This is a genomic window from Streptomyces sp. NPDC048383 (assembly GCF_040651775.1).
Taxonomy (GTDB): Bacteria; Actinomycetota; Actinomycetes; order Streptomycetales; family Streptomycetaceae; genus Streptomyces.
Window position 1 is genome coordinate 1 of the sequence record NZ_JBEZKS010000057.1, and the last position, 57671, is coordinate 57671.

General features: G+C 71.3%; 43 protein-coding genes (1 of these 43 running past the window's edge). 23 read left to right on the forward strand and 20 right to left on the reverse strand.

Going from position 1 to position 57671, the window contains the following annotated elements:
* The first annotated feature begins 253 nt into the window (after positions 1-253).
* The 6 genes from AB0D46_RS30565 to AB0D46_RS30590 all read left to right on the forward strand — a co-directional run bounded on the left by AB0D46_RS30565 (position 254) and on the right by AB0D46_RS30590 (position 6416).
* Positions 254-478: a hypothetical protein gene (locus tag AB0D46_RS30565; RefSeq protein WP_362882267.1), complete on the forward strand. Its 225-nt coding sequence runs from the start codon at positions 254-256 to the stop codon at positions 476-478.
* A 141-nt stretch (positions 479-619) separates the two neighbouring features.
* On the forward strand, positions 620-2365 hold the full coding sequence (locus AB0D46_RS30570; protein WP_362882269.1) for an ABC transporter substrate-binding protein: 1746 nt from the start codon (positions 620-622) through the stop codon (positions 2363-2365).
* Positions 2366-2387: 22 nt separating this feature from the next.
* Complete coding sequence (locus tag AB0D46_RS30575) at positions 2388-3416, forward strand: ABC transporter permease (RefSeq protein ID WP_362882270.1); 1029 nt, start codon at positions 2388-2390, stop codon at positions 3414-3416.
* Complete coding sequence (locus AB0D46_RS30580) at positions 3413-4399, forward strand: ABC transporter permease (RefSeq protein WP_362882272.1); 987 nt, start codon at positions 3413-3415, stop codon at positions 4397-4399. Before AB0D46_RS30575 ends, AB0D46_RS30580 begins: the two co-directional genes overlap by 4 nt.
* Positions 4399-5415 (forward strand): ABC transporter ATP-binding protein, encoded by a 1017-nt coding sequence (locus AB0D46_RS30585; protein WP_362882274.1) that lies wholly within the window; start codon positions 4399-4401, stop codon positions 5413-5415. The genes AB0D46_RS30580 and AB0D46_RS30585 overlap by 1 nt, the downstream gene beginning before the upstream one ends.
* Positions 5412-6416 (forward strand): oligopeptide/dipeptide ABC transporter ATP-binding protein, encoded by a 1005-nt coding sequence (locus tag AB0D46_RS30590; protein WP_362882276.1) that lies wholly within the window; start codon positions 5412-5414, stop codon positions 6414-6416. The genes AB0D46_RS30585 and AB0D46_RS30590 overlap by 4 nt, the downstream gene beginning before the upstream one ends.
* A gap of 91 nt (positions 6417-6507) precedes the next feature.
* On the opposite strand, the gene AB0D46_RS30595 is transcribed toward AB0D46_RS30590, so the two are convergent.
* Positions 6508-8559 carry a prolyl oligopeptidase family serine peptidase gene (locus AB0D46_RS30595; RefSeq protein ID WP_362882277.1) on the reverse strand — a complete coding sequence of 684 codons (2052 nt, stop codon included), beginning with the start codon at positions 8557-8559 and terminating at the stop codon, positions 6508-6510.
* 136 nt (positions 8560-8695) lie between these two features.
* On the opposite strand from AB0D46_RS30595, the gene AB0D46_RS30600 reads away from it, so the two are divergent.
* Positions 8696-10240, forward strand: a complete 1545-nt coding sequence (locus AB0D46_RS30600; RefSeq protein ID WP_362882334.1) for an MFS transporter — start codon at positions 8696-8698, stop codon at positions 10238-10240.
* Positions 10241-10315: 75 nt separating this feature from the next.
* Positions 10316-10855, forward strand: a complete 540-nt coding sequence (locus AB0D46_RS30605) for a hypothetical protein (RefSeq protein ID WP_362882279.1) — start codon at positions 10316-10318, stop codon at positions 10853-10855.
* Positions 10856-10910: 55 nt separating this feature from the next.
* Here the strand turns inward: AB0D46_RS30605 and AB0D46_RS30610 are convergent, their stop codons facing one another.
* The 6 genes from AB0D46_RS30610 to AB0D46_RS30635 form a co-directional block, all read right to left on the reverse strand.
* Positions 10911-12296 carry a cytochrome P450 gene (locus tag AB0D46_RS30610; protein WP_362882281.1) on the reverse strand — a complete coding sequence of 462 codons (1386 nt, stop codon included), beginning with the start codon at positions 12294-12296 and terminating at the stop codon, positions 10911-10913.
* Positions 12297-12547: 251 nt separating this feature from the next.
* Positions 12548-13186, reverse strand: coding sequence for an excalibur calcium-binding domain-containing protein (locus AB0D46_RS30615; RefSeq protein ID WP_362882283.1), 639 nt, complete (start codon positions 13184-13186; stop codon positions 12548-12550).
* A gap of 156 nt (positions 13187-13342) precedes the next feature.
* Complete coding sequence (locus AB0D46_RS30620; protein ID WP_362882284.1) at positions 13343-13834, reverse strand: NUDIX hydrolase; 492 nt, start codon at positions 13832-13834, stop codon at positions 13343-13345.
* 128 nt (positions 13835-13962) lie between these two features.
* Complete coding sequence (locus AB0D46_RS30625; RefSeq protein WP_362882286.1) at positions 13963-15003, reverse strand: excalibur calcium-binding domain-containing protein; 1041 nt, start codon at positions 15001-15003, stop codon at positions 13963-13965.
* Positions 15004-15573: 570 nt separating this feature from the next.
* Positions 15574-17103 carry a UDP-N-acetylglucosamine 1-carboxyvinyltransferase gene (locus AB0D46_RS30630; RefSeq protein WP_362882288.1) on the reverse strand — a complete coding sequence of 510 codons (1530 nt, stop codon included), beginning with the start codon at positions 17101-17103 and terminating at the stop codon, positions 15574-15576.
* 235 nt (positions 17104-17338) lie between these two features.
* Positions 17339-19339, reverse strand: a complete 2001-nt coding sequence (locus AB0D46_RS30635; protein WP_362882290.1) for an amidohydrolase — start codon at positions 19337-19339, stop codon at positions 17339-17341.
* A 234-nt stretch (positions 19340-19573) separates the two neighbouring features.
* Here AB0D46_RS30635 and AB0D46_RS30640 point away from each other — a divergent pair, with 234 nt between their 5' ends.
* The 5 genes from AB0D46_RS30640 (at position 19574) to AB0D46_RS30660 (ending at position 27157) form a co-directional block, all read left to right on the forward strand.
* Positions 19574-20575, forward strand: coding sequence for a LacI family DNA-binding transcriptional regulator (locus AB0D46_RS30640; protein ID WP_362882291.1), 1002 nt, complete (start codon positions 19574-19576; stop codon positions 20573-20575).
* 139 nt (positions 20576-20714) lie between these two features.
* Entirely contained in the window at positions 20715-23444 is a 2730-nt protein-coding gene (acnA, locus tag AB0D46_RS30645) for an aconitate hydratase AcnA (protein WP_362882293.1), read from the forward strand.
* Between the two features lie 331 nt (positions 23445-23775).
* A complete protein-coding gene (gene ngcE, locus AB0D46_RS30650) occupies positions 23776-25227 on the forward strand; it encodes an N-acetylglucosamine/diacetylchitobiose ABC transporter substrate-binding protein (protein ID WP_362882295.1) in 1452 nt (483 codons plus the stop codon).
* Positions 25228-25270: 43 nt separating this feature from the next.
* The gene (locus AB0D46_RS30655; protein ID WP_362882297.1) at positions 25271-26215 is read left to right on the forward strand and encodes a sugar ABC transporter permease; all 945 of its coding nucleotides are present in this window, start codon (positions 25271-25273) and stop codon (positions 26213-26215) included.
* 12 nt (positions 26216-26227) lie between these two features.
* On the forward strand, positions 26228-27157 hold the full coding sequence (locus AB0D46_RS30660; RefSeq protein WP_362882299.1) for a carbohydrate ABC transporter permease: 930 nt from the start codon (positions 26228-26230) through the stop codon (positions 27155-27157).
* 21 nt (positions 27158-27178) lie between these two features.
* On the opposite strand, the gene AB0D46_RS30665 is transcribed toward AB0D46_RS30660, so the two are convergent.
* Together AB0D46_RS30665 and mgtA are read right to left on the reverse strand one after the other, a co-directional pair.
* Positions 27179-27901, reverse strand: coding sequence for an MgtC/SapB family protein (locus tag AB0D46_RS30665; RefSeq protein WP_362882301.1), 723 nt, complete (start codon positions 27899-27901; stop codon positions 27179-27181).
* Between the two features lie 31 nt (positions 27902-27932).
* A complete protein-coding gene (mgtA, locus tag AB0D46_RS30670) occupies positions 27933-30653 on the reverse strand; it encodes a magnesium-translocating P-type ATPase (RefSeq protein WP_362882302.1) in 2721 nt (906 codons plus the stop codon).
* Between the two features lie 593 nt (positions 30654-31246).
* On the opposite strand from mgtA, the gene AB0D46_RS30675 reads away from it, so the two are divergent.
* The 6 genes from AB0D46_RS30675 to AB0D46_RS30700 all read left to right on the forward strand — a co-directional run bounded on the left by AB0D46_RS30675 (position 31247) and on the right by AB0D46_RS30700 (position 39784).
* Positions 31247-32461, forward strand: coding sequence for an ROK family transcriptional regulator (locus tag AB0D46_RS30675; protein WP_362882304.1), 1215 nt, complete (start codon positions 31247-31249; stop codon positions 32459-32461).
* A gap of 118 nt (positions 32462-32579) precedes the next feature.
* The gene (locus AB0D46_RS30680) at positions 32580-33689 is read left to right on the forward strand and encodes a substrate-binding domain-containing protein (protein WP_281206070.1); all 1110 of its coding nucleotides are present in this window, start codon (positions 32580-32582) and stop codon (positions 33687-33689) included.
* Positions 33690-33875: 186 nt separating this feature from the next.
* Positions 33876-34664, forward strand: a complete 789-nt coding sequence (locus tag AB0D46_RS30685) for an ATP-binding cassette domain-containing protein (protein ID WP_362882306.1) — start codon at positions 33876-33878, stop codon at positions 34662-34664.
* A gap of 86 nt (positions 34665-34750) precedes the next feature.
* A complete protein-coding gene (locus AB0D46_RS30690; RefSeq protein ID WP_362882336.1) occupies positions 34751-35971 on the forward strand; it encodes a sugar ABC transporter permease in 1221 nt (406 codons plus the stop codon).
* Between the two features lie 263 nt (positions 35972-36234).
* Entirely contained in the window at positions 36235-38151 is a 1917-nt protein-coding gene (gene dxs, locus AB0D46_RS30695) for a 1-deoxy-D-xylulose-5-phosphate synthase (RefSeq protein WP_362882308.1), read from the forward strand.
* Positions 38152-38281: 130 nt separating this feature from the next.
* Positions 38282-39784, forward strand: coding sequence for an amino acid permease (locus AB0D46_RS30700; RefSeq protein ID WP_362882310.1), 1503 nt, complete (start codon positions 38282-38284; stop codon positions 39782-39784).
* A gap of 51 nt (positions 39785-39835) precedes the next feature.
* Here the strand turns inward: AB0D46_RS30700 and AB0D46_RS30705 are convergent, their stop codons facing one another.
* Positions 39836-40978 (reverse strand): LCP family protein, encoded by a 1143-nt coding sequence (locus AB0D46_RS30705; protein ID WP_362882311.1) that lies wholly within the window; start codon positions 40976-40978, stop codon positions 39836-39838.
* Between the two features lie 172 nt (positions 40979-41150).
* On the opposite strand from AB0D46_RS30705, the gene AB0D46_RS30710 reads away from it, so the two are divergent.
* Complete coding sequence (locus AB0D46_RS30710; RefSeq protein ID WP_362882313.1) at positions 41151-42308, forward strand: hypothetical protein; 1158 nt, start codon at positions 41151-41153, stop codon at positions 42306-42308.
* On the opposite strand, the gene AB0D46_RS30715 is transcribed toward AB0D46_RS30710, so the two are convergent.
* From AB0D46_RS30715 to AB0D46_RS30730, 4 genes are all read right to left on the reverse strand, one after another.
* A complete protein-coding gene (locus tag AB0D46_RS30715) occupies positions 42282-43343 on the reverse strand; it encodes a hypothetical protein (protein WP_362882314.1) in 1062 nt (353 codons plus the stop codon). The genes AB0D46_RS30710 and AB0D46_RS30715 overlap by 27 nt on opposite strands.
* Positions 43340-44260, reverse strand: a complete 921-nt coding sequence (locus tag AB0D46_RS30720; RefSeq protein WP_362882316.1) for an N-acetylneuraminate synthase family protein — start codon at positions 44258-44260, stop codon at positions 43340-43342. Before AB0D46_RS30720 ends, AB0D46_RS30715 begins: the two co-directional genes overlap by 4 nt.
* 3 nt (positions 44261-44263) lie before the next feature.
* A complete protein-coding gene (locus tag AB0D46_RS30725) occupies positions 44264-45037 on the reverse strand; it encodes an acylneuraminate cytidylyltransferase family protein (protein ID WP_362882317.1) in 774 nt (257 codons plus the stop codon).
* Positions 45038-45203: 166 nt separating this feature from the next.
* Positions 45204-46478, reverse strand: a complete 1275-nt coding sequence (locus tag AB0D46_RS30730; RefSeq protein ID WP_362882318.1) for a DUF6716 putative glycosyltransferase — start codon at positions 46476-46478, stop codon at positions 45204-45206.
* 309 nt (positions 46479-46787) lie between these two features.
* Here AB0D46_RS30730 and AB0D46_RS30735 point away from each other — a divergent pair, with 309 nt between their 5' ends.
* Together AB0D46_RS30735 and AB0D46_RS30740 are read left to right on the forward strand one after the other, a co-directional pair.
* Positions 46788-47765, forward strand: coding sequence for a glycosyltransferase family 2 protein (locus tag AB0D46_RS30735; protein ID WP_362882320.1), 978 nt, complete (start codon positions 46788-46790; stop codon positions 47763-47765).
* Complete coding sequence (locus tag AB0D46_RS30740) at positions 47762-49501, forward strand: polysialyltransferase family glycosyltransferase (RefSeq protein WP_362882322.1); 1740 nt, start codon at positions 47762-47764, stop codon at positions 49499-49501. Before AB0D46_RS30735 ends, AB0D46_RS30740 begins: the two co-directional genes overlap by 4 nt.
* Before the next feature lie 94 nt (positions 49502-49595).
* Here the strand turns inward: AB0D46_RS30740 and AB0D46_RS30745 are convergent, their stop codons facing one another.
* From AB0D46_RS30745 to AB0D46_RS30770, 6 genes are all read right to left on the reverse strand, one after another.
* Positions 49596-51725 carry a 3-hydroxyacyl-CoA dehydrogenase NAD-binding domain-containing protein gene (locus AB0D46_RS30745; RefSeq protein WP_362882324.1) on the reverse strand — a complete coding sequence of 710 codons (2130 nt, stop codon included), beginning with the start codon at positions 51723-51725 and terminating at the stop codon, positions 49596-49598.
* On the reverse strand, positions 51722-52948 hold the full coding sequence (locus tag AB0D46_RS30750; RefSeq protein ID WP_362882326.1) for an acetyl-CoA C-acyltransferase: 1227 nt from the start codon (positions 52946-52948) through the stop codon (positions 51722-51724). Before AB0D46_RS30750 ends, AB0D46_RS30745 begins: the two co-directional genes overlap by 4 nt.
* A 137-nt stretch (positions 52949-53085) precedes the next feature.
* A complete protein-coding gene (locus AB0D46_RS30755) occupies positions 53086-53844 on the reverse strand; it encodes a ferritin-like domain-containing protein (protein WP_362882327.1) in 759 nt (252 codons plus the stop codon).
* 109 nt (positions 53845-53953) lie between these two features.
* On the reverse strand, positions 53954-55234 hold the full coding sequence (locus tag AB0D46_RS30760; RefSeq protein ID WP_362882329.1) for a ribonuclease D: 1281 nt from the start codon (positions 55232-55234) through the stop codon (positions 53954-53956).
* A gap of 89 nt (positions 55235-55323) precedes the next feature.
* A complete protein-coding gene (locus AB0D46_RS30765) occupies positions 55324-55986 on the reverse strand; it encodes a response regulator transcription factor (protein WP_007267191.1) in 663 nt (220 codons plus the stop codon).
* Positions 55987-56261: 275 nt separating this feature from the next.
* Positions 56262-56918, reverse strand: a complete 657-nt coding sequence (locus AB0D46_RS30770) for a DUF3000 domain-containing protein (RefSeq protein WP_362882330.1) — start codon at positions 56916-56918, stop codon at positions 56262-56264.
* 91 nt (positions 56919-57009) lie between these two features.
* Here AB0D46_RS30770 and hemE point away from each other — a divergent pair, with 91 nt between their 5' ends.
* Positions 57010-57671 carry the 5' portion of a uroporphyrinogen decarboxylase gene (gene hemE / locus AB0D46_RS30775; RefSeq protein WP_362882332.1) on the forward strand. 403 nt of this gene lie beyond the right edge of the window, so only the first 662 of its 1065 coding nucleotides appear in the window; its start codon is at positions 57010-57012; its stop codon lies off the right edge, out of view.

The following is a 57671-nucleotide window of genomic DNA, read 5'->3' on the forward strand; positions in this document are numbered from 1 at the left end:
CCGGCCCCGGCCCCCCCCCCGGGGGCCCCCCCCCGCCGGGGGGGGGGGGCCCCCCGGCGGGGACCTCCCCGCCGGGCCGCCACCGACGGGTCGCCGCGACCGGTTCCGCGCTTCTCCACCGGGCGGCCGGACCGGACGGCATCATGGGCCCCATGACCGCTCCCGCCGCCGCTCGACTGCTCGCCACCCACGTCCAAAACACCCTCGGCGACGGCCCGTTCGCCGCGCCCGGCGGCTGGACACACATGGGGGAGTGAAGGGCGTCGGGCCCAAGACCGTCGACTACCTCGGCAACCTGGTGGGCCGCTCCCAGGTCGCCGTGGACGTGCACCTGCGGACCTTCGCCGCGCACGCCGGAGTCCCGAACCTTCCGTACGAGCAACTGCGCACCGCCTACGAGGAGGCCGCCGCGCTCCTCGGCCACGAGCCCGCCGGCATGGAACACGCCGTCTGGCGCCGCATGTCGGGCGCCGCGTAGCCGCCGAGCCCGCAACTCCCGCCCCAGGGCGCGGATTTGGACACGGCTGGATAACAGGGCGGCAGACCCCTTGTCAGTACAATTTCACATTACTATGTTACCGGTCACATCCTAAAGCGCGGCCCTTCACTGGAGTGACCCATGACCAAGCGCACCCAACTCGCCCTCGCCACCACCGTGGTGGCCGCTCTCGCACTCGGTGCCTCGGGCTGCTCCGATCCCAAGAAGGGCGCCGGCGCCGCACCCTCCGCCGCGAACCCCGCCGCCGCCAACGACGGCAAGACCCTGGGCGGCGCCCCCGTCAAGGGCGGCACCCTGACCGTCCTGTCCAACCAGGACTTCGCCCACCTGGACCCCGCCCGCAACTGGGTCATGCCGGCCATGGACTTCGGCACCCGCCTCCTCTACCGCACGCTCGTCACCTTCAAGGCCGAGCCCGGCAAGGCGGGCAGCGAGCTGGTCCCCGACCTCGCCACCGACCTCGGCACCCCGTCCAACGGCGGCCGCACCTGGACCTTCACCCTCAAGGAAGGCGTCAAGTACGAGGACGGCTCGCCGATCAAGGCCCAGGACATCAAGTACAACGTCGAGCGCTCCTTCGCCCCCGACCTCACCGGCGGCCCCGACTACGCCGCCCAGTACCTGGCCGGCACCGAGGGCTACAAGGGCCCCCTCCAGGGCAAGCACCTCGACTCGGTGAAGACCCCGGACGACCGCACGATCGTCTTCGAACTCAAGCGCCCCGTCGCGGAGTTCTCCGCGACCGCCACGCTGCCCACCTTCGCTCCGGTCCCGCAGTCCCAGGAGAAGGGCACCCAGTACGACGCCCGCCCGTTCTCCTCCGGCCCGTACCGGATCGACACGTACGACCGGGACAAGAAGCTCGTCCTCGTCCGCAACGAGCACTGGGACCCCAGGACGGACACCGTCCGCAAGGCCTACCCCGACAGGTTCGTCGTGGTCATGGGACTCAAGGGCGGCCAGATCGACGACCGCATCATCGCGGGTGAGGGGGCCGACGCCTCCGCCGTCCAGTACTCCGACATGCGGCCCGAGAGCGCACCCAAGGTGCTGCCCAAGCCCGACGTCAAGGCGCGGCTGCTCGCCGAGTCCCAGGGGTGCACCGAGATGCTCCACCTGAACAACTCGCGCGCCCCGTTCGACGACCCGAAGGTCCGCGAGGCCCTGCAGTACGCCGTCGACAAGGAGGCCGTCGTCACCGCGGGTGGCGGCCCGGCCCTCAACGAGGTCGCCACCGCCTACCTGCCCCCGGCCCTCTCCGGCGGCAAGCAGGCCGACACCCTGAAGATCCCCGCCGCGGGCGACCCGGCCCGGGCCAAGGAACTCCTGAAGGCCGCCGGCAAGGAGAGCCTGAAGGTCTCCCTCGCCGTCTCCACCGGCGACAAGGGCAAGGCGGAGGCCATTCAGCAGGGCCTGTCCCGCGCCGGCATCGAGGTCGTCATCGACACCATCGACCCGGGCGCCTACTACGACGTCATCGGTGACCTCTCCACCACCCCCGACATGTCCCTCAGCGGCTGGTGCCCCGACTACCCCTCCGGCTCCACCTGGATCCCCTTCGTCTTCGACGGACGCACCATCAAGGACAAGGGCAACCAGGGCAACAACAGCCAGTTCCGCGACGAGGCCACCATCAAGCGGATCGACGAGATCAACGCCATGGCCGACGCCAAGCAGGCCAACCAGGCCTGGATCGACCTCGACGCCGAGATCATGAAGAAGTCCCCGGCCGTCCCGGTCCTGCTGGAGCGCAAGCCGCTCCTCGTCGGCCCGAACATCGCCGGCGCCTACGGCCACCCGGTGTGGACCGGCACCATCGACTACGCCACCGTCGGCCTCAAGGACCCGTCGAAGAGCCAGGGCTGAGGGCCCGGAGGCCTCCGACACCATGACCACCACCACACCGGGCGCCGCCGGCCGGGGACCCGCCGGCCAGGACGGCGCCCCCGCCCCGGACGCCGCCCCGTCCCCCGGCGCCGCCCCGGCCGAGGCCGCCGCCCCGGCTCGGGACGTCCCCGCGGGCAGCAGCCCCTGGCAGCTCGCCCGGCGGGAACTGCGCCGTCGAACCGCCGTCCGCGTCAGCCTCTGCGTCGTCCTGCTCTTCGTCCTGATGGCCGTCACCGCGCCCTGGCTGGCCGCGCTCGGCGGCTGGTCGCCCGAGGAGTTCGACAAGGCCGCCGTCGACCCCTACCTCGGCGGACTGCCGCTGGGCTCCTTCGGCGGGATCAGCCCCGAGCACTGGCTCGGCGTCGAACCCGTCACCGGCCGCGACCTGTTCGCCCGCGTCGTCCACGGCGCCCAGGTCTCCCTCCTCATAGCCTTCGCCGCCACCGCGATCGTCGTCGTCACCGGAACCGCCGCGGGCGTTGCCGCCGGCTACTTCGGCGGCCGCACCGACGCCGTCCTGTCCCGCCTCATGGACCTGACGATGTCCTTCCCGTCCCTGATCTTCATGATCGCGCTGCTGTCCGTCGCGAAGGACGTCAACCGGATCGTCCTCATGACCGCCGTCATCGGCGTCTTCGGCTGGCCCGGCATCGCCCGCGTCGTCCGCGGCCAGACCCTCTCCCTCAAGCACCGCGAGTACGTCGACGCATCCCGCGTCGGCGGCGCGAGCTCCTGGCGGATCCTGACCCGCGACATCCTCCCCGGTGTCGCCGGCCCCGTCATCGCCTACACCACCCTGCTCATCCCCGGCATGATCAGCACCGAGGCGGCGCTCAGCTACCTCGGCGTGGGCGTGCGCCCGCCGACCCCGTCCTGGGGCCAGATGATCGCCGAGTCCGTCGCCTTCTACGAGACCGACCCCATGTACTTCGTCATCCCCAGCGTCTTCCTCTTCCTCGCGGTGCTCGCCTTCACCCTGCTCGGAGACGCCCTGCGCGACATCCTCGACCCGAGGGGCGGCCGCACGTGATCCTCTACCTCGCCCGCCGGCTGCTCGCGCTGACCGGTGTCCTGCTCGCCATCGCCGCCGTCACCTTCCTCATCTTCTACGTGCTGCCCTCCGACCCGGCCGCCGCGGCCTGCGGCAAGACGTGCAGCGCCGAGCGGCTGGCCGACGTACGCGTCCACCTGGGCCTCGACCAGCCCCTGTGGAAGCAGTTCGCCGACTTCCTCACCGGGATCTTCACCGGCCGCACCCTCGGCACCGGCCAGTACGCCGTCGCCTGCGACTTCCCCTGCCTCGGCTACTCGTACGAGAGCTCGCTGCCCGTGTGGGACCTCCTGATGGACCGGCTCCCCGTCTCCGCCTCCCTCGCCTTCGGCGCCGCCGTGCTGTGGCTCGTCCTCGGCCTCGGCGCCGGCGTCACCGCCGCCCTGCGCAAGGACACGGCGACCGACAAGGCCCTGATGGTCGGCGCCGTCGCCGCCGCCTCCCTGCCCGTCTACTTCACCTCCGTCCTGCTCATCTACGGAGTCATCCGCATCGGCGGACTCCTGCCCTACCCCACCTACCGGGCCCTCACCGACGACCCGCTCGGCTGGGCGTCCAACCTGCTGCTGCCCTGGACGGCCCTCGCCCTCCTCTACGCCGCGATGTACGCCCGCCAGAGCCGCGGCTCGATGATCGAGGCGATGGCCGAGCCGTACATCCGCACCGCCCGCGCCAAGGGCATGCCCGAACGGACCGTCGTCGTCAAACACGGGCTGCGCGCCGGCATGACCCCGATCCTGACCCTCTTCGGCATGGACCTCGGCGGCCTCCTCGCAGGCGCCGTGATCACCGAATCCATCTTCGGACTGCCCGGCATCGGGCGGCTGTTCTACGGCGCGCTGGTCAGCTCCGACCAGCCGGTCGTCCTCGGCGTCACCCTGCTCGCCGCCTTCTTCATCGTCGTCGCCAACCTCGCCGTCGACCTCCTGTACGCCGTCATCGATCCGAGGGTGAGGTACTGATGACCGCCGCTGCGCTCCTCGAAGTGCGCGACCTCAGCGTCACGTTCACCACCCCGCGCGGCACCGTACGGGCCGTCGACTCGCTCGGCTTCACCGTCGAGGCCGGGCGCACCCTCGGCATCGTCGGCGAGTCCGGTTCCGGCAAGTCCGTCACCTCCCTCGCCGTCATGGGCCTGCACCGGGGCGCCGAGGTCACCGGCTCCATCGCGCTGGCAGGACAGGAGCTGACGGGCCTGCCGGAGAAACGGCTGTCGAAGCTGCGCGGGCGCCGCATCGCCATGATCTTCCAGGACCCGCTGTCCAGCCTGCACCCCTACTACACGGTCGGCGAGCAGATCGCCGAGCACTTCCGGGTGCACTTCCGGGCGGGCCGCGCCGCCGCCCGCAAACGGGCCGTCGACATGCTCGGCGAGGTCGGCATCCCCGAACCCGCCCGCCGGGCCGGGGAGTACCCGCACCAGTTCTCCGGCGGCATGCGCCAGCGCGCGATGATCGCGATGGCGTTGGCCTGCGAACCCGAACTGCTGATCGCCGACGAGCCGACGACCGCCCTCGACGTCACCGTGCAGGCCCAGATCCTGGAGCTGATCGCCCGGCTCCAGCAGGAACACGGCCTCGGCGTCGTGATGATCACCCATGACCTGGGCGTCGTCGCCCGGGTCGCCCACGAGGTACTGGTCATGTACGGCGGTCGGGCCGTCGAACAGGCGCCGGTCGACGCCCTGTTCGCCGACCCGGCCCACCCCTACACGCGCGGGCTCCTCGACTCGCTGCCCCGCCTCGACGACGCCGACGACGCGCCCCTGCGCGCCATCCCCGGCTCCCCGCCCTCCCTGCTGCTGCGGACCCCGGGCTGCGCGTTCGCCCCGCGCTGCCCGCGGGCCGCCGCCGGCACCGACACCGAACGCGCCCTGTGCGCGACGCGCCGCCCCGAACTCGGCCCGTACGCCGGCCCGGCGCGGGCGAGCGCCTGCCACCACAGCGGCCCCGCCGCCGTCCCGGAGGTCGTCCGATGAGCCCCGCCCCCGCGCCGCGCGCCACCGGATCGACGGGCCCGCTGCTGTCCGTACGCGACCTGACGATGACCTTCCCCGGCAAACGGTCGGTGACCGGCCGGCGCGGGGCGCCCGTACGGGCCGTCGACGGAGTCTCCTTCGACCTGGAGGCCGGTGGCACGCTGGGCCTCGTCGGGGAGTCGGGCTGCGGGAAGTCCACCACCGGCCGGATGCTGGTCCGGCTGCTCGAACCCACCTCCGGCACCGTCACCTTCGACGGTCGCGACATCAGCCGGCTGTCCCAGGGCGCCCTGCGGCCGGTCCGCAGGAACATCCAGATGGTGTTCCAGGACCCGCACTCGTCCCTCAACCCCCGCCAGACCGTGGCCCGGATCATCTCCGATCCGTTGCTGGTGCAGGGTCGCGGCGCGGCGGACGCCCGCCGCCGGGCGGCCGAACTGATGGAGCTGGTCGGGCTCCTCCCCGAGCACATCGACCGCTACCCGCACGAGTTCTCCGGCGGTCAGGCCCAACGGATCGGCATCGCGCGCTCGTTGGCCACCAGCCCGCGTCTGCTCATCGCGGACGAGCCGGTCTCCGCCCTCGACGTCTCCGTACAGGCGCAGATCGTCAACCTGATGGAGCGACTGCGCACCGAACTGGGCCTGGCCTACGTGTTCATCGCGCACGACCTGTCCGTGGTCAAGCGGGTCAGCGACCGGGTCGCCGTCATGTACCTCGGCCGGATCGTCGAGATCGGTGACAAGAAGTCGCTGTACGAAGACCCCCAACACCCGTACACCCGAGCCCTGTTGTCCGCCGTGCCGTTGCCCGACCCGGCGGCGGAGCGGCGGCGCGAGCGGATCGTGCTGCTCGGCGACCCGCCGAGCCCCGCCGCCCCGCCGCCGGGCTGCACCTTCCACCCGCGCTGCCCCAAGGCGCGGGAACTGTGCCGTACCGAGCGGCCGTTGCTGCGGCCCGCCGCCTCGCGGGAGGTGGCCTGTCACTTCCCGGGTGACTGACGGGGATCACGGGAAGACGCGGGGCCCCGGGGACGATGACGTCCCCGGGGCCCTCGTCGTGCCCGCCGAACGGGGTCGGGGGGCTCGGCCGCTACGCCAGTTCGCGCCGGAAGAAGGCCAGTTGCTGCGCCATCACCTTCTCCCGGGTGCCGCCCGGGGTCATGTGGGTGACGCCGGGCAGCGCGAGGAGCTGGTGGGGGCGGCCCGCGTCGGTGAGGGCGCGCGACAGGCGCAGGGTGTGCGAGGGGTGGACGTTGTCGTCGGCCAGGCCCGTGGTCAGGTGGAGCGGTCGGCTGAGCCCCGGGGCGTCCCCGATCAGCGAGTCCCGCTCGTACACCTTCGGGTGTTCGTCGGGCAGGCCCAGGTACCGCTCTGTGTAGGCGGTGTCGTAGTGACGGAAGTCCGTCGGGGCGGCCCCGGCGGCGGCCGCGTGGTACAGGTCCGGGCGGCGGAGCACCGCGAGGGCGGCCAGGTAGCCGCCGTAGGACCAGCCACGGACGCCGACCCGGTCGAGGTCCAGGTCCGGGTGTCGTGCGCCGAGGGCCGTCAGGGCCGCGGCCTGGTCCTCCAGGGTGACGTCGGAGAAGCCCCGGTACACGGCGTGCGTGAAGGCGGGCGAGACGTACGGGGTGCCCCGGTTGTCGACGGTGACGACGGCGAAGCCATGGTCGGCCCACCACTGTTTGGCCTGCCAGCGGACCGGCTCGGCGCTGATGTCCTGGTAGCCGGGGCCGCCGTACGCGTCGACCAGTACGGGCAGTCGGCGGCCCGGGACGTGGTCGCGGGGCAGGACCAGCGCGGTGGGGATCCCGTGCTCGGTGACCCGTTCCAGTACGGGGGCCACCCGGTACGGCAGCGGCGCGGACAGGTCGGCGGGGCTGAGCCGGCGGCCGTCGGCGGTGTGCAGGGTGCGCCGTATCCCGTCGGCGTCGGCGGAGGTCAGCAGCAGGGCGCCGGCCGCGGCGAGCGCGCCGTGCACGCCGGGGCCGTCGGCGAGTGCCGTCGTCTCCCCGGTGTCGGGGTCCAGCAGGAGCACCTGCTGTTCGGAGGGGTCGCGCAGGCCGGCCTCGATCAGCAGCCGGCCCCGGTGGATCCCGGCCACGCCGCGGATCTGGATCCCGTCGCCGGTCAGTGGTGCGCCGTCGACGGCGAGTCCGCGCGCGGCCCCGCCGGGGGTGTCGGCGGCGGTCAGCATCCGCCCGTCGGGGAGCCGGGCCGGGGTGCCGGGCAGCGGGTCCACCCACCGGGGGTGCGTGGTGCGCGACAGCTCCCGGGTCAGGCCGGTGGCCGGGTCGGCACCGAGCAGCAGCACGGTCCGCTGGAGCCGGTCCTGGACGGTCAGCAGGATCTCGCCGTCCGCTTCCCAGGCCGCGTCGGACAGGTACGGGAAGGCCCGCGCGTCCCAGGCGAGCCGTACGGGGCGCCCTGCCCCGAGCACCCACAGCTCGACCCCGGCGTTGGGCCCGCCCGCCTCGGGGTAGGCGAAGTCCTCGGCCGGGAGCTGCGGTTGGGCCGGGTCGGCGAACCAGCGCCGCGGCAGGGCGCTCTCGTCGACCCGGGCGGCGAGCAGGCGCAGCCCGTCGGGGGCCCACCAGTGCCCGCGGGCGCGCCCGAGTTCCTCGGCGGCGGCGAACTCGGCCAAGCCCCAGCGGGCCCCGTCGTCCGGGCTGATCCGGCCACCGGGGACGAGGTGGAGGGCGTCGTCGGCGACGTACGCGGTGCGCGAGCCGTCGGCGTTGGGGCGCGGGTCCAGGGCGGGCCCGGCGACCGGGAGTTCCTCGGGGCCGCCGACCCCGTCGCAGGTGACCGCGTACAACCGCCCGTACAGCGGGAACACGGCGCGACGGCCGTCCCCGGACAGGGCGTACGAGCCGATTCCGGCGGCCACGAGCCGGGTCCGCTCGCGCAACCGGCGCTCCGCGACGGGGAGTTCACCCGGCTCGGGGGACAGGGCGCGGGGGTCGGCGAGGAGCGTCTCGGCGCCGGTGGTGGTGTCGAGGACCCACAGGCCGGCGAGCGGGTCGGTGGGGCCGCCCGAGCGGAGGAACCAGAGGAGGCGGCCGTCGTCGCCGAAGGAGAAGGCGTGCGGGGCGCCGTGGCCGAAGCGGGCCGTGTCGGCGGAGAGCCTGAGGAAAACGTCCATGCGAGCCAGTGTGTCATGTGAAATATCACATGACATGAAGGGGAGCGATGTGGGCCGTCCGAGCGTTGGGCCATTCGAGTGGTGACCCCCGCGCACCGGGCATAGCGTCGACTAGGTGGACCCGAACGCACAGCGGATCAGCAACGGGGCCGCCGACACGGTCCGGGGGAGCGGACACGGGCCGGCGCTACTCGTCATCGCCTCCTGCCAGCTCATGGTCGTTCTCGACATCACCATCGTGAACATCGCGCTGCCGCACATCCAGACGGCGCTCGACTTCTCCACCGAAAGCCTCTCGTGGGTCGTCAACGCCTACACCCTCACCTTCGGCGGGCTGCTCCTGCTCGGCGGCCGGGTCGGCGACATCCTCGGCCGGCGGCGCGTCTTCGTCTTCGGCGTGATCCTCTTCGGCCTCGCCTCACTCCTCGGCGGATTCGCCCAGAACGCCGGGCAGTTGATGGCGGCCCGGGCCCTGCAGGGCGTCGGCGGCGCCATCGCCTCGCCCACCGCCCTCGCCCTGATCACCACCACGTTCCGCGAGGGCCCCCAACGCAACCGGGCCTTCGGCGTGTTCGCCGCCGTGTCGGCCGGCGGCGGCGCCATCGGCCTGCTCGCGGGCGGCGTCCTCGTCGAATGGCTCGACTGGCGCTGGGTCCTGTTCGTGAACGTCCCGATCGCCCTGCTGATCGCCCTCGCCACCCCGAAGGTCATCCGCGAATCCGCACGTCACCCCGGACACTTCGACATCGCCGGCGCCCTGCTGTCCACCCTCGGCATGGTCGCCCTCGTCTACGGGTTCATCCGCGCCTCCCAGGACGGCTGGCGCGACCCGATCACCCTCGGGTCGTTCGGGGCGGCCGTGGTCCTGCTGCTCCTGTTCGTCCTCAACGAGAGCCGCTCGCCGCAACCCATCACGCCCCTGCACATGTTCGCGGACCGCAACCGGGCCGGCACCTACGGGATCATGCTCTTCCTCGCCTGCGCGATCTTCGGCATGTTCTTCTTCCTGACCCTGTTCGTGCAGAACGTGCTCGGCTTCAGCCCCCTGCGCGCCGGCCTCGCGTTCCTCCCCATCAGCGTCATGATCGCGCTGGCGGCGGCCACCGCGTCCCAGTTGCTGCCCAAGTTCGGACCCAAACCCTTCATGGTCACCGGCGCTCTGTGCTGCGCGGCCGGACTGGCCTGGCTCACGCGGACCGACATCCACTCCACGTACCTGGGCAGCGTCCTCGGCCCGATGCTGATCTTCGCCACCGGCATGGGCCTGCAGTTCGTCTCCCTGACGCTGATGGCGCTGTCCAACGTCCCCGACCGGGAGTCGGGCGCGGCCTCCGGACTGCTCAACGCGATGCAGCAGGTGGGCGGCTCGCTCGGCCTGTCGATCCTGGTCACCGTCTTCGGCACGGCCGGCCGCAACGAGGCCCGCAGCCAGGTCCCGGCCTTCATGAGCGTCGCCGACTCCGGTCAGAAGGCGGCCTTCCTGCGCACGGGCCGGCTCCCCGATCCGTGGGGCGACCAGGTCCTCACTTCCGGCGTCAGCGCCGCCTTCGTCGTGGCGGCGCTCTTCACCCTGGTCGGCGCGGTCATCGCGCTGTTCGTGATCCAGGTCCGGCCCTCCGACCTGGCCCGACTCCAGGGCAACCACACCCCGACCGCCGTCCGGGAGGAGCCCGGTGGGTAGGGTCCGTCTGCTGACCACAGACACTGGGGGAAAACGATGTTCGGTTCGACCGCGCGGGGTGCCGCCGCCACGCTCATGACCTTGACCTTGGCGGCGTTGACCGTCTCCTGTGGGGCCGGTGACGACGACGCGAAGGCGTCGGCTTCCGCTTCCCCGTCCGCGCCCGCCTCCGCCCCGCCGTCCGCCGCGCCCTCCGCGCCCTCTTCGCCCCCGGCCTCCGCCGGCGGTTCCTCGACGGCTCCGACGAAGGCCCCCTCGCCCTCGGTCCCCGCCGCCGGGGCCCCGAGCGGCACGCCCGGCGAGGAGCCCGTGTCCCTCGTACGCGACGCCTTCGCCGGCCTCCAGGCCACGCTGAACGACTCCTGCACGCCCGGCAACTGCGCGTACTTCCTCGGCCGGGTCCACGACGAGCTGCACCGCATGGACCGCGCCATGAAGGCCGACCCCAAGGGGCCGGGACACTTCCCCGAGCCGATCAACCTGATCGCGAAGCTCGACAAGCAGCTCGGCGGCGACCGGAGCTTCGAGAACCTGAAGAAGAACCAGACGACCCTGATCGCCACCCGCGACAAGATCAACACCTGGATGCAGGGCCACCCGGACGACTACCGCTGACGTCCGTCTCCGCACGCGCGTACGGGGTCGCCCGTGCGGGGGCGCCGCCGCGGGATCACCCGGTCACGCGGCGGATCCGGCAGCGCGCGGGACCACGCGTCTCCAGGGTGATCCCGGCGCTCACCGGAATCTCGGTGTCCACGGCCTCGAACTCGTAGGCGCGCAGGATCACCGTCAGCGCTATCACGGACTCCAGCATCGAGAAGTGCTGCCCGATGCAGGCGCGCGGGCCGCCCCCGAAGGGGAACCAGGCGTAGCGCGGCCGTTCGGCCTCCGCCCCCGGCGCGAACCGTTCGGGGTCGAAACGCTCCGGGTCCGGCCAGTAGCGCGGGTGGCGGTGCGTCACCCACGACGCGAGGATCACGTCGGAGCCGGCCGGGATGGTGTGCCCGCAGACCTCGGTGGCCGCGACCGACTTGCGGCCGATCACCGGCGCCGCCGGGTACAGCCGCATCGCCTCCTTCAACACCTGGGTGAGGTAGGGGAGCCGATCGAGGTCGGCGGCCTCCGGCGTACGGTCGCCCAGGACGCGGGCGATCTCCTCGCGGGCCCGGGCCTGTTCCTCCGGGTGCCTGCCGAGCAGGTGCAGGGCGAAGGCCAGGGAGGTGGCGGTCGTCTCGTGGCCGGCCAGCAGGAAGATCAGTACCTGGTCGCGCAGCTCGGCGGCGTCGAAGGCGCCGTCGTCCGCGCTGTGGGCCTCGGCCAGCAGCGTCAGCAGGTCCTCGCCCCGGTCGCCGTCCGACGCCGGCGCCGCACCGCGCCGCTCGGAGACGATCCGGTCGCAGACCGCGTACAGCTCCTCCAGCGCGGCGGCCGCCCGCCGGTTGCCCGGGGTGGGCCAGGACCGCGGGGTCTTCACGGGGGAGTAGCCGCGGCGCAGCACGTACTGCGTGATGACCGGAAAACATCGGTCGACGACGTCGACCGTGGCGTCCGCGTCGGTGCCGAACAGGATCCGGGACACCGCCCGCAGGGCCAGGTGCGTCATCTCGTCGCGGACGTCGACGATCCCGTCCGGGGCCCCGGCCCAGCCGGCGACGGTCGCCTCGGTCTCGGCCACGACGGCGCCGGCGTACCCGTCGACCCGCTTGCGGGTGAACAGGGGTTGCACCAGCCGGCGCTGGCGCAGGTAATCCTCGTCCTGGCTGGTCAGCAGACCGTTGCCGAAGGAGTCCCGGACCTCCTGGTAGAAGGCGTTGTCCTTGCGGAAGTTGGCCGATTCCGTGGCCAGCACCTGCTGGGCGCCCTCGGCGGAGAACACGCAGTACAGCTCGGCGCGCAGCCCCGGCGGGCCGGCGGTGATCCGTACGACGTCACCGTGCCGCTCGCGGGCCCGCTGGTAGGTTCCGAGCGAGTCCGAGGTCAGGTCGAGGAGCGACCCGAGCAGCGGGACCCCCTCCAGCCCCGGAACCACGGTGCCCGCACTCGTCTCCACTGCCATGGCCGCCCCCTCGACGCCGTACCGAAGGGCCGATTCTGCCGCCCCGTCGGCGACCTCGGCGAGGGGGTGGGGGGCGGCCGGCCGAATACCGACGGCGGGTGGCGCCGCCGGTCGGCCTGAGTCGCCTTTCGTCGGCGGCCGTCGCCTTCGTCGCGGGACCGGCCGGCCCGGACCGGCCGGCCCGGACCGTCGGGCCCGGACCGGCCGGCCCGGGCCCGACGGGCCTGATGGGCCGCCCGCCCCCCGGTCGCCTACTTGTCGCAGGCGATGCCGTCCTTGTCCCGGTCGAGGGCGTCGCGGTACCCGGGCTGGCCGCGCCGGATGGGCGCCGCCCCGGCGGCCTTCGCGGCGTCGCAGTTCTTGTAGTAGGTGCTGCCGCCGCCGCTCCCACCGGTCGTGCCGCCCGTGGTCGCCCCGGTGCCGGATCCGCCCGTGGTCCCCCCGGTGCCGGAGGTGGCCTTGGGCTTGGTCGGGGTCGGGGTCGGCTTGGGTGCGGCCGTCGTCGGGGCCTTGGAAGGGCGCAGGGTCGCGCCGGCCTTGTCCGGGCACGGCGTACCGGGCGCGACGATCGACAGCTCGGCGGCGCTGCCGGCCGTCACCTCGGCGCCGGCGGCCGGGGTCTGGAAGCAGACGTCCCACTGCGAACGGTCCGCGGGCAGCGTGACGTTGGCGTACGCGGCGCGCGCCTCGACCTTCTTGGTGATGACCTTCCGCACGTCCGTCGCGGCGGCGGCGAACTTCAGCCCGACGACGGCCGGCATGACCGGCGCCGCGGACGCGCTGGGCGAGGCCGGGGCGCCGGAGGACGGCGCGGCGGCCGGCTTGGCGTCCGTCCCCTTCTTGGGCGCGCTGTCCTCGCACCCGGTGAGCAACAGGACGACGGCCCCCACGGCGCCGACTATGGCAACACTCCTGGGCTGGAACACGGTGAGACCCCCCGGTCAACGACATCGATGGTGCGGAAACGAAAAGCGCCGCAGTCTACTCGTGTCAGTCCCGCCAGGTCAGGCCTATGCAGTCATATTCCACTGACATCACACCCGCCGTCAGGGAGTCTCCATGTACGCCACGCGCCCCTCCCGGCGGGCCGCGTCGACCGCCCTCAGCCGCCTGAAGTTCACCGGGGTCATCAACCCCTCCCACTCCTCGACGGAACGCACCCCCACCTCCTGGTGCTCCGTCGGATCCAGGACGATCGCGGCGATCTGCTCGTCCGTGAGCGTGCCCCCGTCGAAGACGAAGCCGATGTGGTTCGCCGGCCACGCCTCGCCCTGGTGCCCGATGAAGTGCGACCCGATCAGCCGCGGCGGCCCGTCGAAGACGATCCCGGTCTCCTCCAGGCATTCCCGCACCGCGCACTGCCACGGGGTCTCACCGGGATCCATGTTCCCGCCCGGCCACTGCCACTCCTCGTACGCGTGCACCGCCCGCAACTGCACCGGCCGCCCGGCGACATCGGTGAAGTAGAGACAGGCGTAGCTGGTCGCCCGAGCAATGGTCTGTACGTACTCCGCAGGCGGCAGCCACCCGTTCGCCATCCGATTCCCTCCACCGGGGGCGCCGAGTCGCGCCCACCCCAGTCTGCCCACCAAGCGCCGGGCGCCGGGGCCGCCGGTCGTCTTTCACACCTCCGGCGGTCCCGGCCCCTCCTCGGGGTGCTGCGGGGCTACTCGCAGCCGACGCCGTCGCCGTCGCGGTCCAGGTGGCGGGCGTAGCCGGGGTCACCGCGGCGGATGGGAGCGGCTCCGGCCGCGCGGACGGCCGTGCAGTTCTTGTACGAGACGCTGCCGCCCCCACCGGTGGCCGACCCCCCGGTCGAGGACGTGCCGCCACCACCGGTGGAGGACCCGCCCGTCGAGGACCCGCCCGACGACGAGCCGCCGGAACCGGACGACGACCCGCCCGTGGACGACGACCCGCCGGTGTTGGCCTCGCCCTCGTCGTCGTCATCGTCGCGGGCCGGCGGCGGAGTCGGGTCGGGGTGCAGCTTGGTGTTCCGGGCGCCCGGGCAGGAGGTGCCCGGCGCGGTGAGCGAGAGGTACGCGGTCGTGGTCTTCGGGGTCTGGAGTTCCTTGCCCTCCTCCGGGTCCTGGAAGCAGACCGTCCACCTGTCCGGATTTCCGGGCACGGTGACGTCGGTGTACGCGCTCCGCGGCTCGACGCGCTGGAGCCCCAACGGATTCAGGGTCGTCTTCGCCGCGGCGAATTCCTGACCGACCACCTTCGGCATCTTCGGATGGGGAATGGGGTCGCCGTCCTTGGCCGGGCAGGGCCACTCGGTCCGGGTCACGCCGAAGTCGAGGGTCGGCCGCTTGCCGGCCGGCTGGTCCTTCAGGGTCTGGAAGCATATTTTCCAGTTGCCGTCGGCCACCTGGACCGCGTCGCCGGGGCCGGCGTCGTGCGAGACCGAGTCGAAGCCGGCCGTCGTGGCCGCGATCTGGGCGTCCTTGAGGATCTGCCCCACCAGGTTCGGCGGCACGGAGGGTGTCGGGCTCGGCGAGGAGGACGGTGCCACCGACGCCGCCACGGGCGCCTTCGGCTTGGCGTCGGCCTCGATCTTCTTCGGCGGCGCGTCGGCCAGGAAGGGGGAGATCATCCACGCTCCGGCCACCACGGTGACGATGACCTTCGGTGCCGTCCTCCAGAGGCTCGTCCAGATGAGGGCGATCCCGATCGGGGGCAGCACGACCAGGAGCGGAATGATCACACCGGGGTGCTGCCACCAGCGCCGCCCACGCGGAACGGGCGGGGGCGGGTAGGCGTACGGGGGCGGATAGGTCACAGGATGCCCTTCTGGCCATACGTGTCATGAACGCGCGGAGACTACCCACCAAGCGGATGCGTGGGCGGGGGAGTGCGACATGGGGGCCGCCGCCCCGCTTCGGCGAAAACCAGCCGGAACGGGGGATTCGGAAGCTACCGCGTTCCCGCCCGCCGCACGTGCTCCTTCACCAAGTTGGGTCGAAACCCCACCCCGGACCGTAGCCACCCGAGCGCGCGTGCATCCGGCCGGCCACGACCTGTCCCGGCGCGCGCGGCACCGACGAGCCCCTGACCACCTGTCGCGGCTTCCCGGTCGTCATGCTGAGCGTCGGGCGTGCCAGCAGGACGAGCGGGTCCACGGGGGCGAAGGACCGAGGCCCCGACGCGCTCCTTGAGAGCGGCGGGGCCTCGGTCGGGACATGGCGGAACCGGTGATCGGTCAGGGATCACGGCGTCCGTCGCGCCCTTCTCCTCCGGGACGACGGACTTCGCCGTCCCCCCGGGTGTCGCGTCCCTAGATGTCGCGGAAGATCTCGATCTGGGCGCCCACCGAGTTGAGGCGTTCGGCGAGTTCCTCGTAGCCGCGGTTGATGACGTAGACGTTGCGCAGGACCGAGGTGCCCTCGGCGGCCATCATGGCCAGGAGGACGACCACGGCCGGGCGCAGGGCCGGCGGGCACATCATCTCCGCCGCGCGCCAGCGGGTCGGGCCCTCGACCAGCACGCGGTGGGGGTCCAGGAGTTGGAGGCGGCCACCGAGGCGGTTGAGGTCGGTCAGGTAGATGGCCCGGTTGTCGTACACCCAGTCGTGGATCAGGGTCTGGCCCTGGGCGACGGCGGCGATGGCGGCGAAGAACGGGACGTTGTCGATGTTCAGCCCGGGGAACGGCATCGGGTGGATCTTGTCGATGGGGGCTTCGAGCTTCGACGGGCGGACCGTGAGGTCGACCAGGCGGGTGCGGCCGTTGTCGGCGACGTACTCGGCCGAGCGGTCGTGGTCCAGGCCCATCTCCTCCAGGACCGCGAGCTCGATCTCCATGAACTCGATCGGGACCCGGCGGATCGTCAGCTCCGACTCGGTGACGACCGCGGCGGCCAGCAGGCTCATCGCCTCGACCGGGTCCTCGGAGGGGGAGTAGTCCACGTCGACGTCGATGTTCGGGACGCCGTGGACGGTGAGGGTGGTGGTGCCGATCCCCTCGACCTTGACGCCCAGGGCCTCCAGGAAGAAGCACAGGTCCTGGACCATGTAGTTGGACGAGGCGTTGCGGATGACGGTGACGCCGTCGTGGCGGGCCGCGGCCAGCAGCGCGTTCTCGGTGACGGTGTCCCCGCGCTCGGTCAGCACGATCGGACGGTCGGGCGAGACGCCGGCCTCCACCTGCGCGTGGTAGATGCCCTCGGTCGCGGTGATGTCCAGGCCGAAGCGGCGCAGGGCGATCATGTGCGGCTCGATGGTGCGGGTGCCGAGGTCGCAGCCGCCGGCGTAGGGCAGCCGGAAGTGGTCCATGCGGTGCAGCAGCGGGCCCAGGAACATGATGATGCTGCGGGTGCGGCGGGCGGCGTCCGCGTCCATGGCGTCCATGTCCAGCCGCGCCGGCGGGATGAGCTCCAGGTCGACGCCGTCGTTGATCCAGCGGGTGCGCACGCCGATGGAGTTCAGGACCTCCAGGAGGCGGTACACCTCCTCGATGCGGGCGACGCGACGGAGCACCGTACGGCCCTTGTTGAGGAGCGAGGCGCACAGCAGGGCCACGCACGCGTTCTTGCTCGTCTTGACGTCGATGGCGCCGGACAGGCGGCGTCCACCGACGACCCGCAGGTGCATCGGACCGGCGTAGCCCAGAGAGACGATCTCGCTGTCGAGCGCTTCGCCGATGCGGGCGATCATCTCAAGGCTGATGTTCTGGTTGCCGCGCTCGATCCGGTTCACGGCGCTCTGGCTGGTGCCGAGGGCGTCCGCGAGTTGACTCTGCGTCCAGCCACGGTGCTGCCGGGCGTCACGGATGAGCTTGCCGATGCGTACGAGGTAGTCGTCTGCCATGGGTGCACGGTATCTCAGATATGAGATGGCGCTCGCGCTGGGTGTGGCAGACGGGTGTCACTGACCGTCAGGTTCGGTGCCGGGTCCGCCGTGTGGCGGGTGGGTGTGGTGGGGAAGGGGAGTCGACTTCGGGTGGTCTGCGGACCGATATGCCGCATACGGGACAGTGTTCCGCAGACCGTGTCGAAGTCGGTGAGGCAAAGCCCGCCGCCCCCGCCCCGCCCACCCCGCCCGCTCAGCCCGCCGTGCAGCCGCAGGCGCGGTGGCGGCCGCCGTGCACCGCCGCGGCGGAGACCGGGCGCGGGCCCGACGCCGTCACCCCGGCCGCCCGCCCCGCCGCCCGGGCCGAAGTCGCCCTGCCCGCCGCCGAATCCGCGTCGTGCACGACCCGGCCGCCGACCAGGGTCAGCCGTACCTCCGTACCGCTGATGTCGGCCACCGGGCAGCGCGTCACGTCACGGTCCAGGAGCACCAGGTCGGCCGCCCTGCCCTGCTCCACGGTCCCCGTCAGCCCCTCCTGACGCAGCTGCCACGCCGTCCCCGAGGTGTGCATCCGCAGGACGCTGCTCCGCCCCAGCCCCTCCAGCTCCCGGTACAGCGGACCCGACCCGTGGGCCCCCTGCCGGTCGATCGCCGTCCGCAACTGGTTCCACACCTGGAGCGCGTCCACGGGCCAGTCGGAGCCGCCGGCCAGGCGCGCCCCGGCCCGCTCCAGGCTGCGCGCCGGGTACATCCACCGGTGGCGTCGCGGGCCGATGTACGGCAGCAGCGCCTCCATCGTCCAGGTGTCCCGCGCCGCCCACTGGAGCTGCATGCAGGCCGCCACCCCGAGTTGCGCGAAGCGCCGCAGGTCGGCCGGGTCCACGAGCTGGAGGTGCGCCACCGCGTTGCGCGGGTCGCGCGACCCGGTCGCCCGGCGGGCGTAGGCGTATCCGTCCAGGGCGGTGCGGACCGCCCGGTCGCCCAGCCCGTGGGCGTGCATCTGCCAGCCCGCCGAGTTGAAGGCGGCGGTGAGCCGGCCGTAGTCCGTCGCCGAGGTGTAGAGCTCGCCCCGGTTCTCCGTCGGCTTCCCCGCGCCGTCCAGGTACGGCTCCAGCAGCGCGGCCGTCTGCGCCGGGTGCTCAATCACCCCGTCCAGGAACACCTTCACCATCCCGAACCGCACGCCCGGCACCCCCTCGAACTCCCGCCGCAGCCCCCGCGCGTACGCCAGGGCGGCCCTGGGGTCCTTCGCCTGCGCGGCGTCGAGCCGGATCGCCGGGACGATCCGCTGCGGCAGCCGGCCCGCCCCCGCCAGCTCCTGGTAGAGGCTCAGCTCGTGCCGGCCCACCAGGGCGTCCATCATCGTGGTGACCCCGGAGGCCGCCGCCAGCTCCAGCACGGCGGCGCACGCAGCGACGAGTTCCGCCCGGGAGGGCTCCGGCACGTGCCGCTTCACCAGGTCCTGGGCGTCGTCCTTGAGCACCCCCGTGGGCAGCCCGTCCGTACCCTTGACGATCCGGCCGCCGACCGGGTCGGGGGTGGTGGCCGTGATCCCGGCGATGTCCAGGGCCCGCCGGTTGGCCCAGAGGTTGTGCCCGTCCCCGCCGACGAGGATCACGGGCCGCCGGGTCGCCAGCGCGTCCAGCATCCGGTGGTGCGGAGGCGTCCCGATCGGCAGCAGTCCGACCGGGTTCCAGTCCTCCACCACCAGCCAGCGGTCCGGCTCGGCCCCCGCGCCCCCGCTGTCCGCGAGGAAACCGCCGAGGATCGCCCGCAGCTCGGCCTCCGTGGTCTCCGCGCCCTCCAACGAGGGCCGCAGCGACCGGTCCCCGGCGCCCAGCGGGTGCACGTGACCGTCGTGGATGCCGCTCATCACGGTGTTCCCGCGCGCGTCGACCGTTTCGGTGTCCCGGCCGACGTACCGGCGCAGCGCCGCGTCCGGGCCCACCGCCAGGATCCGGCCGTCCCGCCCGACCGCCACCGACCGGCCCGGGCCGTCCGTCGCGTCCGGACCGCCCCGCTCCACCCCGGTGAACACCCGGGCGTTGTGCAGGACGAGCGCCGCCGAAGCGCGCCCCGAGGAGCCCGCGGCCGCCACCGCGGGCGACGCGGTCGCACCGAGCAGCCCCGCCGCGCCGACGGCGCCGGCCGCCGCGAGCAACCCCCGCCGCGACAGGGGGGACGCGGAAGCGGAACCAGAAGCAGAAACAGCAGCGGGGGAACCGTGGCGGGGCAGGGGCAGGGGTGTCGTCATGGCCGCTCCGAACGCAACAGGGGAGATCAGTGGATGTGGCGAGGAGGGGGAGACTCCTTGATTAAGCCCGTAACCAGAACCCGCCCCGTCCCACGGAATCCGCAGCAGCGCCGCCCGCGAACCCGCCCGCGAACCCGCCCCCGGACCCTGCGGCAGCGAGGCCCGCGAACCCGCCCCCGGAACCCGTGGCAGCCGCCCACCCCCCGAGGGCCCATCCGTCCGTACGATGACCGCGTGCCAGGACCGGGACCGACCATCGCCGACATCGCGCGCGCCGCCGAGGTCTCCACCGCGACCGTCTCGCACGCCCTCAACGGCACCGGCCGGCTCGGCGAGGGCACCCGCCGCCGGGTCCGCGAGACCGCCGCCGCCCTCGGGTACGGAGCCCACCGCGGCCCCCGTACCCGCACCCTCGGCGTGGCCGTCACCACCTACGCCGGCTCGGCGTGGGACTTCGCGGGGGTCGCCTACTTCTCCCGGCTGCTCACCGCCGCCACCTCCGCCGCCCACGCCCACGGATACGCGCTGACCACCCTGCCCGCCGACCGGGGCGCCGAGCCCCTGTGGCACACCCTCGCCGTCGACGGGATGCTGCTGCTCGACAGCCCGGACGGCGACCGGGTACTGCGGGCCCTGCGGGCGCGCGGGCTCCCGGTGGTCTTCGACGGCCGCCCCACCGATCCGCGGCCCGACGACGTGTGGGTCGACAACGACCACGCCGCCACCACCCGCGAGGTCCTCGATCACCTCGCCGCCTCCGGCGCCCGCCGGATCGCCCTGCACTCCGGCTACGGTCGCGAGTTCTACACCGGGGCCGTCACCTCGGCCTACGCGCAGTGGTGCGCGGAGCGCGGCCGCAGGGCCCGGGTCGTCGTCTTCGACCCCGAGGACGCGGCGGGCCGCGCCTTCGACGCCGCGTTCGCCGCGCCGGACCGTCCCGACGCCGTCTACAGCGTGTACGACCCGGGCGGTCGGCAGGTGCTCGCCGCCGCCGCGCGCCACGGAATCCGCACGCCCCGGGACCTGCTCCTGGTCTGCGCGAGCGAGGATCCGGCGTACGAGAGCTCCGAGCCCTCCGTGACGACCGTCACGCTGAGACCTGAGCGGATTGCCGTGACGGCGGTGTCCGCGCTGGTCACACTGATCGAATCCGGGCATGCGGAATCCCCCGGCCAACGCACCGTGGCGGCAGGACTGAGGGTGCGTGCCTCGTCCCTTCCCCCGGACATGTACTAGAGTTATCTCGACATCGAGATAACTGCCCCGGGCGTACCGCAGCCGTCCCGCCGGTAAGGGTTACCTAACTTAGCCTCACCTTAGCGGACTGGCCAGAGCGCCACACGGCAGGATTGCGGTAATACGCGCGAAATCATGCATGAAGGAGACTGTCGTGTCGGCGAACAGCTTCGACGCCCGCAGCACGCTGCAGGTGGGCGACGAGTCGTACGAGATCTTCAAGCTGGACAAGGTCGAGGGCTCCGCCCGCCTTCCCTACAGCCTGAAGGTCCTGCTGGAGAACCTGCTCCGCACCGAGGACGGCGCGAACATCACCGCCGACCACATCCGGTCGCTCGGCAACTGGGACTCGCAGGCCCAGCCCAGCGAGGAGATCCAGTTCACGCCGGCTCGCGTGATCATGCAGGACTTCACCGGCGTCCCCTGCGTCGTCGACCTCGCCACCATGCGCGAGGCCGTCAAGGCCCTGGGCGGCGACGCCTCCAAGATCAACCCGCTGGCCCCGGCCGAGCTGGTCATCGACCACTCGGTCATCGCCGACAAGTTCGGCACCCGCGAGGCGTTCGCCCAGAACGTCGAGCTGGAGTACGGCCGCAACAAGGAGCGCTACCAGTTCCTGCGCTGGGGCCAGACCGCCTTCGACGAGTTCAAGGTCGTCCCCCCGGGCACCGGCATCGTCCACCAGGTCAACATCGAGCACCTGGCCCGCACGGTCATGGTCCGGGGCGGCCAGGCCTACCCCGACACCCTCGTCGGCACCGACTCGCACACCACCATGGTCAACGGCCTGGGCGTGCTGGGCTGGGGCGTCGGTGGCATCGAGGCCGAGGCCGCGATGCTCGGCCAGCCGGTCTCCATGCTGATCCCGCGCGTCGTCGGCTTCAAGCTGACCGGCGAGCTGCCGGCCGGCACCACCGCCACCGACCTCGTGCTGACCATCACCGAGATGCTCCGCAAGCACGGCGTCGTCGGCAAGTTCGTCGAGTTCTACGGTGAGGGCGTCGCCGCCACCTCCCTCGCGAACCGTGCCACCATCGGCAACATGTCGCCGGAGTTCGGCTCCACCGCCGCGATGTTCCCGATCGACGACGAGACCCTGAAGTACCTGCGCCTGACGGGCCGCGACGCCCAGCAGGTCGCCCTGGTCGAGGCGTACGCCAAGGAGCAGGGCCTGTGGCTGGACCCGGCCGCCGAGCCGGACTTCTCCGAGAAGCTGGAGCTCGACCTCTCCACGGTCGTCCCCTCCATCGCCGGCCCGAAGCGCCCGCAGGACCGCATCGTCCTCGCGAACGCCGCCGAGCAGTTCGCCGTGGACGTACGCAACTACGTCAGCGACGACGAGGAGGCCGGCAAGGAGTCCTTCCCGGCGTCCGACGCCCCGGCGTCCTCCAACGGTGTGCCCACCAAGCCCACCCTGGTGACCCTGGCCGACGGCACCTCCTTCGAGATCGACCACGGCGCCGTCACCGTCGCCGCGATCACCTCCTGCACCAACACCTCGAACCCCTACGTCATGGTCGCCGCGGCGCTCGTGGCCAAGAAGGCGTCCGAGAAGGGCCTGACCCGCAAGCCCTGGGTCAAGACCACCCTCGCCCCGGGTTCGAAGGTCGTCACCGACTACTTCGACAAGGCCGGTCTGACCCCGTACCTCGACAAGATGGGCTTCAACCTCGTCGGGTACGGCTGCACCACCTGCATCGGCAACTCCGGTCCGCTGGACGAGGAGATCTCGAAGGCGATCAACGAGGCCGACCTCGCGGTCACCTCGGTCCTCTCGGGCAACCGCAACTTCGAGGGCCGCATCAACCCCGACGTCAAGATGAACTACCTGGCCTCCCCGCCGCTGGTCGTCGCGTACGCCATCGCGGGCTCCATGAAGGTGGACATCACCAAGGACGCGCTGGGCACCGACCTCGACGGCAAGCCGGTCTTCCTGGCCGACATCTGGCCCTCGGAGGCCGAGGTCAACGACGTCGTGGCCAACGCCATCGGCGAGGACATGTTCAACAAGTCCTACCAGGACGTCTTCGCGGGCGACGCCCAGTGGCAGGCGCTGGAGATCCCGACCGGCAACACCTTCGAGTGGGACCCGCAGTCCACCTACGTGCGCAAGCCCCCGTACTTCGAGGGCATGACGATGGAGACCACTCCGGTCTCCGACATCGCCGGCGCGCGCGTGCTGGCGAAGCTGGGCGACTCGGTCACCACCGACCACATCTCCCCGGCCGGTGCGATCAAGGCCGACACCCCGGCCGGCAAGTACCTCACGGAGCACGGCGTCGAACGCCGCGACTTCAACTCGTACGGTTCCCGCCGCGGCAACCACGAGGTCATGATCCGCGGTACCTTCGCCAACATCCGCCTGCGCAACCAGATCGCGGCGGGCACCGAGGGCGGCTTCACCCGCGACTTCACCGTCGAGGGCGCGCCGGTCTCCTTCATCTACGACGCCTCCCAGAACTACCAGGCCGCCGGCATCCCGCTGGTCATCCTGGCGGGCAAGGAGTACGGCTCGGGCTCGTCCCGCGACTGGGCCGCCAAGGGCACCGCGCTGCTCGGCGTCAAGGCCGTCATCGCCGAGTCCTACGAGCGCATCCACCGCTCCAACCTGATCGGCATGGGCGTGCTGCCCCTGCAGTTCCCCGAGGGCGCCACCGCCGCCTCCCTGGGCCTCACCGGCGAGGAGACCTTCTCCTTCACCGGTGTGGAGGAGCTGAACAACGGCACCACCCCGCGCACCGTCAAGGTCACCACCGACACCGGTGTGGAGTTCGACGCGGTCGTGCGCATCGACACGCCGGGCGAGGCGGACTACTACCGCAACGGCGGCATCATGCAGTACGTGCTCCGCAACCTCATCCGAGGCTAAGGGCGCGCCGGGCGGAGCGATCCGCCCGCGATCGGCACCATAGGGCCGTATCCCCGTACAAGGGGATACGGCCCTTCCGTTTGTTCGGTCCGCTCCTGGGGGAGCAGGCCAGGTGACGGTGAGGTCTCAACTCGGAAAAGCCGGGGACGATCCTTGTGCACGATCTTGCTCAGCCGAGCGGAAGTGGACTATACCTGTGCCCGTCCGGACCACCGCGAAATGAGCGGCCCCGGACCGGGGGACGGCGGGGACCTGCGGTGATGCCGCATGCACGGGAACTGCCGTGCTCTCCCGCCGCCTTCACACTCCTGACGAAGGCGAGGACTTGAGCATGGGATCCACCTCCGCCCACGGCGAGAACAGCACCGGTGAGGGCCTCGGCCGCCGGGACCTGATCAAGCGCTCCGCGGCACTCGGCCTGATCGCCGTCCCGACGATGAGCTTCCTGTCCGCGTGCGCCTCCGGCGGCGAGGCGGCCCCCAAGGGCAACGAGTCCAAGGCGGCCACCTCCCCCGAGAACCCGTTCGGCGTCGCCAAGGGCGGCAAGCTGGAGGTGGTCGTCTTCAAGGGCGGATTCGGTGACGACTACGCCAAGGCCTGGGAAGCCGCCTTCGACAAGAAGTGGGGCACCACCAGCTCCCACCTCGGCACCCAGGAGATCACCGCCAAGCTCCAGCCGCGTTTCAACGGCGGCAACCCGCCGGACGTCGTCGACGACGCCGGTGCCCAGCAGATCAAGCTGGACGTGCTCTTCAAGGGCGGCCAGCTCGCCGACCTCACCCAGGTGCTCGACGCCCCCTCGCTCGACGACCCCGCCAAGAAGGTGCGCGACACCCTCATCAAGGGCACGATCGAACAGGGCACCCAGGGCGGCAAGTTCGTCGCGCTGAACTACGTCTACACCGTCTTCGGCCTGTGGTACTCCGGCAAGCTCTTCAAGGAGAAGGGCTGGACGCCGCCCAAGACCTGGGACGAGTTCCTCGCGGTCTGCACCAAGGCCAAGGAAGCCGGCATCGGCGGCCTCGCCCACCAGGGCAAGTTCCCGTACTACATCAACGTCGTCATCATGGACCTGATCGCCAAGAAGGGCGGTCTGGAGGCCATGAAGGCCATCGACAACCTGGAGCCGAACGCCTTCGAGGGCAGCCCGGCGGCCCTGGCCGCGGTCGAGGCGGTCTACGAGGTCGTCGAGAAGGGCCTCCTGATGCCGGGCACCAACGGCCTCACCCACACGGAGTCCCAGACCGCCTGGAACCAGTACAAGGCGGCGTTCATCCCCTCCGGGTCCTGGCTGGAGAACGAGCAGCTGAAGCAGACCCCGGAGGACTTCGACATGAAGTTCCTGCCGATGCCCGTACTGGCCGACAGCAAGCTCCCCGTCGAGGCCATCCGGGCCGGCGCCGGCGAGCCCTTCATCGTCCCCGAGAAGGCCGCCAACAAGGCCGGTGGCCTGGAGTTCCTGCGCTCGATGCTGTCCCGCGAATGGTCGACGATCTTCGCCCAGCAGGCCAACTCGCTCACCGTCGTCAAGGACGGCGTCGACCCCGGCGTCAAGCTGCGGTCCGGCACCCAGTCCGCGGTCGAAGCCCTCAAGAGCGCGGGCGACAACACCTTCAACTACCTGTACACCGAGTGGTACAGCGAGATGGGCACCGAGATCGAGAACGCGTCCAACGAGCTGATGGCCCAGCGCATCCAGCCCAAGGAATGGATCAAGCGGGCCCAGGCCGCGGTGGACAAGGCGGCCAAGGACCCGAACGCCAAGAACAACAAGCGCAGCTGACCCCGCGTCCACCGGGCACCCGGAACCACCAGGGACGGACACCATGAGCCAAGTAGCCACGAGCAGAGGGCGGGGCGGCTTCATCGCCGGATTCCTCGTCCTGCCCCTCGCGCTGTACCTGACCTTCGTCATCTGGCCGTACATCCAGACGTTCGGCTATTCCTTCACCAACTGGTCGGGCCAGTCACCGACGTTCGAGCTCGTCGGACTGGACAACTACGCGGCGCTGATGAAGGACCAGGTCTTCCTCGGGGCCCTGTGGCACAACCTGCTGCTCCTGGTGTTCGTCCCCGCGGTCACCATCCTGCTCGCCCTCTTCTTCGCCTTCATGGTGAACGCGGGAGGGCGCAGCGGGGCCGGTGGCGTCCGGGGCGTGCGCGGATCGGCCTTCTACAAGATCATCTACTTCTTCCCGCAGGTCCTGTCCCTCGCCATCCTCGCGGTGCTGTTCGGCGCCGTGTACCGCAGTGACGAGGGCGGCCTGCTCAACGGCTTCCTCACCCGGATCGGCGTCGTCGACCCGGCGCACCCCATCGAATGGCTCAACGAGCCCGACCTGGTGCTCTGGTGCCTGCTCCTCGTGGTCGTCTGGCACGGCGTCGGCTTCTACCTGGTGCTCTTCTCGGCGGCCATGCAGTCCGTGCCGAGGGACATCTACGAAGCCGCCCTGCTGGACGGCGCCGGCCGCGCCCAGACCTTCTTGAAGGTCACGCTGCCGCTGCTCTGGGACTCCGTGCAGACCTCGGCGGTCTACCTGGGCATCGCCGCGATGGACATGTTCGTCCTCGTGTCGACGATGACCTCCGGGCAGTTCGGCGGCGGACCCGACCACCACAGCGAGGTCATGGCCACGGTCCTGATGCGCAACTTCCTCTACTTCGGCAAGAGCGGATACGCCTGCGCCATGGGCGTGGTCATGCTGATCCTGACCCTGATCCTTTCCCTTGTCACGCTGCGCGCCACCCGCCGCGAGCGCATCGAGTTCTGAGCGGGAGACACGATGACCACAGTGATCAAGGCCCCCGGTGAGGCCGCCGCCGAGAAGTCCGGCGGCGACGGCGGTCGCCCGAAGGGGGGCGCGAAGCGCACCTCCGACGGCATGGCGCTCAACGTCTTCTCCCACGGCTTCCTGGCCGTCTGGGCGATACTGATCGTCCTGCCGCTGTTCTGGCTGACGCTCGGCTCCTTCAAGACCGACTCGCAGATCGGCGGCTCGGCCCTCAGCTGGCCCTCCAACTGGAACTTCGACGCCTTCGGTCGGGCCTGGGAGAAGGGCATCGGGGACTACTTCGCCAACACGCTGATCGTGATGGTGTTCTCCGTGCCGCTCACCATGCTGTTGGGCTCCATGGCGGCGTACGTGCTGGCCCGGTACCCCTTCAAGGGCAACCGGATCATCTACTACTTCTTCGTCAGCGGGGCCATGTTCCCCGTGTTCCTGGCGCTCGTACCGCTGTTCTTCATGGTCAAGCGGCTGGACATGCTGAACAGCTACCAGGGTCTGATCCTGGTCTACGTCGCCTACTCGATGCCGTTCACCGTCTTCTTCATGCACTCCTTCTTCCGCACCCTGCCCACGGCGGTGCACGAGGCGGCGGTGATCGACGGGGCCTCCGACACCCGGATCTTCTTCCAGGTGATGCTGCCGATGGCCAAGCCCGGCCTGATCAGCGTGGGGATATTCAATGTCCTGGGCCAGTGGAACCAGTACATCCTGCCCTCCGTGCTGATGCAGCCCCAGAGCGGATCGGACCCCGAGCGCTACATGCTCACCCAGGGCCTGATCCAACTCCAGTACCAGATGGGGTACGAGACGGACCTGCCGGTGCTGTTCGCCGGCGTGACCATCGCGATGATCCCGATGCTGGTGGTCTACCTGTCCTTCCAGCGCCAGATCCAGGCCGGACTGACCTCCGCGACCCTCAAGTAGCGGACCCGGGGCGGCGCGGCATCAGGCCCGCTCCGGCAGCACCGACCAGCTGACCGCCGAGACCGCCGGATCGAGCGAGAGGTTGCTGACGGCCTCCTCCAGCGTCCGGCCCTGCGTCCCCTCGGCGGTCAGCAGCGCCGATACGGTGACCAGGCCGGTGGCCGGCCCGTCCTGGCTGCGGATCTCCCGCAGCTGGTACCCGGGCCGGCCCAGCGCGTCCACCACCCGGTGGCGGATGTGGGCCTCCTCGGCCTCCAGGCACACCGCCTCGAAGTGGTAGTCGGCCGCCACCTCCGCCCCGCCGCGCGGCTCGCGGTCCAGGCGCCGGCCCAGCGGGCGCAGCAGGAGGTTGGTCCCCACCACGCCCGCCGTGCCGAAGGCCGCCAGGACGAAGAGGCCGACCCCCGCCAGGCAGCCCACGGCCGCCGAGCACCACAGGGTGGCGGCCGTGTTCAGGCCCCGTACGCCGAGCCCGTCCCGCATGATCACTCCGGCGCCGAGGAAGCCGATCCCGGAGACGACCTGGGCGGCGACCCGGGAGCCGTCGTGGTTCACCTCGGAGACGGTCCCGAGGAACCCGTACTGCGAGAGCAGCACGAACAGCGCGGCCCCGCCCGCGACCAGGGCGTTCGTACGCAGTCCCGCCAGGCGGGCCCGCCACTGCCGTTCCAGGCCGATCAGCGCGCCGAAGCCGAGCGCGGCGCCGAGGTGCCCGGCCATCTCCCATTCGCTGAGCAGCGTCATCGGCCCGTCCTCCTTCCTTCGTCAGGTGTTCCTACAGCCAGGTGCCGAAGCGGCGGATGTACCAGGTCTTCACGAACTGGGTGAGCGTGCAGTACGCGAGCAGCACGCCGATCAGCCACGGGAAGTAGCCGGCCGGCAGGGCCACGAAGCCCAGCGAGGCGGCCAATGGCGAGAACGGCAGCCACAGACCGGTCAGCACCGCGAGGACGGTCATCGCCATCACCGGCCACGAGGCCCGCGACTGGAGGAAGGGGATCCGGCGGGTACGGATCATGTGGACGACCAGGGTCTGCGAGAGCAGGCCCTCGACGAACCAGCCGGACTGGAACAGCGCCTGGTGCGCGTCGCTGTTCGCGGCGAACACGTTCCACATGATCACGAACATGGCGATGTCGAAGATCGAGCTGATCGGACCGATGGTGACCATGAAGCGGAAGATGCCCTTGGCGTCCCAGTTGCGGGGCTTGCGGAGGTACTCCGGGTCCATCCGGTCCCAGGGCGTGGCCAGTTGGGCGATGTCGTAGACCAGGTTCTGCACCAGCAGCATGATCGCGAGCATCGGCTGGAAGGGGATGAACGCGCTCGCCACCAGCACCGAGAAGACGTTGCCGAAGTTCGACGACGCGGTCATCTTGATGTACTTGATCGTGTTGCCGAAGGTGGTCCGGCCCTGGACGACGCCCTGTTCCAGGACGGTCAGGTCCTTCTCCAGCAGGATGATGTCCGCCGACTCCTTGGCGATGTCCACCGCGGTGTCCACCGAGATGCCGACGTCGGCGTCCCGCAGGGCGGCCGCGTCGTTGATCCCGTCCCCGAGGAAGCCGACGGTGTGCCCGTCGGCCCGCAGGGCCCGCACGATGCGGGCCTTCTGGACGGGGTTGGTCTTGGCGAACACCGTCGTACGGGCGGCCAGCGCGCGCAGCGCCGTGTCGTAGAGGGCGTCGACCTCGGCGCCGGAGACGACGTGGCCCACCTCGATGCCGACCTCGGCGCAGACCCGGGCGGCGACCAGTTCGTTGTCCCCGGTGACGACCTTGACCGCGATGCCCTTGTCGGCCAGGCCCCGCAGGGCCGCGGCGGCGGAGGCCTTCGGCGGGTCGAGGAAGGCGAGGAAGCCGACCAGGGTCAGCCCGTCCTCGTCCGCGACGGTGTAGGTGTCGCGCGGCACGGCGACCGTGCGGGTGGCGACGGCGAGGACCCGAAGGCCGCGGCGGTTGTTGTCCTCGGCGATCCTGGCCACGCGTCGGCGCAGGTCCGCGGTCAGCTCGGTCCGCTCGCCGCGGTCCCTCAGGTGGGTGCACAGGCCGAGGACCTCTTCGACGGCGCCCTTGGTGATCATGACGTGTTCGGCGCGGCCGGGGCCGGCCGCCAGGCCGTTGCGGTTCAGGACCACGGTCATCCGGCGTCGGGCGAAGTCGAAGGGGATCTCGTCGACCATCGAGAACCGTGCGTCGACGACAACCTCCTCGGCCTCGTCCACGCGGTCGATGACGGCCCGGTCCATGAGGTTGCGCAGCCCCGTCTGGAAGTGCGCGTTGAGGTAGCCGTACTCCAGGACCTCGGTGTCCTCGTCGCCGTGGACGTCGAGGTGGCGGTCCAGGACGATCCGGTCCTCGGTGAGGGTGCCGGTCTTGTCCGTGCACAGGACGTCCATCGCGCCCAGGTTCTGGATCGCGTTGAGCCGCTTGACGACCACCTTGCGGCGGGACATCGCCACCGCGCCGCGGGCCAGGTTGGCGGAGACGACCATCGGCAGCATCTCGGGGGTCAGGCCCACCGCGACGGCGACGCCGAAGAGGAGGGCCTCGTTCCAGTCGCCCTTGGTCAGGCCGTTGATCACGAAGACGACCGGGACCATCACCAGCATGAAGCGGATCAGCAGGAAGCTGACCTTGCGCACCCCGGTGTCGAAGTTGGTCTGCGGACGCTCGCCGACGAGCGAGCCGGCCATCGAGCCGAACCAGGTGTCCGCGCCGGTGGCCACGACCACGCCGGTCGCGGTCCCGGAGGTGACCGAGGTCCCCATCAGGCAGAGGTTGTCGGCCTCGACCGGGTCGCGGACGGTGCGGGTGCCCGGGTCGTCCGCCCGGATGTCGGCCTTGGCGACCGGCAGCGACTCCCCGGACAGGGCGGCCTGCGAGACCATCAGGTCCTTGGCGGCGACGAGCCGCAGGTCGGCCGGGATCAGGTCGCCCGCGGCCAGCTTCACGAGGTCACCGGGGACCACCTGGTCCATCGGCACCTCGAAAGGGGTCGGCGCGGACCCGCCGCCGGCCCGGCGCTGCACCGCGCAGGTGGTGGTGACGAGCTTCTTCAGGGCGTCGGCGGCGCGGCCGGAGCGGAACTCCTGCCAGAAGCGCAGCAGTCCGCTGATCCCCACCATCACGGAGAGGATGACGACGCCCGGGTCCGCCGGATCCTGCCAGAACATGACGGCGGCGAGGAGGACCAGGACCCCGATGAAGGGGTTCCCGTAGGCCTTCGCGAGCTGGAGGGGCCAGCGGGGGGCGCGCTCGCGGGCCACGACGTTGGCGCCGTACCGCTCCAGGCGCAGGGCCGCTTCGGCGTGGGTGAGTCCGGCGCGCGAGGTGTCCAGGTCCTGGAGCACCTGGACGCCCGTGCGGGCGCCGATCGCGGCGAGGCGCTCACCGACGAGGCGGGTTCCGGTCTCCAACTCTGCGGCCTTGCGCTCGCGGCGGCTCCGGCCCGGCGGTGCGAGCTTCGTCGGGGTACGAGGGGTGAGCATGGTCATGACGAATACCTCCCTCCACGGTGTCCGGGCAGCACGGAGCCGCACGGTCACGTGGAGTGATCATGGGTCGGCGCGCGGCGGTCGCGGGGCCGGGGCGCCGGTGGGCATGGATGACGCGGGCCCGGCACGCAGCGTGCAGGGCATGCGGAAGGAGTGGTGCGGTGCCTCAATGGAAGGGGCGCGGGAACGGCGCGGTCGCGCCGCCGTGCTCATCCGGTGGAGGGTCGGCGGTCCGATCCGAAGGGTCGGTCGATCGGAAGGTCAGCCGAGCAGGGCACTGCGAGGACTTCGATCGGGACTCATCCCGAACACCTCCTCGCGTAGCGCCGTCATTTCGGGCGCCGGTCCGGCCGGAAAGGCCGCAGAGGACCGGCGCCTCAGCGACCGTAACACGATCCGGGAGGTCCCTGATCATACTTTTGGTCACCAGTGTCCTTTTCGTGCTGCGTCAGCCTCTTGACGTGTGGAGGCCCAAAGGCTCGACTTAAGGTTCACAAGTTGGAGAGACGCCGGAGTCTCGGAGCACCTAGCCGCGACGGCCCGGCCAGGGGGGCGACGGTTCGCCGTCGCTTATGGGCAGGAGTGGATGAGTCGTGCAGACTCCCGGATCGCAGTCGTCGCTGCATCGCGCGAATCTGGAACGGGTCGTGCGGGCCGTGCGGCTCGCCGGTTCGCTGACCCAGGCGGAGATCGCCCGCGCCACCGGACTGTCGGCGGCCACGGTCTCCAACATCGTCCGCGAGCTCAAGGAGGCCGGCACCGTCGAGGTCATCGACACCTCGGCCGGTGGCCGCCGGGCCCGCAGCGTCTCGCTCAGCGGGGACGCGGGGATCGTGATCGGCGTGGACTTCGGCCACACCCACCTGCGGGTGGCCGTCGGCAACCTCGCGCACCAGGTGCTGGCCGAGGAGTCCGAGCCGCTCGACGTGGACGCGTCCTGGGTGGAGGGCTTCGACCGGGCCGAGGCGCTGGTCGGACGGCTGATCGAGGGCGTCGGGGTGGGCCGGGACAAGGTGATCGGCGTCGGCCTCGGCGTACCCGGCCCCATCGACGTGGAGTCCGGGACCCTGGGTTCCACCGCCATCCTGCCGGGTTGGGCGGGCATCAACCCGCGCCAGGAGCTCTCGCAGCGCCTGGGCGTGCCGGTGTACGTGGACAACGACGCGAACCTCGGCGCGCTCGGCGAGTCGGTCTGGGGGAGCGGGCGCGGCGTCAAGGACCTCGCCTACATCAAGGTGGCCAGCGGCGTCGGCGCGGGCTTGGTGATCAACGGTCAGATCTACCGCGGGCCGGGCGGCACGGCCGGCGAGATCGGGCACATCACCCTGGACGAGTCGGGGCCCGTCTGCCGCTGCGGCAACCGCGGTTGCCTGGAGACCTTCGCCGCGGCCCGTTACGTGCTGCCGCTCCTGGAGAGCAGCCACGGACCGGACCTGACGATGGAACGGGTGGTCGAGCTGGCCCGCGCCGGGGACCCCGGCTGCCGCCGGGTCGTCACCGACGTCGGCCGGCACATCGGCAGCGGGGTGGCCAGCCTCTGCAACCTCCTGAACCCGAGCCGGGTGGTCCTCGGCGGCTCGCTCGCGGAGGCCGGGGAGCTGGTCCTGACGCCCATCCGGGAGTCCGTCGGGCGGTACGCGATCCCCAGCGCGGCCCGGCAGTTGTCGGTCCTCACGGGGTCGCTGGGGGGCCGCGCGGAGGTGCTCGGAGCTCTGGCCCTCGTCCTCAGCGAGATGGGCGATTCGACGCTTTTGGCGGAAAATGGGATCGGAGTGCGAGCGCCCGCCGTCATGTCTTCAGTTAGATAACGGATGGCACCGTTGTCATCTCGTTAAGGATTCACTCCTTGACGGCAAAGTTGCGGCCGGGGTTGACTCACATCCACCTCGGCCGCAGTGTTGCGGCCTCGTCAGGGAGGTTCAAGTAATGAACACGCGTATGCGTAGAGCCGCCGTAGCCGTCGCCGCCGGTGCCATGGCCGTTTCGCTGGCCGCCTGTGGAAGCGCCAAGGAGGCCGGTGACGCCCCGAAGGACTCCGCCGCCGCCGGTGACGCCATCAAGATCGGTCTGCTCCTGCCGGAGAACCAGACCGCTCGCTACGAGAAGTTCGACAAGCCGCTGATCGAGAAGAAGATCGCGGATCTCACCGGTGGCAAGGCCGAGGTCGTCTACGCCAACGCCAAGCAGGACGCGACCACGCAGAACTCCCAGGTCGAAACGATGATCACCAACAAGGTGAACGCGCTGATCATCGACGCCGTCGACGCCAAGGCCATCGCGGGTTCGGTCAAGAAGGCCAAGGACGCCGGTATTCCGGTCGTCGCCTACGACCGCCTCGCCGAGGGCCCGATCGACGCCTACACCTCGTTCGACAACGAAGAGGTCGGCAAGGTCCAGGGCAAGGCCCTGCTGGAGGCGCTGGGCGACAAGGCCAAGGACGGCCAGATCGTCATGATGAACGGCTCCGTCACCGACCCGAACGCCGCGCTGTTCAAGAAGGGCGCCCACTCCGTCCTCGACGGCAAGGTGAACATCGGCAAGGAGTACGACACCAAGGAGTGGAAGCCGGAGAACGCCAACACCAACATGGCGGGCGCCCTCTCGGCCCTCGGCAAGGACAAGGTCGTCGGCGTCTACTCCGCCAACGACGGCATGGCCGGCGGCATCATCACCGCCCTCAAGGCGGCCGGCCTGTCCCCGCTGCCCCCGGTCACCGGCCAGGACGCCGAACTCGCCGGTGTGCAGCGGATCGTGTCGGGCGAGCAGTTCATGAGCGTCTACAAGCCGTACGCCCCCGAGGCCGCGGCCGCCGCCGAGATGGCCGTCGCCCTCGCCAAGGGCGAGAAGATCGACGGGATCATCAACCAGAAGGTCGACAGCCCGACCTCCAAGGGTGTTCCGTCCGTCCTGATCCCGGTCGTCTCGCTGACCAAGGACAACATCAAGGACACCGTCGTCAAGGACGGCGTCTACACGGTCGAAGAGATCTGCGCCGACAAGTACGCGGCCGCCTGCGCCACCCTCGGCCTCAAGTAGGCCCCGTCGCCCGCGGCCACGGCCGCGGCGGCCCCCGCGCCTGCCCGGCGCCCCGCCCCAACTTCCCGCCACCCGCGGGGCGCCGGGCAGAAACGTTTCTTGCATTCCCCCGCCTCCGTGGGGTTCCCCATCCGCCCCGCTCCTGCTCTTTTGCACGACATCCCCGCCGGTCAGGCGGCGAAGGAGATGGTTCATGTGTCCGCTGCGCCCGTGCTGGCGTTGCGAGGGGTTTCGAAGAGGTTCGGCGCCGTCCAGGCCCTGACCGACGTAGAACTCGAAATCCACTCCGGTGAGGTGGTCGCCCTGGTCGGCGACAACGGCGCCGGCAAGTCCACGCTGGTCAAGACGATCGCCGGCGTGCACCCCATCGATGACGGCGTCATCGAGTGGCAGGGCCGCCCGGTCTCCATCAACAAGCCCCACGACGCCCAGAGCCTGGGCATCGCGACGGTCTACCAGGACCTCGCGCTGTGCGACAACATCGACGTCGTCGGCAACCTCTTCCTGGGCCGCGAGCTCAAGCGCTTCGGCGTCCTCGACGAGGTGGAGATGGAGCGCCGCGCCCGCGAGCTCCTCACCACCCTGTCCATCCGGATCCCCAGTGTCCGCATCCCCATCGCCTCGCTCTCGGGCGGCCAGCGCCAGACCGTGGCGATCGCCCGCTCGATGCTGGGCGAGCCCCGGCTCGTCATCCTCGACGAGCCCACCGCCGCACTCGGCGTCGAGCAGACCGCACAGGTCCTCGACCTCGTGGAGCGGCTGCGCGAGCGCGGCCACGCCGTCATCCTCATCAGCCACAACATGGCCGATGTGAAGGCCGTCGCCGACAAGGTGGCGGTCCTACGGCTGGGCCGCAACAACGGTGTCTTCAGCGTCGCCGACACCTCGCAGGAAGAGATCATCTCCGCCATCACCGGGGCCACGGACAACGCCGTGACCCGCCGGGCGGCCCGCACCGGGGAGGCCCGCAAGTGAGCACCCAGAATCCCGCCGCCGATCCCCTGGGCAAGGGGCCGACCGGGCACGTCGACCCGGTCAACGCCCCCGCCGCGGCCGACGCCATCCCCGCGGTGGACCCCCGACTGCTGGTGCGCGAGCAGGGCCTCTCCGGGTACCTGAGCGAGTTCGGGCGCAAGATGAAGGCCGGTGACCTGGGCTCCATCCCGGTCGTCCTCGGCCTGATCATCATCTGGAGCATCTTCCAGGGGCTGAACTCGAACTTCCTCTCCCCGGAGAACCTCACCAACATCGCGATCACCATGGTCGCGACGGGCATGATGGCCGTCGGCATCATCTTCGTGCTGCTGCTCGGCGAGATCGACCTCTCGGTCGGCTCCGTCAGCGGCGTCTCGGGCGCGATCGTCGCCGTCCTGTCCGTCACCCACGGGGTCAACGAGTGGCTCGCGATCCTCGCGGCCGTCGTCGGCGGCGCCCTCATCGGGGCGGTCCACGGCTTCTTCTTCGCCCGGATCGGCGCCCCCGCCTTCGCCGTCACCCTGTCGGGCCTGCTGTTCTGGTCCGGCGCGATGCTGCAGATCCTCGGCAGCAACGGCACGATCAACCTCGACTCCGACGGCGTGGTCGGCAAGCTCACGACGTACTTCTTCTCCGACGTGGCCGCCGGCTACGGCCTCGCGGCGCTCGCCGTGATCGGGTACTTCCTGGCCACCTTCTTCGACAACCGCCGCAGGGAGGCCGCCGGGGTCCCCTCGCGGCCGCTCACCGAGATCCTGCTGCGCACCGGCGTGCTCGCCGTCTTCACCTTCGGCCCCGCCGTGGTGTTCAACCAGTACAAGGGCCTGCCGCTCGCGGTGGTGCTCTTCGTCCTGGCCCTGGTCGGTACGGACTTCCTGCTGCGCCGCACCTCCTTCGGCCGGAACGTCTTCGCGCTCGGCGGCAGCGTCGAGGCGTCCCGCCGCGCGGGCATCAACGTCAACGGGATCCGCATCGCGGTCTTCGCGATCGCCGGCACCTTCGCCGCCATCGGCGGGCTCTTCTGGGCCTCCAAGATCGCGGCGGCCAACCAGAGCGCCGGCGCCGGCGACCTGCTGATGAACGTGATCGCGGCGGCCGTCATCGGCGGCACCAGCCTCTTCGGCGGCCGGGGCCGGACCTGGAACGCCCTCCTCGGCGTCATGGTCATCACCTCCATCCAGTACGGTCTGGCCCTGGAGGGGATCGCGACGCCGATCCAGTACATGATCACCGGAGCGGTCCTGCTCGCCACGGTGGTCATCGACTCGGTCACCCGCAAGACCCAGAAGACGGCCGGACGCGCCTGACCGCGCGCCCTCGGGCGTTCCCAGGCGGTAAGACCCGTCACAGTGCCCGGTGCCACTTCGTGTGGCACCGGGCACCTGTGCGTACATGTGTGCGTCACGTGTGCGCACAGGTGTGCGGGTATGGGCCCGTTTGGGATGTGTGATTCCGCGCCGGGGTGTACAGGTATGACAAAAGCGGGACCTTCCCGGTACCGCCCGATGACCGCCCCCGCGAGCGGAACATTAGACTCGACAGACCAGCAAGCAACTGCAAGGAGGCACGGGTGCTGCTGACCCGCATCAAGGGACCGCGCGATCTGGACCGGCTCAGCCAGGAGGAGCTCGACCAGCTCGCCGCCGAGATCAGGTCCTTCCTCGTCGACGCCGTCTCCAAGACCGGCGGGCACCTCGGCCCCAACCTGGGGGTGGTCGAACTGACGATCGCCCTGCACCGGGTCTTCGAGTCCCCGAAGGACAAGGTCCTCTTCGACACCGGGCACCAGGCCTACGTGCACAAGCTGCTCACCGGCCGCCAGGACTTCGCCGACCTGCGCTCCCGGGGCGGCCTCTCCGGCTACCCCTCGCGCGCCGAGTCCGACCACGACATCATCGAGAACTCCCACGCCTCCACGGTGCTGGGTTGGGCCGACGGCCTCGCCAAGGCCAACGAGGTACTGGGCCGCGAGGACCACCACGTCGCCGCGGTCATCGGCGACGGCGCGCTGACCGGCGGCATGGCCTGGGAGGCGCTGAACAACATCGCCGCCGCCAAGGACCGTCCGCTGGTCATCGTCGTCAACGACAACGAGCGGTCGTACGGCCCCACCATCGGCGGCCTCGCGAACCACCTCGCGACCCTGCGCACCACGGACGGCTACGAGCGCTTCCTGGCCCGCGGCAAGGACCTCCTGGAGCGCACCCCGGTCGTCGGGAAGCCCCTCTACGAGACCCTGCACGGCGCCAAGAAGGGCCTCAAGGACTTCATCGCCCCGCAGGGCATGTTCGAGGACCTGGGCCTGAAGTACATCGGGCCCATCGACGGCCACGACATCGAGGCCCTGGAGTCCGCCCTCACGCGCGCCAAGCGCTTCAGCGGCCCCGTCATCGTGCACTGCCTCACCCAGAAGGGCCGCGGCTACACCCCGGCCCTGGAACACGAGGCGGACCGCTTCCACGCCGTCGGCGTCATCCACCCGGACACCGGCCTGCCGGTGAAGACCGCCGCCGCCAGCTGGACCTCCGTCTTCGCCGACGAGATGGTCAAGCTCGGCCACGACCGGCCCGACGTCGTCGGCATCACCGCCGCGATGCTCCACCCGGTCGGCCTCAACAAGTTCGCCGAGGCCTTCCCGGACCGGATCTACGACGTCGGCATCGCCGAGCAGCACGGCGCCACCTCGGCCGCCGGCCTCGCCACCGGCGGCGTCCACCCGGTGTTCGCCGTCTACGCCACCTTCCTCAACCGCGCCTTCGACCAGGTCCTGATGGACGTCGCCCTGCACAAGTGCGGGGTCACCTTCGTCCTGGACCGGGCCGGCGTCACCGGCGACGACGGCGCCTCCCACAACGGCATGTGGGACATGTCGATCCTCCAGGTGGTTCCCGGGCTGCGGCTGGCCGCACCCCGGGACGCCGAGCAGCTGCGCGCCCAGCTCCGCGAGGCCGTCGAGGTCAAGGACGCGCCGACGGTCGTGCGCTACTCCAAGGGCGTCGTCGGCCCGGCCGTACCGGCCGTCGGCCGGATCGGCGGCATGGACGTGCTGCGCACCCCGGCCGCCGACGTCACCCGCCCGGACGTACTCATCGTCTCGGTCGGCGCGCTCGCCCCGATGTGCCTGGAGATCGCCGACCTGCTCGACAAGCAGGGCATCACCTCGACCGTCGTCGACCCCCGTTGGGTCAAGCCGGTGGACGAGGCGCTGGCCCCGCTCGCCGACGGCCACCGGGTCGTCGTCACCGTCGAGGACAACGGCCGCACCGGCGGCGTCGGCGCCGCCGTCTCGCAGGCCCTGCGCGACGCCGGGGTGGACGTCCCGCTGCGCGACTTCGGCATCCCGCAGCGCTTCCTCGACCACGCGACGCGCAAGGAGATCATGGCCGAAATCGGCCTGACCGCTCCGGACATCGCGCGGCAGGTCACCGGTCTCGTCGCCAAGCTCGACGGCCGTTACGACAGCGAGCAGGCCGCCATCGTCGACTAGTCGACGCCGGGCCACCCGCCCGGGTCACGCGCGGTTGCACGTCACGGGCCGGGAGATCACCCTTGAGGGGTGGGCCTCCCGGCCCGTTCGCGTCCGCGTGCTGCGTACGCCACCTTTCGGAGGTGCGTCGGTGAGTACGGATCTGAACAGTCCTTTCCGCACCAAATCGGTCGAGCAGTCGATCCGTGACACGGAGGAGCCCGAACACGCGCTCCGCAAATCGCTCTCGGCCTGGGACCTGACGGTCTTCGGCGTCGGCGTCATCATCGGCACCGGCATCTTCGTCCTCACGGGCATCGCCGCCCGGAACAACGCAGGACCGGCCACCGCCCTCGCCTTCGTGGCGGCGGGCATCGTCTGCGCCCTCGCGGCCCTGTGCTACGCGGAGTTCGCATCGACCGTGCCGGTGGCCGGCTCGGCCTACACGTTCGCGTACGCCTCCATCGGCGAGCTGCCCGCCTGGATCATCGGCTGGGACCTGGTGCTGGAGTTCGCGCTGGGCACCGCGGTCGTGGCCGTCGGTTGGTCCGGGTACGTACGCCACCTCCTGGAGACCAACCTCGGCTGGGAGTTGCCGAGCGCGCTGGCCGGGCCGGACGCCGGGGGCACCTTCGACCTGCTGGCGTTCCTGCTGATCCTGGCGCTGACCGCGGTCCTGGTCATCGGGACGAAGTTGTCGGCCCGGATCACCGCCATCGTCGTCGCCATCAAGGTCACCGTGGTGCTGCTGGTCATCGTCGCCGGCCTGTTCTTCATCAAGGCCGACAACTACTCCCCGTTCATCCCGCCGGCCCAGGCGCAGGAGGCGGGCGGCGGCATCCACGCGCCACTGGTCCAACTGCTCTTCGGGTACGCGCCCACGAACTTCGGCGTGATGGGCATCTTCACCGCCGCCTCGCTGATCTTCTTCGCCTTCATCGGCTTCGACGTCGTGGCCACCGCGGCCGAGGAGACCAAGAACCCCCAACGGGACATGCCGCGCGGCATCCTCGGCTCGCTGATCATCTGCACGGTGCTCTACGTCGCGGTGACGCTGGTGGTCACCGGCATGCAGAAGTACTCGGAGATGTCGCCGACGGCGCCACTGGCCGAGGCGTTCAAATCGGTGAACCAACCGTTCTTCGCCGGCGCCATCAGTCTCGGGGCGTCCGTCGGCCTGATCACCGTCTGCATGATCCTGCTCCTCGGGCAGACCCGCGTGTTCTTCGCGATGAGCCGTGACGGACTGCTGCCCCGGTTCTTCTCGGTCACCCACCCCAAGTACCGCACGCCCTACCGGGCGACGATGCTCCTCGGCGTGCTCATCGCGGTCCTCGCCGGCTTCACCAGCCTGGAGAAGCTCGCCGAACTCGTGAACATCGGCACCCTGTTCGCCTTCGTGATCGTCGCCCTCGGCGTGATCATCATGCGGCGGACCCGCCCCGACCTGCACCGGGCCTTCCGCACCCCGTGGGTGCCGTTCGTCCCGATCGTGTCGATCGCGGCGTCGCTGTGGCTGATGCTCAACCTGCCGGCCGAGACCTGGATCCGGTTCGGGATCTGGATGGCCGTCGGCGTCGTCGTCTACTTCCTGTACGGCCGGTCCCACAGCCGCCTCGGTCGCGGCGAGGTGGGCCCGCGCACGGACCGTTAGGGACGACGGGGACGACCCGCACGACCGCCGCGGCGGGCGCGGGCCCGGCGGCTACGAAGAGGGCGACGGCTTGGGCGCCGGGGACTTGGCGGCCGGGCCGCCGCCCTTCGCGGGGGAGTCCTTCGCCGCCGCGGGCACCTTCTGGTCACTGCGCAGCGCGTCCCAGAGTTGGGTGGCCTGCGGCTCGGCGACGACCACCCGGTTGCGGTCCACCTTGTCGTAGGCCACCGGCAGCATGATGGTCTCCATCGTCGCCGGGTCCACGCCCTTCATGCTCTGCGCGAAGTCGGAGAGCGCGGTGAGCGAGGCCAGGTCGGAGTCGGTGGTCAGCGACTTGGTGCCGGCGTCCGCGAGCTTGTAGAGGCGCGCCGGGTTGCCGAGGGCGTCCTGCTTCTTGATCTCGGAGAGCATGGCCAGCATGAACTGCTGCTGGAGGCCTATGCGTCCGAGGTCGCTGCCGTCGCCGTAGCCGTAGCGGGTCCGGACGAACTTCAGCGAGTCCGTGCCGTTCAGCCGGTGCGTGCCCGCGTCGAGCTTGAGTCCGCCCTTCGCGCCGGTCATCGGCTGGTCGAGGGTGACGGTGACCCCGCCGAGGGCGTCCACCAAGCCCTTGAAGCCGGCGAAGTCCACCTCCACGAAGTGGTCCACGCGGATCCCGGACATCTGCTCGACGGTCTTGACCACGCACGCCGGACCGGCCAGCGTGTAGACGGAGTTGAACATGACCCGGTTGGCGGCGGAGACGGCCTTGCCGTCCTTGTCCTTGCACTCGGGCCGGGAGATCAGGGTGTCGCGGGGGATGCTCACCGCGGTGGCCCTGGCCCGGCCCTCGGGTATGTGCACCAGCATCGCGGTGTCGGAGCGGGCGCCGCTGACGTCGCCGCGGTCGAGGTCGCCGTTGGCGCCGGCCCGCGAGTCGGAGCCGAGCACGAGGACGTTCTGCGCGTTGCGCACCACCTTCGGCGGCCGGTTGTCGGCGCCGATCGCCTGGTTCAGGTCGACGCTGTCGATGTTGCCGTTCAAGTGGCTGTACACCCACCAGCCGGTGCCGGCCGCGCCGAGGACCACCACGGCCGCGCCCCAGGCCAGCACCCGCCGGATCCGGCGGCCGCGCGAACGGGGCGGGCGCGACGCGCGCCCGGGCGCCGGCGAGCCCTCCGGGAGCGTCGTCGTGGCGGTGCTGTCTGAAGTCATGCCCGGGGACCGGCCTTCCGAACGGGGGTGCGGGGGGATGCCGCGGCTGCAGGAGCGGTGATGCGGCGGGTGATGCGGCGGGCTACAAGATAAGCGCACGAACGGGCCGCAAGGGCCCCGGGGTATCCTCAATTTGTTCGAATGGCGATGGGTAAGGGGTTGCGGGCGGGCCATGGCGACGCGATCCAGGCGCAAGGCGCGCACCTCCGCTCCCGACACCCCCCGACCGGGCACCGCCCGCGCACCCGCCTCCGGACCGGCGCCGACCCCCGCCGTCGCCTGGGACTCGGTGGCCCTGGGCCCCCTGACCGGTCGGTGGCTGCTCGCGGGCCGGGACGGACGCCTCACCGCCTACGCCCGCACCGAGGGCGGCTTGCTGCGCTGGACCGAGCGGACGCCCGGCGGCCCCGACTGGAGCGGCCCCGACCTGTTCCCCGTACCGGAGCTGACCGACCTCGCGGTGGGCCAGGGCCCCGACGGGTACGCCCACTTCGTGGGTCGGCGCCGCTCACCGAACGGCGAGGCCGTCACCGTCACCTACCACCACGCGGTGCAGTACCAGAGCGGCCGGCCGCTCGGGCCGTGGCAGGACCTCGGCACCCTCTACCGGAGGCCGGAGATGTCCCACCGGGGCGGACCTCCTGTCGTCGCCGTCGACGCCCGGGGCGCGGCCCACGTCTTCGTGCGCAACGCGGGCCGCGGGATCCACCTGAAGTGCCAGGGCGCGAAGGGCGACTGGGGCGACTGGCAGGACCTGCACGGCAGCAAGGCCTTCGAGGGGATCAGCGCCGGCTCCACCGCCGACGGCCGGGTCGAGCTCTCGGCCCCCGGCGAGAAGGGCATCTCCCGCTGGACCCGGAGCGCTCCGGGCGGCCCCGTGGACCGGGACGAGGACCTGCCGTTCCTGGCCCGGGACGGATCGTCGGTCGTCCTGGAGACGGCCCCCGGGCGCGTCACCCACTTCTGGCACGCGGCCGACGGCAGCGGGGTGTTCGCCCACCGGGAGGGCGCCGGCGCGCACTTCCTCGGCGGCGGTCCCGCCTGCGGCGCCGTCGCCGCGACGCGCGGTGCGGTCGACGGGCACGACTGCACGGTGCTGGCGCTGCGCACGGTGGGCGGCCGCACCGCCCTGGCCGCCTATCCCACCGAGCACGAGGCCGCCGGGCTGTGGTGGACGGAGATCGGGGAGGAGGGGCTGGAGTCCCCGGCCCTCGCCGTCGACGCCCGCGGCAGGATCGTCGTCGCCTCGCTCAGTGCCCGCGGCGAACTGCTCGTCAACCGGCAGAAGGACCGCTCCGCGCTCTCACTGGGACGCTGGCAGCGGTTCTGACGGGCGCCGGCCGCGCCCCCGCGGCGGGATCCTCGTCAGCCCGTGGCGGTGCACGGCCTGGGCGGAGATCCTGCGCAGGAAGTCCACCGAACGCGCCGGGGTGTCCGGGGTGATCCAGGCGTCGTCCAGCTCGCACAGCTCCACCCGCACCGGCGAACCGGCGAGCACGAGGGGCAGGGTGTAGGCGACGGTGGACGCGAAGGTCAGCACGGACAGCCCAATGGGTTGGGTCAACGCGTGCAATTCCAGCGGGAGTTCGGGCTGCACGATCTCCATCCCGGTGGCGTCGGCGATCCGGTCCAGTTTTTGCCGGCTCTCCCTGCGGTGCGCCAGGTACCGGGCGGCCCGGCGGCTCTCCGCGATCCAGCCGACCGCCTCGACGTACCGGTCCTCGTCGATGACGCCGGTCTCCACGAGGGAGCTGCCCGCGAGGTCGGACCCGGGACGCGCCCGCACCGGCCCGAAGGTCTCCCGGCTCCACGCGTACGTGTTGGCCCGGACCTCGGTGCCCGGCGGCGCCACCACCGGCATGCAGGTGAAGAAGGTGGCGCGGTCCAGGCCCGCGCGGGCCAGCCAGCGGTTGACCGGGCCCGCCTTCGCGGAGGGCCTGACCTCGCCCTGGTGCCAACGCGTCAGCTGCTGCCCGGAGGCCAGCAGGCCGACCAGCTCCGTGGTGGCCGTGCCGTCGTCCACCAGGACCACCTCGCGGGCCTTGGAACGCGGCAGCAGGAGCTGGATCGTACGGGAGAACAGGTCGCCGATCACGAGGCGTTCGGCGGCCGCGACCGCCCGGCCCAGGCGCACCAGTTCCTGGGCCCGCTCCAGGTACCCGGCGCGCACCTCGTAGCGCCGCCACACCACCCCCGTCCGCGAGGCGTACCGGCACAGCAGGCGGACCTGCGCGCGCGAGCGCGGGTCCGTCGGCTGGAGGACGGCGACGGTGAGGGACGCTGCCTCGCCCGGGTGGACGTGGGCCCACTCCAGGACGTTCAGTAGTTGAGCCGGGCTCTCCACCAGGGCGAGGGTGCCTCTCATGCCGAGGCCGTCACGCCCTCGTCGGCGAGGGCGCCCTGGACGCGGCGGAGCTTCTTCATCGGCGCGAGCTCGGAGTCGTAGACCCGCTTCACGCCGTCGCCGAGGGCGGTCTCGATGGTGCGGATGTCCCGCACGAGGCGGGTGAGGCCGCCGGGTTCGACGGAGGCGGCCTGGTCCGAGCCCCACATCGCGCGGTCCAGGGTGATGTGTCGCTCGACGGCGCAGGCACCCATGGCGACGGCGGCGACGGTGGTCTGGAGTCCGGTCTCGTGCCCGGAGTAGCCCACGGGGACGTTCGGGTACGCCGCTTCCAGGCTCTGGATGACCCGTAGGTTCAACTCCTCGGCGCGGGCCGGGTACGTCGAGGTGGCGTGCAGCAGCACGATGTTCTCGCTGCCCAGCACCTCCACGGCGTGCCGGATCTGGCGGGGCGTGGACATGCCGGTGGACAGGATGATCGTCCTGCCCGTGGCGCGCAGGGCGAGGAGCAGCTCGTCGTCGGTCAGGGACGCGGAGGCCACCTTGTGGGCGGGGACGTCGAACTTCTCCAGGAAGGCCACGGCCTCGGTGTCCCACGGGGAGGCGAACCAGTCGATGCCGCGCTCGGCGCAGTGCGCGTCGATGGCGCGGTACTCGTCCTCGCCGAACTCGACGCGGTGGCGGTAGTCGATGTACGTCATCCGGCCCCAGGGGGTGTCCCGTTCGATGTCCCACTGGTCGCGCGGGGTGCATATCTCGGGGGTGCGCTTTTGGAACTTCACCGCGTCACAGCCCGCGTCGGCGGCCGCGTCGACGAGCGCCAGGGCGTTGGCGAGCTCGCCGTTGTGGTTGATCCCGATCTCGCCGATCACGTAGGTGGGCCGGCCCGCGCCGACCTCCTTGTTCCCGATCCGGCGGATGCGGCTGCTGTGTACCACTGTTCAGATTTCCTTTCCGATGTGCTGCGGGGGTACCGGCGGAGCCGGTACCCGGGGTGCGCCCTCGGGCGCGTCGAGCAGGGGGACGAGGGCCCGGGCCCGGGCGAGGTCGCCGGGTTCGTCGATCTCGATGGCCCGCTCCGGGGCCGTGGGGACGAGCTGGGTCCGGCCGAAGAAGCGGTGGCCGTGCCGGCGGAAGCCGTCGGCACGCATCGCGTAGACGGCGCCCGACTCCAGGTACTCGGGGGTGCGGTCCTGGCGGCGCAGGCGTACGGAGCTGTCGTGGTTGACGCCGTGCGCGCGGTGGCCGGGGCCGGTGGGGGAGCCGGCGGCGGGGCCTTCGGTGCCCCACAGGAACCCGTGGAACGGGACGGCGGTGAACGCGGAGTCGGCCCCGTCGCGCAGGACGGCCAGGACGGTCGCGTCGACCTCCTCGGCGGTGACGAACGGGCTGGTGCACTGGACGAGGACCAGGACCCCGACGGGTTCCGGGTACCGCTCCTCCAGCCGGTCCAGGGCGTGCAGCAGCGCGGACTCGCTGGAGGCCAGGTCGGAGCCCAGCGCGGCGGGGCGCTCGACGACCTCGGCGCCGGCCTCGCGGGCGGCGGCGGCGATGGCCGCGTCGTCGGTGGAGACCACGACCCGGGTCACGTGCGCGGCGCCGCGGCAGGCCAGCACGGCCCGGGCGACCAGGGGCACGCCCCCGACCTCGGCGACGTTCTTGCCGGGGATGCCCTTGGAGCCGCCCCGGGCGGGTATGACGGCGGTGACGTTCACGGGTTCTCCCCCTGCTCCACGGCGATCGGTGCGACCGCCGGATCGGCTGTCGGTGCAGCCTTCGGTACGGCCATCGGTACGGGCGTCGGTACAGCCTTCGGTACGGCCATCGGTACGGGCGTCGGTGCGGGCTCCGCGTCCGGGCGCGGCGCCCGGTGGGGCCCGCTCATACGCCGCCCCACTGCTGGATCTTCGGCGCCACCCGCTGGACCCCGAACCGGTAGGCGCCCTTCAACATCCGGCGGGAGGTGCGCCGCATCGGGCCGGCGGTGCGCGTCGGGGTTCCCGCGCCGGGGGAACCGTCCGGGTCGAGGCCCCTGCGGCGCAGCAGCGTACCGACGTATTCCGGGGCGCTCGCGGCCGTGTAGTACGGGGTGATGGGCGGCAGCGGAACGCCCCACAGTTCGTCGATACGGGTGCGGAGTTCCCCGTACGGATCGAGGGGACGGATTCCCTGGTCGGTCGTCCAGGATTCGCGGGCGAGCGGGGCCGCGCCCTCGTCTATCGCCGACCAGTCGGTGACGCAGCCGGAAGCGACGAAATAGTGGTTGCCGTGTATCTCGCGCACGCCGAGATCGCTCAATATGGCGGTCGGCATGCCCCGGTGCATGGATTCGAGGGCGGCGGTGGAACTGACGGTGACCAACAGGTCCGTACGGTCCAGGGTTTCCGACATGTTGCCGTACACGAAATGCAGATTCGGGGGCAGCGGTTCTTCGAGTTGTTCCGCCAGGACCTGGTAGTGGTGGGCTTCCACATGGGTGGTCGCCTCACCCGGTTTGCTGCGGAGTTTGACGAGCACGTCGCGGCCCGGGCGCAGTCGTGCGTGGGATATCGCCCGACGCAGCAGATAGAGGCGGCCATTTCGGTCCGCGGGTACCGAGGGTTGGACGGCGAAGCAGACCGTATAGGGGTGCCGGGCGTGCGTCCGGTTCGCGTCGTAGGGCCGCTGGTCGAGAAAGGGGAGCGCGGTCTGGACGATGCAGGAGGCGGGAATTCCCAGGGGCTCGTAGATCTCCGCGAACCGGCGCCGGTCGAAAGGGCTGTTGGCGAGGACGATGTCGGCGCCCGCGCGCAGGAGCAGCCCGTCGGCCATCTTCTCGTAGACGACGCCGACGTAACCGGTCATCACGATCGGCCGGCGCCGGGCGGTGCGGAAGCGCCGGGCCAGTGCGTGCAGGGCGGCGTGCGTGGCGCCGCCGACGGTGCCCAGGATGACCAGGTCCGCCTCGTCGAGTTCCGGGGCCGCGGCGAAGCTCGCGAGGGTGACCTCGGTGAGGGAGGCGGGGGAGATGCCGACTTCCGTGAGCTGTCGGGCCGTCGGGGTGCTGCGGCCGCGCACCATGTGGGCGTGGACCGCGCTGCCGGGTGCCAGTCCCACCGCCAGACCCGCGCCCCATTTCCAGCGGGTGTCGGAGTCTGCGAGCACGTGGATGCGCACTGGTGATTCCTGGTCGGTCGGTCGGGGCCCAACTGCCGTCGGGATAGCCGCAGCTGGGCGCGGACACAGGCGGATTGCCGAGGGGTCCGTTAGACCTTACATGCTGATCCGAGCCCTACATGTCACGAATGGGCTTCGGTGGCCGCGGGAGTTGTACGTCACACCGAGGTGCCCGTACGGGGCTTCCGCGTGGTTCTGTCATGATGGCGACCTGTTACGCGAACGTAGACTGGAGGGTCGTGCGGACGGCCCGCGCGGGAGCCCTCCCGGAGTCGTGTGTGGAAAATGGGGAGAAGGTGAGTGCCTCCGATGGTGACCCTTTCGGTGATCGTCGCGATGTGTGATGTCCGGGATTATTGCCGGACGGCGCTCAAATCCTTGGTGTTGAATGCCCGGGAGGATTTCGAGTTCATCGTCGTGGACGACGGTTCCACCGACGGGACGTCCGAGATCCTGCGCGAGATGGTGCCGCGCATTCCCGGTGCGGTACTGATCAGCAATCAGCGGAACCTGGGAATATCGGCCACCCGGAACATCGGCCTCACGGCCGCCCGCGGCCGGTTCTTCACCTTCCTCGACGGTGACGACTGGTACGCGCCCGGTTACCTCGCCCAACTGGTCGGCTGGATGAGCCAGTCGGGAGTCGACTTCCTGCGCACCGGCCACGTCCGGGTGTACGGGAGGAAGCGCAAGATAGTCATGGCGCCGCTCGCCCCCCGGGCCCTTCCGCTGAATCCCGTGGACTGGATAGGCCCCGTGGACGCCTCCACCTTCATGGACTACCCCCAGTCCTGGGCGGGCATCTACGACCGCCGGCGCCTCCTCGACGTCGACGCGCTCCACTTCGACGAGAGCCTGCGCACCGCCGAGGACCGGCCCTGGTTCTACAAGCTGCACCTGCGGACCGAGTCATTCGGCGTCGTCGACCTCCACGGCATCTTCTACCGCCGCGACGTGTCGACTTCCCTCACCAAGGCCCCGGACGAACGCCAGCTCGACTTCCTCCCCGCCTTCCGGTTGATTTTCCAGGAGCTGGCGCACCACCCGCGCGGATATGAACTGTCGTTCAAGGCGATGCGCACCCTGTGCGCGCTCATCGTCATTCACCTGGACCGCGCCGAGTCGTACGAGGAGGACACCCGCCAACTGCTGCGGGAACGCGGCGCCGGGATCCTGTGGGAGCTGCCCCAGGACGTCGTCGAGGGCACGCTGGCGGGAATGGACTCCGGACGCGTGAACAAGCTCAGGGCGCTGATGGCCCGACACCAGGGCGCCGCCGCCCGATGACCCGCGTATTCGCCGCCTCCACCCTCTACGGCGCCATGACGGTGGCCGCCGCCATCGACGCCGGCCAGCTCGGCCGGGACGACCGCGAACGCGTCCTGCTGGTGTGCAACAACGTCGAGATCCCCGAGGTCGCGACGCCCCTGCACCACATGCCGGGCGCCGCCGCCGTCCTCGCGCGCTTCCACCGCGTCGTCTACTGGAACGACCTGATCTACCCCTTCCACCCGGCGCTGTGGGCCCCGCGCGACGAGGACGCCCCGCTCTGGCGCACCGTCATGGCGGAGAAGATGGGCATCCGACCCGGTCCCCTGGAACTCGTCGTCGAATCGATCCAGGTCAAACCCGCCCAGACGCTCTGCAAGATCTTCTCGGACGTCACGCTCGCCGTGTACGCCGACGGCGTCATGAGCTACGGCCCCACCCGCAACGACCTCCCCCGGGCGATCCACGGCCGGATCGGTCAGGTCCTCTACCTGGACCTGGTCCCCACCCTGCTGCCCATGCTCCTCACCGAGTACGGCATCCCCTCCCAACCGGTGCACACCGGGGCCGTCCTCAAGCTGATGGCGGAGGTCACCGACGAGTGCCGGGCCATCCTCGACCGGGTGATCCCGCCACAGCTCGCCCGCAACGGCCCCGACACCGCCGTCCTCCTCGGCCAGTACCTCTCCCCGCTCGGCATCCTCACCGAGGAGGAAGAGGAGGACCTGCACCTGCGGATGTTCCACAACGCGCTGCGGCTCGGCTTCACCTCGGTCGTGTTCAAACCGCACCCCAGCGCCCCCTCCAGCCTCGCCGACACCCTCGGCGTCGCCGCCCGGGAGGCCGGGGTCGCCTTCCTCGTCCTGGACGTGCCCGTCCTCGCCGAGACGGTCTTCGAGTACCTCGCCCCGCGCCAGGTCATCGGCTGCTTCTCCACCGGCCTGTTCACCGCCCGCGCGCTCTACGGGATCCCCGTCGCGCAGATCGGCGCGCTGGAGGTCATCCGCAGGATGCGCCCGTACGCCAACAGCAACCGCATCCCCGCCACCCTCACCCACGCCCTGCTGCCCGACCTGGAGGCGCCCACCGGCCATCCGAGCGACCGGGTGCTGGACATCGGGCACATCCGGGCGGAGGTCACCCCGTACGTCCAGGCCGTGGGCTACTGCATGCAACCCAAGCGGTACGCCTTCCTGCGTCCGGTGGCCGAGGAGTACGTCGCCGCGGCCGTCGACCAGTGGGAGGGCCGCCCCGAGCTGTCCATGCACTTCAACGAACGCACCCGGACCCGGCTGGACCTGCCCGGGCCCCGCACCTGGAAGTGGCGCAAGGGCAAGGGCTGGACCCTCCGCGGCAGCCGGGACCGCAGCGAGCCGGACGACGTGCCCTTCACCGACATCACGCTCAGCGGCTTCGCCTCGCTCGTCGAGGCGAAGGACGACCGGGGCGTGCTGGAGGTCGGCGCCCGGCTGCTCGCCGAGCACGAGAACCTCGACCTGCTCATCGGCATGGCCCAGGCCCACATCCGCCGCAAGGAGACCGACCAGGCCGTGCGGCGCCTGAAGCGGGCCGTGGACATCTCGGCCGGCAGCGGGCGCGCGCTGGTGTGGCTGCGGATCTCGGAGACCGCCGCGAAACTCGGCAAGCCCGGTGACGAACTGCGCCGCGATGCCGCCCGCAGGGCGCTCGGCATCAACCCCGATTCACCGGCCGCCCGGCGCCTCGTCAAGAACGGCCGCCCCGGCCGCAAGTAGGGCGGGCGCCGCACGGGACCCGTCCACGAGGCGCGCACGCGAAGGGGCCCGTCCGCACGAGGTGCGGACGGGCCCCTTCCTGCGCGTACGGGTGTTACGCGGGAACGCTCGCCACGCCCGGGGCGAGGAACTTCTTGCCGTTCACCCGCTCCGAGACGCCTTCACGGTCCAGGTACGGCGTGACGCCACCCAGGTGGAAGGGCCAGCCGGCGCCGGTGATGAGGCAGAGGTCGATGTCCTGGGCCTCGGCCACGACACCTTCCTCCAGCATCAGACCGATCTCCTGCGCCACCGCGTCCAGGACGCGGTCGCGGACCTGCTCCTCCGTCAGGACGGAGTCGCCCTGCACCAGGAGGGCGGCGACCTCGGGGTCCAGCTCCGGCTTGCCGGAATCGTAGACGTAGAAGCCGCGCTTGCCGGCCTTGACCACGGCCGCCAGGTTCGGGGAGACGGTGAAGCGCTCCGGGAAGGCGCGGTTCAGGGTCTCGGAGACGTGCAGACCGATCGCCGGGCCCACGAGCTCCAGCAGCACCAGCGGGGACATCGGCAGGCCGAGCGGCTCGATGGCCTTCTCGGCGGTGACCACCGGGGTGCCCTCGTCGATGACGTTCTGGATCTCGCCCATGAAGCGGGTCAGGATGCGGTTCACGACGAACGCCGGGGCGTCCTTCGTCAGCACCGCGGTCTTCTTCAGCTTCCTGGCGACACCGAAGGCCGTGGCCAGCGAGGCGTCGTCGGTCTGCTCACCGCGGACGATCTCCAGCAGCGGGAGGATCGCGACCGGGTTGAAGAAGTGGAAACCGACCACGCGCTCCGGGTGCTGGAGCTTGGAGGCCATCTCGGAGACCGACAGCGAGGAGGTGTTGGTGGCGAGGATCGCGTGCGCCGGGGCGACCGCCTCGACCTCCGCGAACACCTTCTGCTTGACGGACATCTCCTCGAACACGGCCTCGATGATGAAGTCCGCGTCCGCGAAGCCCTCGGCCTTGTCCAGCACACCGCTGACCAGGGCGGTCAGGCGGTTCGCCTTGTCCTGGTTGATGCGGCCCTTGCCGAGCAGCTTCTCGATCTCGGCGCGGACGTAGCCCACGCCCTTGTCCACGCGCTCCTGGTCGATGTCGGTGAGGACCACCGGCACCTCCAGACGGCGCAGGAACAGCAGCGCCAGCTGCGAGGCCATCAGACCCGCGCCGACGACGCCGACCTTGGTGACCGGACGGGCCAGCGACTTGTCCGGGGCGCCGGCCGGGCGCTTGGCGCGCTTCTGGACCAGGTTGAAGGCGTAGATGCCCGAGCGCAGCTCGCCGCCCATGATGAGGTCCGCCAGCGCGGTGTCCTCGGCGTCGAAGCCGGCCTGGAGGTCGCCGTCCTTGGCCGCGGCGATGATGTCCAGCGCGCGGTAGGCGGCCGGAGCGGCGCCGTGCACCTTGGAGTCCGCGATGAAGCGGCCCTTGGCGACGGCCGCGTCCCAGGCCTCGCCGCGGTCGATGTCCGCGCGGACGACCTCGGTGGTGCCGTTCAGGACGTTCGCGGTCCACAGGAGCGACTGCTCCAGGAAGTCCGCGCCCTCGAAGAGCGCGTCGGCGATGCCGAGCTCGAAGACCTGCTTGCCCTTGAGCTGACGGTTCTGGTTCAGCGAGTTCTCGATGATGACCGAGACCGCGCGCTCCGCGCCGATCAGGTTCGGCAGCAGGGCGCAGCCGCCCCAGCCCGGAACCAGACCGAGGAAGACCTCGGGCAGCGAGAACGCCGGGATGGCCTTGGAGACGGTGCGGTAGGTGCAGTGCAGACCGACCTCGACGCCGCCGCCCATCGCCGCGCCGTTGTAGTAGGCGAAGGTCGGGACCGCGAGGGCCGCCAGACGCTTGAAGACGTCGTGGCCGCCCTTGCCGATGGCGAGCGCCTCGTCGTGCTTCTTCAGCAGCTCGACGCCCTTGAGGTCGGCGCCGACCGCGAAGATGAACGGCTTGCCGGTGATGCCCGCGCCGACGATGGAGCCCGCGAGGGCCTCCTGCTCGACCTGGTCGATCGCCGCGTTCAGGTTGGCGAGGGACTGCGGACCGAAGGTGGTCGGCTTGGTGTGGTCGAAGCCGTTGTCCAGCGTGACGAGCGCGAAGCGCCCGGCGCCGAACGGCAGGTCCAGGTGACGGACGTGCGCGGACGTGACGACCTCGTCCGGGAACAGCTCGGCCGCGCCCTTCAGGAGCTCAGCGGTGGTGCTCACTTGGAGTCTCCCTCGGCGTTGAAGTTCGGGTTCTCCCAGATGACCGTGGCGCCCATGCCGAAGCCGACGCACATGGTGGTCAGGCCGTAGCGGACGTGCGGCTGCTCCTCGAACTGGCGGGCCAGCTGCGTCATCAGGCGGACGCCGGAGGAGGCCAGCGGGTGACCGAACGCGATCGCGCCGCCGTACTGGTTCACGCGGGCGTCGTCATCGGCGATGCCGTAGTGCTCCAGGAAGGCCAGCACCTGCACGGCGAAGGCCTCGTTGACCTCGAACAGGCCGATGTCCTCGATCGTCAGCCCGGCCTGGGCCAGGGCCTTCTCGGTGGCCGGGATCGGGCCGTAGCCCATGACCTCCGGCTCGACGCCCGCGAAGGAGTACGAGACCAGGCGCATCTTGACCGGGAGGTTGTTCTCCCGGGCGAAGTCCTCGGAGGCGATGATCGCGGCGGTGGCGCCGTCGTTGAGCCCGGCGGCGTTGCCCGCGGTGACCCGACCGTGCGTACGGAACGGGGTCTTCAGGCCGGCCAGGTTCTCCAGCGTGGTGCCCGGGCGCATCGGCTCGTCGGTGGTGACCAGGCCCCAGCCCGTCTCACCGACCGCCTCGTTGGTGTTGCGGACCGAGATCGGGACCAGGTCCTGCTGGATCTTGCCGTCGGCGTACGCCTTGGCGGCCTTCTCCTGCGAGCGCACGGCGTACTCGTCGGCGCGGAGCTTGGTGATCGTCGGGTACCGGTCGTGCAGGTTCTCGGCGGTCATGCCCATGAACAGGGCGGACTCGTCGACCAGCTTCTCGGAGACGAAGCGCGGGTTGGGGTCCACGCCCTCGCCCATGGGGTGACGGCCCATGTGCTCGACACCGCCGGCGAGGGCGACGTCGTAGGCACCGAAGGCGACGCCGCCCGCGACGGCGGTCACGGCGGTCAGCGCGCCGGCGCACATGCGGTCGATGGAGTAGCCCGGTACGGACTGCGGGAGGCCCGCGAGGATGCCGGCCGTACGGCCCAGCGTGAGGCCCTGGTCGCCGATCTGCGTGGTCGCGGCGATGGCGACCTCGTCGATCTTCTTGGGGTCCAGGTCCGGGTTGCGGCGCAGCAGCTCCCGGATCGCCTTCACGACGAGGTCGTCGGCGCGGGTCTCGTGGTAGATGCCCTTCGGGCCCGCCTTGCCGAACGGGGTGCGGACGCCGTCGACGAAGACGACGTCCCTGACGGTACGAGGCACGTTGGCTCTCCTCCAGGTGCGGGTGTGCACTGCTGCGCGGGGGCGTCCCGGGACGTGGTCCTGAGCGCCCGCTCACCCGGCCCATGCTACTTGTGGGTAACCAATGTGCACACCCCCTCCCCGAGGAGCGGCGAAGGTCACACCGCCGGGCGCTCCGGCACCGGCTCCGTCACGGGCCCGTCGGCCATCGCCGAGGCCATGACCGCCGAGGAGCGAAGCACGTCCGCGACGAACGTACGACGCCCCACGCCCAGCGCGCGCAGCGCCGGGCCGTGGTCGACGGCCACCACGACGGCCGCCCCCGCGAGCAGCGCCCGCCAGCCCGCGGTCACCGCCCGCCGCGCGGGCCGGGGGAGCGGCGCCAGGCCCTCGTTCAGCCGCCGGCAGTGGAAGGGGACGTGCCGCTCCTCGTCCGCCAGCAGCCGGCGCGCCACCTCCGCGGCCAACGGGTCCGGGCTGCCGTCGCGCAGGGCCCGGTAGTAACGCAGCGACACCACCTCGGCCACCATCAGCACCAGCAGCTCCTGCTTGAGCCCCAACAGTCGGCGCAGCCGCACGAACGCGGCGTCGCTCCAGTGCCCCTCCAGCGTTCCCGCGCCGCCGGCCGTCAGCAGCAGGGCCAGCATCCGCGCGTGGTTCTGCTCCTCGGCGACGAACAATCGCACCGCCGCGGCGTACGCGCCGTCGCCCGCCCGGTCCGCCTTGCCGGTCAGCGCGGAGCCGTCGCCGTCCTCGCCCACCTGGAACTTCTGGACGCTGCGGACGATCGCGGCGGGCAACCGTGCCCCCGGTCCCCAATCGGGGTCCCCCAGCGCCGCGCGGCGCTCCCGCTCGGCCTCGAACTCCTCGACCCACGCCGCGTACCCGGTGTCGTTCGGGCTCCCCGTTTTGATCATGTTCAAGAAACTAGCGATTGTTGAGCGTGTTCAAAAGGGCTGGGGTGTCATGGACGCGTAACAAAAAAGCCCCCGGCCGACGGCCGGGGGCTCTGTTGGGGGAACGGGCTCAGTCGGTCGCCGCGAGGGCCGTGGCGAGGGCCGCGCCGACCTGCTCGATCTGCCAGGGTCGGGCGCCGTGGGCCGCGAGGGCCTCGGTCACCGTGCCGGCGTCCAGCCGCTGCGGCGGCTCCCAGCACAGCCGGCGCACGGTGTCCGGGGTGATCAGGTTCTCCTGGGGCAGGTTCAGCCCCTCGGCGAGCGCGGACACGGCCGTACGGGCGGCCGACAGCCGGGCCGCGGCGGCCGGGTCCTTGTCCGCCCAGGAACGCGGCGGCGGCGGGCCCGCCGTACTGGCCCCGGGCTGCGGCAGCTCGTTCTCGGGCAGGGCCTTCGCCCGGTCCACGGCCGCCATCCACTGGTCCAGCTGACGCCGACCCATCCGCTGCCCGTACCCGGGCAGGGCCGACAGCGCGTGCACGTTCGCCGGCAGGGCCAGGGCGGCCTCGACGATCGCCGCGTCACCCAGCACCTTGCCGGGCGACACGTCCCGACGCTGGGCGATCTTGTCGCGGGACTCCCACAGCTCCCGTACGACGGCCATCTGCCGGCGCCGGCGCACCTTGTGCATCCCCGAGGTGCGGCGCCACGGGTCCTTGCGCGGCGGCGCGGGCGGGGCGGAGGCGATGGCGTCGAACTCCTGGTGGGCCCACTCCAACTTGCCCTGCCGGTCCAGCTCCTTCTCCAGCGCGTCCCGCAGGTCCACCAGCAGTTCCACGTCCAGGGCGGCGTAGCGCAGCCAGGGCTCGGGGAGCGGTCGGGTGGACCAGTCGACGGCGGAGTGGCCCTTCTCCAGCACGTAGCCGAGAACGCTCTCGACCATGGCGCCGAGTCCGACCCGGGGGAACCCGGCGAGCCGGCCCGCGAGTTCGGTGTCGAACAGGGAGGTGGGCGTCATGCCTATTTCGCGCAGGCACGGCAGGTCCTGGGTGGCGGCGTGCAGGATCCACTCGGTGCCGTTGAGGGCCTCGCCCAGGGCGGAGAGGTCCGGGCAGCCCACCGGGTCGATCAGCGCGGAGCCGGCCCCCTCGCGGCGCAGTTGCACCAGGTAGGCGCGCTGCCCGTAGCGGTAGCCGGAGGCGCGTTCGGCGTCGACCGCCACGGGCCCGGTCCCGGCCGCGAAGGCCGCGACCACCCGGGCGAGGGCGTCGGCGTCGGCCACGACCGGCGGGATGCCCTCGCGGGGCTCCAGCAAGGGGATCGGCTGCCCATCGGACGAAACCGTGTCGTCCGGGGGGCCGCCCCCGGTGGTGGTGCGCAGGTCTGCTGCGGTCTCTTGGGCGTCGGTCACCGGTCAAGGGTATCCGTGGATGTGACGCGCCCGTCGCCGGAACGTTCCGGCGACGGGCGCGGGGGGGAAAAGCGGACGATCTCCGGGTCCTAGTGGATGATCCCGGTCCGCAGGGCGACGGCGACCATCCCGGCCCGGTCGCCGGTGCCCAGCTTGCGGGCGATCCGGGCGAGGTGGGACTTGACGGTCAGGGCGGACAGGCCCATCGAGACGCCGATGGCCTTATTGGACTGGCCCTCCGCGACGAGGCGCAGGACCTCGACCTCGCGGCCGGAGAGCTCGCGGTAGCCGCCCGGGTGGCTCGGGGCACCCGGGGGGCGGCGGTGCATACGGGCGGCGGCGGCACCGATGGGGGCGGCGCCGGGCCTGGTGGGGAGCCCGATGTTGGTGCGCGTACCGGTGACGACGTAGCCCTTCACGCCGCCCGCGAGGGCGTTGCGCACGGCGCCGATGTCGTCGGCGGCGGACAGGGCCAGGCCGTTCGGCCAACCGGCGGCCCGGGTCTCGGAGAGCAGGGTGAGACCGGAACCGTCGGGCAGGTGTACGTCGGCCACGCAGATGTCGCGCGGGCTGCCGACGCGGGGGCGGGCCTCCGCGATGGACGACGCCTCGATGACGTCACGGACTCCGAGCGCCCACAGGTGACGGGTCACGGTGGAGCGGACGCGCGGGTCGGCCACGACGACCATGGCGGTCGGCTTGTTCGGGCGGTAGGCGACCAGGCTTGCGGGCTGCTCGAGAAGAACGGACACCTAGGCCTCCTGGGGGAGTGGCGGGACGAGCCGGCGGGGGAAGGGAGCCGGTGCGAACCGTGCGGATGGTCACTGACTCCTTCGGCACGTCACCCGCCCGGCTTTAGGGAATGATCACGATTTAGTGAGTAACAATTCGGGCAATTCGGACGCACGATCGATCAGAGGGCGATCAGAAGCCCGCAACGGATGCGATGTTCTGACACTCCGTGACGGACCCGATCGGTCGTTCGCGCCGAGCACGTGCGGCCGGACGGCCCCGCGGGGCCGTCCGGCTACGGGTGGTGCGGACCGCGGCGCTGTGGCAGGGACACCACGCCCGTGACGGTGTCCGTCGGCCCCGCCGGGGGCAGCCCCGCGATCTGGCAGAGCAACTCGCACCAGGCGGCGAGGTGCGCCGAGGTCTCCGGCACCCCACCCGCCCCCTCCCGCGGCGTCCACGAGGCCCTGATCTCGATCTGCGTCGCGGGGCGCCGCTCCGCGAGCCCCCCGAAGTAGTGGGAGCTCGCCATGGTGACGGTGCCGCTCGGCTCCCCGTACGTGAGCCCCCGCGCGTCCAGCGCCCCGGTCAGCCAGGACCAGCACACCTCCGGCAGCAGCGGGTCCGCGGCCATCTCCGGCTCCAGTTCCGCCCGTACGAGCGTCACCAGGCGGAAGGTCCCGTGCCAGGCGTCGTGCCCCGACGGGTCGTGGAGCAGGATCAGCCGGCCGTCGGCCAGGTCGTCCTCGCCGTCGACGACCGCCGCCTCCAGGGCGTAGGCGTACGGTGCCAGTCTCTGCGGCGGCTTCGTCGGGTCGATCTCGATCCCGGGGCGCAGCCGCGCCATCCTCAAGCCGTCGACCGCCCGCCGGAACGGGAGCGGGACCGAGCTCTCCTTCGCGCTGTCCACACCGTCAGCGCCATCTGAAAATCGTCCCTGAGCCGCAGCCATGCCGGGAAGACTAGGCGGAACGAGCGCCCCTACGGCGCAGGGACACCCGCACCGGGTCGGACACTTCTTCATACGTGCGAAGATTTGGGTCGTGAGTGCCAACGAACGCCCCACGGGCCAGCCGAGCCAGACGTACGATTCCGCCTTCCTGAAGGCGTGCCGGCGGGAGCCGGTTCCGCACACGCCGGTGTGGTTCATGCGGCAGGCGGGGCGCTCGCTTCCGGAGTACCGCAAGGTGCGCGAGGGCACGGCCATGCTGGAGTCCTGCATGCGCCCCGACCTGGTCACCGAGATCACGATGCAGCCGGTGCGGCGCCACCGGGTGGACGCGGCGATCTTCTTCTCCGACATCGTCGTCCCGCTGAAGGCCATCGGCGTCGACCTCGACATCAAGCCGGGCGTCGGCCCCGTCGTCGCCCAGCCGATCCGCCGCCGCGAGGACCTCGCACAGCTGCGCGACCTCACCCCGGAGGACGTCTCGTACGTCACCGAGGCGATCGGCATGCTCACGAGTGAACTCGGCAGCACGCCGTTGATCGGTTTCGCCGGCGCGCCCTTCACCCTCGCCAGCTACCTCGTCGAGGGCGGACCGTCCAAGAACCACGAGCACACCAAGGCCCTGATGTACGGGGACCCGCAGCTGTGGGCCGAGCTGCTGGACCGGCTCGCGGAGATCACCTCGGCCTTCCTGAAGGTGCAGATCGAGGCGGGCGCCTCGGCGGTCCAGCTCTTCGACTCCTGGGTCGGCGCGCT

Bases quoted from the DNA above. Each gene is read 5' to 3' on its own strand.
- AB0D46_RS30570 (WP_362882269.1), top strand. From the start codon at position 620: ATGACCAAGCGCACCCAACTCGCCCTCGCCACCACCGTGGTGGCCGCT.
- AB0D46_RS30575 (WP_362882270.1), top strand. From the start codon at position 2,388: ATGACCACCACCACACCGGGCGCCGCCGGCCGGGGACCCGCCGGCCAG.
- AB0D46_RS30585 (WP_362882274.1), top strand. From the start codon at position 4,399: ATGACCGCCGCTGCGCTCCTCGAAGTGCGCGACCTCAGCGTCACGTTC.
- AB0D46_RS30590 (WP_362882276.1), top strand. From the start codon at position 5,412: ATGAGCCCCGCCCCCGCGCCGCGCGCCACCGGATCGACGGGCCCGCTG.
- AB0D46_RS30595 (WP_362882277.1), bottom strand. From the start codon at position 8,559: ATGGACGTTTTCCTCAGGCTCTCCGCCGACACGGCCCGCTTCGGCCAC.
- AB0D46_RS30605 (WP_362882279.1), top strand. From the start codon at position 10,316: ATGACCTTGACCTTGGCGGCGTTGACCGTCTCCTGTGGGGCCGGTGAC.
- AB0D46_RS30610 (WP_362882281.1), bottom strand. From the start codon at position 12,296: ATGGCAGTGGAGACGAGTGCGGGCACCGTGGTTCCGGGGCTGGAGGGG.
- AB0D46_RS30620 (WP_362882284.1), bottom strand. From the start codon at position 13,834: ATGGCGAACGGGTGGCTGCCGCCTGCGGAGTACGTACAGACCATTGCT.
- AB0D46_RS30630 (WP_362882288.1), bottom strand. From the start codon at position 17,103: ATGGCAGACGACTACCTCGTACGCATCGGCAAGCTCATCCGTGACGCC.
- AB0D46_RS30635 (WP_362882290.1), bottom strand. From the start codon at position 19,339: ATGACGACACCCCTGCCCCTGCCCCGCCACGGTTCCCCCGCTGCTGTT.
- acnA (WP_362882293.1), top strand. From the start codon at position 20,715: ATGAAGGAGACTGTCGTGTCGGCGAACAGCTTCGACGCCCGCAGCACG.
- ngcE (WP_362882295.1), top strand. From the start codon at position 23,776: ATGGGATCCACCTCCGCCCACGGCGAGAACAGCACCGGTGAGGGCCTC.
- AB0D46_RS30655 (WP_362882297.1), top strand. From the start codon at position 25,271: ATGAGCCAAGTAGCCACGAGCAGAGGGCGGGGCGGCTTCATCGCCGGA.
- AB0D46_RS30660 (WP_362882299.1), top strand. From the start codon at position 26,228: ATGACCACAGTGATCAAGGCCCCCGGTGAGGCCGCCGCCGAGAAGTCC.
- AB0D46_RS30665 (WP_362882301.1), bottom strand. From the start codon at position 27,901: ATGACGCTGCTCAGCGAATGGGAGATGGCCGGGCACCTCGGCGCCGCG.
- mgtA (WP_362882302.1), bottom strand. From the start codon at position 30,653: ATGACCATGCTCACCCCTCGTACCCCGACGAAGCTCGCACCGCCGGGC.
- AB0D46_RS30680 (WP_281206070.1), top strand. From the start codon at position 32,580: ATGAACACGCGTATGCGTAGAGCCGCCGTAGCCGTCGCCGCCGGTGCC.
- AB0D46_RS30685 (WP_362882306.1), top strand. From the start codon at position 33,876: ATGGTTCATGTGTCCGCTGCGCCCGTGCTGGCGTTGCGAGGGGTTTCG.
- AB0D46_RS30705 (WP_362882311.1), bottom strand. From the start codon at position 40,978: ATGACTTCAGACAGCACCGCCACGACGACGCTCCCGGAGGGCTCGCCG.
- AB0D46_RS30710 (WP_362882313.1), top strand. From the start codon at position 41,151: ATGGCGACGCGATCCAGGCGCAAGGCGCGCACCTCCGCTCCCGACACC.
- AB0D46_RS30715 (WP_362882314.1), bottom strand. From the start codon at position 43,343: ATGAGAGGCACCCTCGCCCTGGTGGAGAGCCCGGCTCAACTACTGAAC.
- AB0D46_RS30735 (WP_362882320.1), top strand. From the start codon at position 46,788: ATGGTGACCCTTTCGGTGATCGTCGCGATGTGTGATGTCCGGGATTAT.
- AB0D46_RS30740 (WP_362882322.1), top strand. From the start codon at position 47,762: ATGACCCGCGTATTCGCCGCCTCCACCCTCTACGGCGCCATGACGGTG.
- AB0D46_RS30755 (WP_362882327.1), bottom strand. From the start codon at position 53,844: ATGATCAAAACGGGGAGCCCGAACGACACCGGGTACGCGGCGTGGGTC.
- AB0D46_RS30770 (WP_362882330.1), bottom strand. From the start codon at position 56,918: ATGGCTGCGGCTCAGGGACGATTTTCAGATGGCGCTGACGGTGTGGAC.